Here is a 55,874-nt window from a genome sequence, read left to right as displayed (position 1 = left end):
CGGTGGCATTGCGGGCGCCGATCCGCTGGCGGGCCACCGTCGGGCGGACCCCGCGGGCCCGGAGTACGGCGTACAGGCCGTCGGCCACGAGCTGCTCGACAGTCAGGTCGTCCATTGCCGGGGGCAACCAGTTGCGCAGGATCGCCAGCGGCAGGTCGTCGGCGTACCGGAGCCGGACGATCGAGACCAGCGGAGTGCCCGCAGGAAGCCCGAGGGCCTCGGCGGCGCGATCGTCATGGGCGGAGCGGACCAGGGACAGGACGTCGGTCCGCGGGGTTCTGCCCTCGCGCTCGAGGTCGTCGTACAGGCTGGTGAGCTCCGCGCGGCGATGCACCATCTGGTTGGCGACGGTGGTGCCGATGCCGCGGCGGCGGACCAGCAGACCCTTGTTCACCAGTTCCGAGATCGCGCGGCGCACGGTCGGCCGGGACAGGCTGAGGCGGTCGGACATCGCCAGTTCGTTCTCGAACGGGTCGCCCGGACGCAGGGTGCCGTCGCTGATGGCAGCAGTGAGCTGCTCGGCGAGCTGGTGGTAGAGCGGCACCGGGCTCGTCCGATCGATCTGGATCGGCAGGGCGGCCATGGCAGGAGGTTACATGAAGGACGTTTGTATGTCCCGATGTGAAAATGTGCTAACAAAGTATTGACACTCTTGCCCGACCGGGTGAGGCTAACCGGAACGAACCGGTGCTGCGACTGGCGCGACCTCCCGCGGCCCTGGATCACTCAGACACGAGCCTTTCGAGAGGGCACAGGATGCGAATCGGGTTGGTCGGAGTCGGGCGGATCGGCGCGTTCCACGCGGCGACCTTGAAGAGCCTGCCGGCGGTGGACCAGGTGGTGGTGGCCGATGCCGACGCGAGCCGGGCGGAGCTGGTCGCCAAGGATCTCGGCCTCGAGTTCACCGCGGACGTGGACCAGTTGCTGGGTAGCGACCTGGACGGCTTCGTCATCGCGGCAGCCACTTCGGCGCACGCGGACCTGATCGCCAAGGGCGTCGCGGCCGGGCTGCCGACCTTCTGCGAGAAGCCGGTCGCCCAGGATCTCGCCGACACCCAGCGGGTCGTCTCGCTGGTGGAGGCGTCGGACGTGCCGGTGCACATCGGCTTCCAGCGCCGCTTCGACCTCGGTTACCAGGCCGCGCGGCAGCAGGTCCAGGCCGGTGACCTCGGCTTCATCCACCACATCCGCGCGAACACCAATGACGCGTTCCCGCCGCCGCAGGAGTACATCCCGACCAGCGGCGGGTTCTTCCGCGACTGCACGGTGCACGACTTCGACATCATCCGCTTCGTCACCGGCCGCGAGGTGGTCAGCGTCTTCGCCACCGGCGCGAACCGTGGCGAGGCCTTCTTCGGCCATTACGGCGACGTCGACGCGGCCGCCGCGCTCCTCACGCTCGACGACAGCACCTTCGTCTCGGTCAGCGGCACCCGCTACAACGCGGCCGGCCACGATGTGCGGATGGAGGTGCTCGGCAGCCTGGGCTCGGTCGCCGTCGGCCTCGACGAACACACCGCGCTGAAGTCCGCCGAAGCCGGCGTGACCTTCCCCGGCGGCCCGGCGCACGCCACCTTCATGGACCGGTTCCGGCCGGCCTACATCGCCGAACTGACCGCCTTCACCGAGGTGGTCGCCGGCACCCGCGAGGTGCCTTGCACGGTCCGCGACGCCCTGCAGGCGTTCCGGATCGCCGACGCTTGCGAACTGTCCCGTCATGAGAACCGCGTGGTGGCATTGGAGGAGATCGGTCGATGAGTGACGTTGCTGCCAGGATCGCCGGAGCCCCGATCTCCTGGGGTGTCTGCGAGGTCCCGGGCTGGGGTTGGCAGTACGACCCGGAGACCGTGCTCGCGCAGATGCGCGACGTGGGGATCGCCGCGACGGAGTTCGGCCCGGATGGCTTCCTGCCGGACGACCCGGCGCTGAAGGCGAAGACGCTCGCCGACCTGGGACTCCGTGCCGTCGGCGGATTCGTCCCCGTAGTACTGCATGATCCTTCGCACGATCCGGCCGCGGAGGTGCTGCGGTCGCTCGTGGGATTCGTCGCGGCCGGGGCCGGCACGCTCGTGCTCGCCGCCGCGACCGGCCAGGAGGGGTACGACGACCGCCCGGTGCTGGATTCCCTCGGGTGGGACACGTTGCTCGCCAATCTCGACAAGCTGGCCGGGATCGCCGCCGAGCACGGGGTCACCGCGACGCTGCACCCGCACGTCGGCACGATGGTGGAGAACGCGGCGGACGTGGACCGGGTGCTGCGAGGCTCCACGATCGGGTTGACGCTCGACACCGGTCACCTGCTGATCGGCGGGGTCGACCCGGTGGCGCTCGCGCTGAAGCACGCGGACCGGATCGTGCACACGCATCTCAAGGACGTGGACGCTGCGTGGGCCGCGAAGGTCCAGGCCGGTGAGGTCGGCTATACCGATGCTGTGCGGCAGGGGATGTACCGCCCGCTCGGTGGTGGTGACATCGATATCGCCGCGATCGTCGGGGCGCTGGAGAAGGCCGGGTACAGCGGCTGGTACGTGCTCGAGCAGGACACGATCCTGCAGGACCGCCCGAACGGTGAGGGACCACTGGTCGACGTACGGGCGAGCATCGAGCACCTTCGGCGTCTGGCCGAGGCAGTCTGATGGTTGACGACGTACTGACCATCGGGCGGATCGGCGTCGACCTGTATCCGCTGCAGACCCGCACGCACCTGGAGGACGTCGAGAGCTTCGGCAAGTTCCTCGGCGGCAGTGCCACCAATGTCGCGGTCGCCGCGGCGAAGCACGGGCGGAAGTCGGCGGTGATCAGCCGAACCGGTCATGACCCGTTCGGCACCTTCATCCACCGGACGCTGCTCGAGCTCGGCGTGGACGACCGGTTCGTGACACCGGTGGAGGGGCTGCCGACGCCGATCACGTTCTGCGAGATCTTCCCGCCGGACAGCTTCCCGCTCTACTTCTACCGCTTCCCGAAGGCGCCGGACCTCGTTATCAATCCGGACGAGCTGGATCTGCAGGCGATCAAGGACGCGAGGATCTACTGGTCCACGGTGACGGGGTTGTCGGCCGAGCCCAGCCGGTCGGCGCACTTCGCCGCCTGGGAGGCTCGCGAGCGGAAGCCGATCACAGTGCTCGACCTGGACTACCGGCCGATGTTCTGGGCGGACCCGAGCGAGGCGCACTCCCAGGTCAGCCGGGCACTCGAGCACTGCACCGTTGCTGTTGGCAACAAGGAGGAGTGCGAGGTGGCGGTCGGCGAGACCGATCCGGACAAGGCGGCTCAGGCGCTGCTGGATCGCGGGCTCGACCTTGCGGTGGTGAAGCAGGGGCCGAAGGGCACGCTCGCTCGGACCCGGGACGAGCGGGTCGAGGTACCGCCGTTCCCGGTCGAGGTGGTGAACGGGCTCGGCGCCGGCGACGGCTTCGGCGGCGCGCTGTGCCACGGGCTGCTGGCCGGCTGGCCGCTGGAGAAGGTGATCCGCTTCGCCAACACCGCGGGCGCCATCGTCGCCTCCCGCCTCGAGTGCTCCACCGCCATGCCCACCGAGTCTGAGGTCCTGACCTTGATGGGTGAGCCTGCATGAACCACCCCACCAGCCACACCGCCGGCACGGCCGGCCGCGCGAGCCTGAACCCTACTCAGCACGGGCTCAGCACGAGCGAGCTGAGCAACATCAACCTCACCGAGATCAGGGTCAGGCATCCTGAGCGGATTGCCGAGGCATGGCAGCAGCGGCGGCGACGGGAGGTCGTCGGTGAGGATGGGCGACTGCTGATCGTCGCGGCGGATCACCCGGCCCGCGGCGCACTCGGCGTCCGCGACGACCGGATGGCGATGGCTAGCCGGCCTGCGCTGATCGACCGGCTCTGCACCGCGCTGAAGCGGCCGGGTGTCGACGGCGTGCTCGCGACCCCCGACGTCCTGGAGGACCTGCTCCTGCTTGGCGCCCTGGAGGGCAAGCTCGTCATCGGTTCGATGAACCGGGGCGGCCTGCAGGGTGCCTCGTTCGAGCTGGACGACCGGTTCACGGCATACGGCTCGGCGGACGACATCGCCGCGCGCCGGCTGGACGGCGGCAAGATGCTGACCAGGATCTGCCTCGAGGACGCCGGCACGGTGGCGACGCTGGAGAGCAGCGCGAAGGCTGTTACCGAGCTTGCCGAGCGCAAGCTGATGGCGATGGTCGAGCCATTCTGGTCGGTCCACAAGGAGGGTCGGGTGACGAACCTGCTCGATCCGGACTCGGTGATCAAGTCGGTGCACATCGCCTCCGGTCTCGGCGCGACGAGCGCGTACACCTGGCTCAAGCTCCCGGTCGTCGACGACCTCGCCCGGGTGATGGAGGCCACCACGCTGCCGACCTTGTTGCTGGGTGGCGACCCGACGGTTGCCCCTGAGGAGACCTACGCGTCGTGGGGCAAGGCGCTGAGCCTTCCGTCGGTCCGCGGCCTCGTAGTGGGCCGAGCTCTCCTCTTCCCCCCGGACGGCGACGTAGCTTCAGCCGTAGACCAAGCCGCCGCCCTAGTCCACGGAGGTGCCGCATGACCGCGCCGCATGTTCCTCAAGCTGCCGTAGCCACCCGAGGGGGTGCCGCATGACCGCCTGGTTCAGGCCCGCCGGCTCCACGGCGCGGGACGGCTTCGAGCTCGCGGTCAGCCCGGGCGAGCAGGACTGGCACCACACCGGCCTGTACGTCGCGACGTTGCGGCCCGGGCAGTCGGTCGAGTTCGACACGGGTGACTCCGAGTTCCTGGTACTCCCGCTGAGCGGCTCCGCCGAGGTGGTCGTGGATGGGGAGACCCTGCCGCTGGGCGGTCGCGCGGACGTCTTCGCGGGCCCGACCGACTTCGCCTACGTGCCGCGGGGTACCACCGTCGCCGTGGTCAGCGCGGGTGGCGCCCGGATCGCCTTCCCACATGCGAAGGCCGCTTCGGACTACCCGTTCCGGCGGATCGGCGTCGAGCAGGTCGAGACCGAGCTGCGCGGTGCGGGTGTCGCCTCCCGGCAGGTGCGGAACTTCGGTACACCCGCGGTGCTCGAGGCGGACTCGATCATCGCGTGCGAGGTTCTCACCCCGGCCGGGAACTGGTCGTCCTACCCGCCGCACAAGCACGACGAGCACAAGCCGGGCAAGGAGAGCGAGCTCGAGGAGATCTACTACTTCGAGCTGCAGCTGTCCGACGATGCCCCTGAGGGTGTCAAGGGCAACGACCCGATCGGCTACCAGCGGGTCTACGGCACCGAGGACCGCCCCATCGACGTCCTGGCCGAGGTGCGCGGCGGGGATCTGGTGCTGGTGCCCCACGGTTGGCATGGTCCTGCGATGGCGCCTCCTGGTTATGACATGTACTACCTGAACGTGATGGCCGGTCCCGGCACCGAACGCGAGTGGCTGATCAGCGACGACCCGCAGCACGGCTGGGTCCGGGAGCTGTGGAACACCCAGCCGATCGACCCGCGCCTGCCGTTCGGCGAGGACCGATGACCATGTCCCCGACAGCAAATCCGCGGCGATCTTTCGGAGGAGAGCGATGACGGTCCGTCTCACGGTCGCGCAGGCGCTGGTGCGATTCCTGAGCGTTCAGTACTCGGAGCGCGACGGGCAGCGGCAGAAGTTGTTCGCCGGCTGCTTCGGCATCTTCGGGCACGGGAACGTGGCAGGCCTCGGTCAGGCGCTGCTGCAGGCCGAGCTCGAGGATCCGGAGGCGCTGCCCTACATCCTGGCCCGCAACGAGCAGGCGATGGTGCACAGCGCGTCCGCGTTCGCCCGCACCCGTGACCGCCTGCAGACCTATGCCTGCACAGCCAGCATCGGGCCCGGCTCGACCAACATGATCACCGGCGCGGCCCTGGCCACGGTCAACCGGCTGCCGGTGCTGCTGCTTCCCTCGGACGTCTTCGCGACCCGGGTCGCGACACCCGTGCTGCAGGAGCTGGAGAGCACCACCGGCGGGGACGTCTCCGTGAACGACGCGTTCCGCCCGGTCTCGAAGTACTTCGACCGGGTCTGGCGGCCGGAGCAGTTGCCATCGGCCCTGCTGAACGCCATGCGGGTGCTGACCGACCCGGTGGAGACCGGCGCCGTCACGATCGCCCTGCCGCAGGACGTCCAGGCCGAGGGGTTCGACTGGCCGGAGGAGCTGTTCGCCGAGCGCACCTGGTACGTCGCCCGGCCGTTGCCCGAGGCATCCATTGTCGACAAGGCGGTAGAGCTGCTGAGGTCGTCGGAGCGGCCGCTGATCGTGGCCGGCGGTGGCGTGGCCTATTCGCAGGCGCAGGACGCGTTGCGCGAGTTCGCCGAGGCGACCGGTATCCCGGTGGCGGAAAGCCAGGCGGGCAAGGGATCGCTGCGCTACGACCACCCACAATCGGTGGGCGCGGTCGGCTCGACCGGTACGACGGCGGCCAACGCGCTGGCGCGGGACGCCGACCTGGTGATCGGCGTCGGGACCCGCTTCGCCGACTTCACGACGGCGTCGCGAACCGCCTTCCAGAACCCGGACGTGCGGTTCGTGAACATCAATGTGGCGCGGTTCGACGGTGGTAAGCATGGCGGTCTCCCTCTCGTCGCGGATGCCAGACAAGCCCTTGTTTCCTTGCGATCCGCGGTCGGCGATTGGTCTGTACAGGAAAAGTACAAGGATCTGACCGCCGAGCTGGCGCGAGTTTGGGACGAGACCGTCGAGCAGGCGTACAACCCGCCTGCGGAGGTTGTGGACAACCTCGCGCACGGACTGCTGACCCAGGGCGAGGTGCTCGGCGCCGTGAACGAATTGTCGGAGCCGCGTGATGTGGTGGTTTGTGCGGCCGGCTCGATGCCGGGCGACCTGCACAAGCTCTGGCGGACCCGCGACCCGAAGGGATACCACGTCGAATATGGCTACTCCTGCATGGGTTACGAGATCGCCGGCGGGCTCGGCGTCCGCCTCGGCGCTCCCGACCGGGACGTCTTCGTCATGGTCGGCGACGGGTCGTACCTGATGATGTCGAGCGAGCTCGTCACCGCGGTCCAGGAGAACGTCAAGATCATCGTCGTCCTGGTCCAGAACCACGGCTTCGCCTCCATCGGCGCCCTGTCGGAATCCCTCGGCTCCCAGCGGTTCGGTACGTCGTACCGGCGGCGCAGCGGCGACGGGCGGCTCGACGGGGACTACCTGCCGGTGGATCTCGCGGCGAACGTGCGCAGCCTCGGGGTAGAGGTGATCGAGGTGAACAGCCGCGCCGAGCTGGAGAAGGCGATCGGTACGGCGAAGGCCGCCACCGGGCCGATCGCGATCCACGTGAAGACGGATCCGCTGATCGGAGCGCCGGACAGCGACTCCTGGTGGGACGTCCCGGTCAGCCAGGTGTCGGACCTGGAGACGACGCAGACCGCCTCCGCGGCGTACGTGGAGTCCAAGAAGGCACAACGCCCGTACCTGGCGCCGATCGAGGGGGACAACCATGGGTGAGGTCAAGGTCGGCAGTGCGCCGGACTCGTGGGGCGTCTGGTTCGCGAACGACGACCAGCAGACGCCTTGGGAGCGGTTCCTCGACGAGGTCGCGGCCGCCGGCTACACGCGGATCGAGCTCGGCCCCTTCGGCTACCTGCCGACGGATCCTTCGCGGCTGAAGGAGGAGCTGGACAAGCGTGGCCTCGAGGTCACCGCCGGCACGATCTTCGAGCACCTGCACCGGCCGGACTCCTGGGACTCGACCTGGCGTGACGTCTCGGCCGCGGCCGAGCTCGCCGCGGCGATGGGAGCCAGGCACCTGGTGGTGATCCCCTCGATGTGGCGCGGCCCGAACGGGGAGGTGGTCGAACCGCGCCTGGATCATGAGGCTCAGGCGCGGCACGGCCACCAGGTCACCGAGCTCGGCCGGCGGATCGCCGCGGAGTACGGGTTGAAGACGCAGTTCCACCCGCACGCGGACGGGCACGTGGACAGCCAGGAGACGGTCGAGCGGTTCCTCGCCGAGACCGACGGTGAGCACGTCAACCTCTGCCTGGACACGGGGCACATCAGCTATTGCGGTGGCGACAACCTGCAGCTGATCCAGCAGTACCCGGAGCGGATCGGGTACGTGCACCTCAAGCAGGTCGACCCCGTCGTCCTGGCGGCCGTGCAGGAAGAAGGACTGGGCTTCGACGAGGCGGTCAAGCGCGGCGTGATGTGCGAGCCGCCGCTCGGGATTCCCGAGCTGGGGCCCGTGCTCGACGCGCTGACCGGCCTCGACGCGGACCTGTTCGCGATCGTGGAGCAGGACATGTATCCCTGCCCACCCGACGTCCCGCTCCCGATCGCGGAGCGGACTTTGTCCTACCTCAGGAGCCACGGGGGTGGTGTATCCGTTTGACGACCAGCAGAGTGACTCTGCATGGTCACACCCACACGCCGCGGCGTTACCGCGGAAACGTCTGAAAGGCTGGTTGTAGTCATGGTTCGGTGGCAGAAGAAGGCGGTGGCCACGGGGGCGGCGCTCGTGCTGGTCGCGGCGCTGGGTGCGTGCAGTTCCTCCGGCGGCAAGCAGGAGGAAGAGAGCTCCGGAGGGGCCGCGGGCAACGTTGCGGACACCCCGCGGATGAAGGTCGCGTTCATCACGCACGCGGCCCCAGGTGACACGTTCTGGGACCTGGTCCGCAAGGGCGCTGAGGCGGCCGCGGCGAAGGACAACGTCGAACTGCAGTACTCCGGTGCGCCGGAAGGCGCCGACCAGGCCAACCTGGTGCAGACCGCGATCGACCAGAAGGTCGACGGCCTCGCCGTCACCCTGGCGAAGCCGGACGCGATGCAGGCGAACGTGAAGAAGGCAGCCGACGGCGGCATCCCGGTGGTCGCGCTGAACGGCGGCATCGAGGCCTGGCAGGCGGCGGGTGCGCTCGGCTACTTCGGTCAGGACGAGCGGATCGCCGGCCAGGCCGCGGGCGCGAAGCTGACCGAGCTCGGCGCCAAGAAGGCCGTCTGTGTGATCCAGGAGCAGGGCCACGTCGGCCTGGAGGCGCGCTGCCAGGGCGTCAAGGACAAGTTCCCGAACGTCGAGAAGCTTTACATCACCGGCACCGACATGCCTGGCAGCCAGACCACGATGACGTCGAAGCTCCAGCAGGACAAGAGCATCGACTACGTCGTCACCCTGGGCGCGCCGTTCGCGCTGGCCGCGGTGAAGTCGGTCAAGGACGCGGGCTCGAGCGCCAAGGTCGGCACCTTCGACACCAACAAGGACCTGATCGGCGCGATCAAATCCGGCGATGTGCAGTGGGCCGTGGACCAGCAGCCGTACCTCCAAGGGTACCTCGCGGTCGACAGCCTGTGGCTCTACAAGACCAATGGCAACACCATCGGCGGTGGCCAGCCCACGCTGACCGGTCCTGCCTTCATCGACAAGGGCAACGTCGCAGCGGTGGAGAAGTTCGCCGCCGGCGGGACGCGCTGAGGATCGTCATGGCTTCCACACTGACGGCGCCGCCGACGGTCGACGACCGGGTATCGTCCCGGTCCCTGGGTGCGCGACTGCTGAGCCGGCCGGAAGTCGGGTCGCTGGTCGGCGCCGTGGTGGTGCTGGTGTTCTTCCTGATCGTCGCGCCGCCGTTCCGCGAGCTCGCCACCACGGGCACGATCCTCTACCAGTCCGCGCTGATCGGCGTGATGGCCGTGCCGGTGGCGCTGCTGATGATCGGCGGTGAGTTCGACCTGTCGGCCGGTGTCGCGGTGACGACGGCAGGTCTGACCGCAGGATTGTTCTCCTACCAGTTCAGCACCAACGTGTGGGTCGGCGTCGCAGTGTCGCTGGTCGTCATGATCTGTATCGGTGCGTTCAACGGCTGGCTCCTGATGCGCACGGGGCTGCCGAGCTTCCTGGTCACGCTCGGCACCTTCTTCATCCTGCAGGGCCTCAACCTGGGTGTCACCCGGGTGCTGTCCGGCACGGTCTCGTCGAACTCGATCAGCGACATGGACGGGTTCTCCTCGGCCCAGGCGGTGTTCGCCTCGGAGTTCAAGCTGGGCCCGCTCAACGTGAAGATCCTGGTCGTCTGGTGGATCGTGTTCGTCGCGCTCGGGACCTGGGTGCTGCTGAAGACGAAGGTCGGCAACTGGATCTTCGCCGTCGGCGGTGACGCGGCGGCCGCCCGGGCGGTCGGCGTGCCGGTGAAGCGGGTCAAGATCGGCCTGTTCATCACGGTCGGGGTCTTCGCCTGGTTCTCCGGCATGCACCTGCTCTTCAACCAGGCTGTCGTGCAGTCCGGTGAGGGTGTCGGCAAGGAGTTCATCTACATCATCGCGGCGGTGGTCGGCGGCTGCCTGCTGACCGGTGGCTACGGCTCGGTGGTGGGTTCGGCGATCGGCGCACTGATCTTCGGGATGACCCAGCTCGGCGTCGTCTACGCCGGCTGGAACGCCGACTGGTTCAAGGCGTTCCTGGGCGTCATGTTGCTGCTGGCAACCATCGTCAACCTTGCCGTGAAGAGGAGGGCGGATCTGAGATGAGTACCACCACAGGGTTCGCGGAAGAGGCCACCACCAGTCCGACCTCGCCGATCGTCCATCTGGACGACGTGGGCAAGAGCTACGGCAACGTGCACGCGTTGCGTGGTGTCACCCTGGCCGTCCGGCAGGGTGAGATCACCTGCGTGCTCGGCGACAACGGCGCGGGCAAGTCGACGTTGATCAAGATCATCGCCGGCCTGCACGAGCACACCGACGGGGTCTTGTCGGTGAACGGCGAGGAGCGCCGGTTCAGCTCGCCGCGCGAGTCGCTCGACAGCGGGATCGCCACGGTCTACCAGGACCTGGCGCTGGCGCCGCTGATGTCGGTCTGGCGGAACTTCTTCCTCGGCAACGAGATCACCAAGGCGCTCGGCACGATGGACGCCACCAAGATGAAGCGGATCGCCCACGAGGAGCTGACCAAGATGGGGATCTCGATCCCCAACCTGGAGCAGCCGGTCGGAATGCTGTCCGGCGGTCAGCGCCAGTGCATCGCGATCGCCAGGGCGATCTACTTCGGCGCCAAGGTGCTGATCCTGGACGAGCCGACCGCCGCGCTCGGCGTGAAGCAGTCCGGCGTGGTGCTGAAGTACATCGTCAAGGCCCGTGACGCCGGCCTGGGAGTCGTCTTCATCACCCACAACCCGCACCACGCCTACCTGGTCGGCAACCACTTCGTGGTGCTGAAGCTGGGCCGGGTCTCGCTCGACACCCATCGGGCCGACATCAGCCTGGAGCAACTGACCAACGAGATGGCCGGTGGGTCCGAGCTCGAGGCGCTCAGCCACGAGCTGCGCGGCGTCGACCCTGAGCTGGTCGTCGAGCGAGTCGAGGGCAACGGACAGGTCGCGGTCGAATCTCCACTGGACAAGGGGGCGGGATGACGGAGCTGAGGATCGGCATCATCGGCGTCGGGATGATGGGCGCCGATCATGCCGAGCGGGTCGCGCGGCGGACCTCCGGCGCCCGGCTGGTCGCCGTGTCCGATCCCGACGTGGCCCGTGCGACCACCCTGGCGACGGCGCTCGACGGCGTCCGGGTGATCGACGATCCGCTGGCCCTGATCGGCGACGCCGAGGTGGACGCGGTCATCATCGCGTCCCCCGGCTTCGCCCACGCCGACCAGCTGATGGCGTGCCTGGAGCACGGAAAGCCCGTGCTCTGCGAGAAGCCCCTGACGATGGACGCCGAGTCGTCCTTGCGGGTGGTGGAGGCCGAGCACAAGACGGGCCGGCCGCTGATCCAGGTCGGGTTCATGCGCCGCTTCGACCCGGAGTACGCCGCTCTGAAGCGGTTGCTGGACTCTGGTGACCTGGGGCGGACGCTGTTGCTGCACAACGTGCACCGGAACAAGACCGTCCCCGAGACGTTCCGCAGCGAGATGATCGTGCGCGATTCGATGGTGCACGAGGTCGACGTGGCGCGGTGGCTGTTCGGCGACGAGATCACCCGGATCACCCTGCACACGCCGAAGCCGACGAGCCTGGTCGGCGAAGGCGTGCTCGACCCGCAGTTCGCGGTGTTCGAGATGGCGAGCGGCGCGTTGGCCGACGTGGAGGTGTTCGTCAACTTCCAGGTCGGCTACGAAGTGCGCTGCGAGGCGGTCGCCGAGCGGGGCAGCGCGACCATCGGCCTAGGGGTCGACGTGCTGACCAGGGCGGCCGGACACTGGGGTGGTGCGGTGCCGGACGACTTCCGGGTCCGCTTCGGGTTGGCGTACGACATCGAGGTCCAGCGCTGGGTGAACGCCGCGGCGAAGGGCGAGATCGACGGCCCGACGGCCTGGGACGGATATGCCGCCGCCGCGGTCTGCACGGCCGGCGTGCAGTCCTTGCAGGAAGGTCGCCCGGTGGAGGTCGAGATGGTCAGCCGTAGCGAGGTGTTCGGGTGAAACTCAGCCTCGACCCCTACATGTTCCGGCACGTTCCGATGCTGGAGCTCCCCGGACTGGTGGCCGACCTGGGCTACCAGTGGCTGGAGCTCTCGCCGCGGGACGACTTCCTGCCCTTCTTCAACCACCCGCGGGTGGATGACGCGAGGGTGGCGGCGTTCAAGGCCGAGCTGGCGGCGACAGGGGTCGGGGTCTCGTCGGTGCTTCCGCTGTACAAGTGGTCGGGGCCCGACGAGGACGACCGGCAGGCGGCGGTCCGGTACTGGAAGCGCGCGATCCGGATCACCGCCGAGCTCGGCGTGGACGTGATGAACTCCGAGTTCAACGGTCGGCCCGAGCAGGCCGCCAGGAGCGAGTCGCAGTTCTGGCGGTCGATGGAGGAATTGCTTCCGGTCTTCGAGGCGGAAGGGGTCCGGCTCGTCCTCGAGCCGCATCCGGACGACTTCGAGGAGGGCGGCCGCGCCGCGATCGACCTGATCCGCGGTATCAACAGCCCGCTGGTGAGCTTTCTGTACTGCGCACCCCATACGTTCCACCTGGGCAACGACGCTCCGGGGATCATCGGGTACGCGGGTGACCTGCTGACCAACGTTCACGTCGCCGACTCGTTCGACCACACCGGGTCGTCCGGTCTGCGCTACATCGTCAACCCGCCCGGCTCGACCGTCCGGGTGCACCAGCACCTGGACATCGGCCAGGGCGAGGTCGACTTCGACGAGCTGTTCGAGAGCCTGGCCGCGGTCGGGTTCGACGGCACCGTCACCGCCTGCGTCTTCGCCTGGGAGGAACGTGCCCGGGACTCGAGCACGTTCATGCGGGAGAAGATCACCGACTTACTGATGAAGCAAGGGATGCAGCTGTGAGCACTGAGCGAATCACCCATCTGATCGGCGGGACCCCCTGGACGGGCGTCTCCGAGCGCACCAGCAAGGTCTACAACCCCGCCACCGGCGAGGCCACCGGCGAGCTGGACCTGGCCTCGGCGGCGACTGTCGACGAGGTGGTGAAAGTCGCCCACGATGCCTCCAAGGCGTGGGGCCGGACCTCGCTCACCAAGCGTGCGCAGGTGCTGTTCGCCTTCCGCGAGCTGCTGAACGAGCGGAAGGAGGAGATCGCCGCACTGATCACCGCCGAGCACGGCAAGGTGCTGTCGGACGCGCTCGGCGAGGTGACCCGCGGCCTCGAGGTGGTGGAGTTCGCCTGCGGCATCCCGCACCTGATGAAGGGCGGCTTCAGCGAGAACGTCTCCACCAACGTCGACGTGTACTCGATCCGCCAGCCGCTCGGGGCGGTCGCGGTGATCTCGCCGTTCAACTTCCCGGCGATGGTGCCGTTGTGGTTCGTCCCGATCGCGGTGGCCTGCGGAAACAGCGTGGTGATCAAGCCGTCCGAGAAGGATCCGTCGGCGGTGAACGCGGTGGCCGCGCTCTGGAAGGAGGCCGGTCTGCCCGACGGCGTGATGAACGTCGTGCACGGTGACAAGGAGGCCGTCGACCGGCTGCTCGAGCACCCGGACATCAAGGCCGTCTCGTTCGTCGGCTCGACCCCGATCGCCCGCTACGTCTACGAGACCGGTACGGCGCACGGCAAGCGGGTGCAGGCACTAGGCGGCGCGAAGAACCACATGGTGGTGCTCCCCGACGCGGACCTCAACCTCGCCGCGGACGCCGCGGTGAACGCCGGCTTCGGCTCGGCGGGTGAGCGCTGCATGGCGATCTCCGCGCTGATCGCGGTCGAGCCCGTCGCGGACGATCTGATCGAGAAGATCCGGACCAGGATGGCGACGCTGAAGACCGGCGACGGCACCCGCGGCTGCGACATGGGCCCGCTCGTCACCGGCGCCCACCGCGACAAGGTCGTCGGGTATGTCGAGGCCGGCGTGACCGAAGGCGCCGAGCTGGCCGTCGACGGTCGCGAAGGTCCGTTCGACGGTGGCGACGACGGCTTCTGGCTCGGCCCGACGCTGTTCGACAAGGTCACCCCGGACATGTCGATCTACACCGACGAGATCTTCGGCCCAGTGCTCTCGGTCGTCCGCGTCCCGTCGTACGACGCGGCGCTGGACCTGGTGAACTCCAACCCCTACGGCAACGGCACGGCGATCTTCACCAACGACGGTGGCGCCGCCCGCCGGTACCAGACGGAGGTGGAGGTCGGCATGGTCGGCGTCAACGTCCCGATCCCGGTGCCGATGGCCTACTACTCCTTCGGCGGCTGGAAGAACTCGCTCTTCGGTGACACGCACGCGCACGGCACCGAAGGCGTCCACTTCTTCACCCGCGGCAAGGTGATCACCTCCCGCTGGCTCGACCCGTCCCACGGCGGGCTGAACCTGGGCTTCCCCACCCACGACTGATCACTGGGTGGTCGGGTAGGCCTCCAGTTCGTAGAGGGAGTAGCCGTAGGTGGTGGCTCGCTTGACGCCTTGCAGGCGGACGTAGCGGCCGGTGGCGTCGAGCCAGACGGTGTCGACGCCACCGTCGCTGTCCGCGACCTCCGCGGCCGTGGTCCAGGTGTTGCCGTCGTCGGACACCTCGACCTGGTAGGCCTTCCCGTACGCCGCTTCCCAGCGGAGTACGACCTTGCCGAGCGCTGTCGCTGCACCGAGGTCCACCTGCAGCCAGGACGCATCGTCGTACCCGGAGGCCCAGCGAGTGGCGGGGTCTCCGTCGACCGCGAGCTCAGGCGTGTACGACGTGCCGGGCTCGACGCCTGAGGCGGTCACCGGTTTGTGCACGGCCACGTTGGTTGTGGAGGTCTTCGGCCGGACCGAGAGGGCAGCAGAGGTGGTGAAGGTGTCGCTGCCGACGCTGAAGGTCACCGGAAGGTCGACCGAAGACAGCGCCGCGTCGGCCGGCGGCATCACCTTCACGGCGACAGACCGGGTGAAGCCGCGGGTCACCGTGACCGTGGTGCTCGATGGCGTGACGGCCCAACCCGCTGGCGCAGTGATCGCGAGCGTGCCGGTGAGATCTTGAGCCCCGGCGGGCGAGAGGTTGACGGTGATTGTCGACGCCTGGCCGCGCACGACATCGGCCTCAGCCGGATCCACACTGAGCGTCACCAACGGCGTATCGGCCCAGCGCGGTACCAGTTCGGCCACCTGCGGAGCAGGGCTTCCGTCCTTCCACACCAGGCGGACCGCCTCAGCGAGCAGATCCTGGGTGTCGAGCTCGGCATAGGCGGTGCCCACAGACCCGACCGGGCGCCACTCGCCACCGACCCGTACCTCGACCTGCGCTTGGCCGACACCACCGGCCTGCTGGAGCACCGTCAGCGCGGCGAGCTTGCGAGGGGCCGACAAGGTCGCGACCAGGGCATCACCCTGCGCCGGAGCACCCGAAGCGACGTACGCCGTCTCGACGTTGCCATCGGCAGCCCGCTGGTACGACGAGCCCGTGGCGGGCGTAGGCGAGCCGGTGACGGTCAGCGTGGTCTTGTCGCTGCCGACGGTCTGGACGGAGAACTCCCGGACGACGAGCCAGAAGTCGTTCGAGGTGAGCGCGCGGTAGCGGACATACCGCGCCTTGGTGCCGACAGGCGCGGTCGCGCGGACCTCTGCGGTCGTGCCGCGAGCCAGTTCCGTCCACTGCGTCCCGTCGACCGAGTACTCCAGCGCTCCGGAGTGGATGTAGTCGTTCGGGCTGTTCGACTTGCCCATCAGCAAGGCGATGTCACTGATCTCCGTGCTGTCGCCAAGATCCACCCGTACTTCGGCGCCCGGCCCGGGGCTGCCGTTGCTCCAGAAGAAGGTGTTCGGATCGCCGTCGACCATCCGTGCCGGGACGTTGTCCTGGTAGGTGCCGAGCGAGGTCGTGGCAGTCCGGCCCGGCACCACGCCGAGCCAGCGGTCGTGCACCCTGCCGACCTCGGCCAGCAGTTCGTCGACCACCCGCTCGCCGATCCGCGGATAGGTTCCGTTGTGAGGTGCCCGGCTGTCCCGGATCGCCTTCGCCTGGTTGATCAGCGTGGTGATCTGCTGTCGCTCGGTCCAGGCCGTCGCGCCGTTGCCGGCGTCAAGGGCGGCCAGCAGGACCAGCGCCCGCTGCATCGCCTGTCCCCACAGTTCCGTTGCCTTGAGCCACGACTCTGCCTCGTCAGAGAAGGCTGGATCGACGACACCGGAACGGATCACGGCCGGTGCGGCTGCCACGGCGTTCACTTGCGGCCGCAGCATCTTCACCGCTCCAGACCGATCACCGGCGCGCCAGGTCTTCCAGAAAGCATCCACCGCCGCTCCGAACTCCGGTGCGCTCTCCGAGTGCAGCGTGCCGTCGTACGTGTTCAGATCGGCGAACACCCGCAGAGCCCGGGCAGTCGCGTCGTCGCCACCGGCACGCTCGTCGAGTGCCCGCAACCAGGAGGCTTGCTCGTCGTAGGTCGCCGGGTTCCAGCCCAGCTCGCCGAACGAGTACAGCGCCACCTTGCTGACCGCGGCCTGGTTCATCGGGTTCGAGATCACCCCGGCGACGTGGTCGGCGATGCCCGGTTCGCGTCCGCTGTAGTCGGCCAGCAGCAGGCGGCCGGCGGCATAGTCGTTGACCGGGTAGTTGTCCCAGATCAGGATGTCGTGCCCGAACACCGCCTTCGCCTGTGCGGCCTGCGCGGCGGTGATGGTCCGCGGTACCACCCCGATGCCGGTCCAGTGCACCACGACGTCGGAGTCGAGCAACTCCCGCAACGCCTTCTTGTACGGCGTTTCGGTGACGTTGTAGTACTCCGTGGGCACCATCTGCAGGGGTGCCACGTCGGGCTTGGTCTCCACCCACTCGCGCTGGACCCGGTTCAGCAGGTCACTCTGGGCCCGGCCGGCCGCACCACCGCCGGTCCCGTACTTCGCCCGGTCGGCGTCGCAGTGCCACACGTTGTAGTCGATGTCGTCGAGCGGCACGTTGAACGACCGGCCGCCGAGGGCGTAGAGCGCCTCGAACTTCGCCACCAGCGCCTGGAAGTCCGCCTCGGAGGTGTAGCAGATGTCGAGGCCGGGGGAGAGGGCGAAGGTGAAGTCCACCTTGTTTTGACGGGCCCGGGTGACCAGTTCGCCGAGCTGGGCCAGCCTGTCGGCGGGGTACGGCTCGCGCCACGTCTCGCGGTGGTACGGGTCGTCCTTCGGCGCGTACTCGTAGGTGTTCATCCGGTGCGCGCCGAGGTAGTCGAGGTGGTCGAGCCGGTCCGAGTGGGACCACGGCGTGCCGTAGAACCCCTCGATCGAGCCGCGGTACCGCATCGTCGGCCAGTCCCTGATCGCCACGCCCGGCATCCAGTCTGTGCCAGGCCGCGCCTGCACCAACTGGGCCAACGACTGCGCCGCGTAGAACGTGCCGTCGGTGTCGACGCCGTCCAGGACCACGTGGCCGCGGCCCTCCTTGTCCCGCCCGGCGGCGAGCACATAGCCCTCCGCAGCGAGACCCGCACTGCCGTTGAGGTGCAGATGCTGGAGGGGCGCATCGCCTTGGCCGAGCCAGAAGGTGGTCGGCGTACCGGGGTCACTACCGTCGGTGGTTCGCACTGTCGTCACACCGGCGCGCTGCAGCACCTGCCGGAGTGCGCGCTCGGAGTCTGCGTCCGAATCCTTCCCCCGGACCAGCCCGACCACCGGGGTGATCGGGAAGCCGTCGGCTCGTTGGGTCAGCTGCTGCGGTTCGGGTGACACCAGGGCAGCCTCACTCGGTGGAGTGTCGGCGGCCGCAGCTCCTGGCGGGACCAGCGCCAATGGTGCGGCCAGCGCGATCGCGCCGACGGTGGACAGGAGTGGGTGCGGGCGGAAGCGCATCGAGTCTCCTCAAGGCAGGACGGGTGCAGACAGTTAGCCACTGCGCATTAATGCGCGTCAAGGTGTCATCGGTGGCAACTTCAGGCAATCTGATTCACAACCCGAGCCGCGCCGCCTTAGCCGCGGGGTCGGAGTCACCCGCCGAGTGCCGGGTCGTCGAGGTCACCCGCTGAGTACTGCGGCCAGCGTCGCCGCGGCGGGTCCGTCGATGTGGCCGTGCAGGAGCTCCGTGCGATGCACGAGCCGCGGTGCTTCGACAGCCAGCAGGGTGACGCCCGTCGACGGAGCGACAGATCGAGGCAGCACTGCGAGACCGTGGCCGGCGGCAACCAATGCGAGCAGGGTCAGCGTGTCCGTGCCCGGATAGGTGATCGACGCGCGCAGCCCGTCCGTCTCGGTCGCGGCGCGCAGGTCGGCCAACGGCGCGGCGATCTCCGGGGCGTCGATCCACCGGGCATCGACGAGATCATGCAGGTTGAGCCGCTTCCGCCGCGCCAGCGGGTGGTCGTCGGGGAGCGCCACCACTAGTGGTTCGTGGGCGATCGCGGTGGTTCGCCGCGCGCCGGTGTCGAACAATCTCAGCGGGTCGCTCGGCGCAGCGACTCCGTCGATCAACCCCAGGTGGAACTCCCCGGCCGCGACACCTTGAGCGACGGCCTCGCGCCCGGCGATCTCGAGGGTGACGCTGAGGCCCGGCATGCTTCGGCGGAGCTCGGTCAGCGCGCGGGCGGGTGACGCCGACAGTGGAGTTGCGCCGAGGACGAGCGACCCAGGTGGCTCTCCGACGGCTCTGAGGACATCCGCGCGGGCCGCGTCCAGCCGGAGCAGTATCGGGGCCGCGTGTTCGAGCAGGCGCTCGCCGGGGACCGTCGGAGTCACCGGTCGGCGGTGCAGGAGCGCAGTACCGAGGTCGTTCTCGAGGGCGGCGATGTGCTGGGAGACAGCGGACTGGGTGTAACCGAGTTTCCCCGCGGCGGCGGAAAACGAGCCGGACTCGGCGACTGCGACGAAGGTGCGCAGCAGGTGCGGATCCACGCCGATCAGTATCGCTTATCCACTGTGCAGAGATCATCGTTGGCGCTGATCTGGTCCGGGGACTCAGGATGAAGGCATGAACACTGCCTACACCGCCCGGATCGCGCTCGTCGGTGACCGTTCGCCGCACGTCCGCTCGCACGCGCGAGTGCCGGCGCTGCTGAACGGACTCCGTGAGCGGGAGCAGTTCGACCTCGACGTCTACTGGGTCCCGACCGCGCAGGTCGATTCGCTGGAAGGCTTCGACGGGATCTGGTTGCTTCCCGGCAGTCCGTACGAGAGTGAGGCGGGTGCGATCGCCGCTGTCCGCTGGGCTCGGGAGCAAATGGTTCCGTTCCTGGGGACGTGCGCCGGCTTCCAGCACGCCGTACTGGAGTTCGCGCGGAACGTCTGTGGGGCGACGCAGGTCCAGCACGGCGAAACTTCGCCGGACGCCGACGACCTGCTGATCGTCCCGCTGGCTTGCTCCCTCGTTGGGCACGAGGGCGCAGTCCAGGTCACGCCTGGAACTCTCGCCGCGTCCATCCTCGGGGTCGAGCGGTCAGCTGAGCGGTACCACTGCTCCTATGGACTGGACTCGACCAGGCTGGACCTGCTCCGTGACCACGGGCTCGTGTTCAGCGCCTTCGACGACGACGGCGACCCGCGGATCGCCGAGCTCCCGGGGCACCCCTTCTTCCTGGCCTCGCTCTTCCAGCCTGAGCTCGCGGGTGATCCCGCTCGGCCGCACCCGATCATCCAGGAGTTCGCCCGCGCGACCGCCCGGCACTCGGACGCCGGACGGTCAACCGCGGTAGCGCAACGCAGTACGGGCTAGGGGGCGCTGCGCTAGAGAGTGCGGGCTAGATGGTCGTGACGGGGCGAGGCTGGAGGCCGGCTTCGCGGTAGCAGGCGTCGATGAGTGCCATCGTGGCGACCGCGTCGTCGGCGTCGATCGGGAGCGGCGTGCCCTCGCGCAGGTGAGTGGCGAAGGCCTCGAGCTGGTAGGTGTACGAGGACTTGCGACCCAGGTGCTCGACCCAGGTGTCCTCCTTCGTCGTCACCGTGATCCGGTCGTCCAGGTGCGGCAGGACGAAGGAGGGTGCGAAGGCCTCACCTCGGCTGCCGATGACTCGGCAGCTGAAGTCGACCTGCTCGGCGGCCATGCTCGTCCGGACCGCGCCGGTCGCGCCGTTGGGGAAGACCAGGTCGGCGTTGAACCACTCGTCCACACCAGGGAGACGCTTGCGCTCACCGGCCCGGGCGGTCGCCACGGTCGGCAGGCCGCCGCCCCAGGGAGCCAGCATCCGCTGCGCGTGCAGGGCGTAACAACCGACGTCCATCACCGCGCCACCCGCGAGCGACAGCGACCAGCGCGGGTCGTCGTCGGCCGGCGGCGGCATCACCATGGTCGTCTCGACGTGCTGCAGCTCGCCGAGCTCGCCCTTGCTCAGCAGTTCATGCAGCCGTCGCGTGACCGGGTGGAAGACGTAGTGGAAGCCCTCCATCACGACGACGCCCTGCTCACGCGCCGCGTCCCGGACCTGCGCGGCCTCGGCGGCGTTGCTGGCCGACGGCTTCTCGGTCAGCACGTGCTTGCCCGCGGCAATGGCCTTCAGGTTCCACGGCCCGTGCAGCCCGTTGGCGAGCGGGTTGTAGATCACCTCGACGTCGGGATCGTTGATCACGTCGTCGTAGCCGGCATGGACCCGCTCGACACCGTGCTCGGCGGCGAACGCCTGAGCCCGTTCGGAGTCCCGGGCGGCGACCGCGACCAGCCGGGCGCCGGTCAGGCGGGCTGGTTCGACGATCGCCTTGCCCGCGATCCGGGCCGCGCCGAGAATGCCGATGCGAAGCGGTTCCATGCCTTCTCCCTTACTCAGATGTCATCCGTACGGCGGCGTACGGCGTGCTCGTCGAGGGCCTGCTGCAGACGGTCGTCCGGCCAGTCCTCCGCGAGGGCCTGCCGGACCAGGTCGGCCTGGGTCGGTGGAGCGAGTCCGCCGATCGGCTGGTCCCGGTCCAGGTTTGTCGGGAAAGCGTAGCCCTCTGCGCTCGCGGCGATGACGTTGTCCAGATCGAAGGCGTCATCCTGCCGCAGTGTCCGCAGTACGGGATAGAGGGTGACCGCCATCCGGACCCGGTCGACGCTCTCCATCGCCCGGCCGAAGGCGGACGAGATCTGCAGCAGGTTCGCCATCCGCTTGATGTCGGTCGTGTGGTTGGTGCCGGCCGCGTGGAAGAGCGCGGGGTTGAAGAACACGGCGTCACCCGTGGCCAACGGCAACTGAACGTGATGGGCGACGAAGTGCTCGCCGAACTCCGGCCGGCGCCAGGCCAGATAGCCGAGCTCGTACTTGTGCGAGTGCGGCAGGTAGAGCGTCGGCCCGCTCTCGACGGGCATGTCACAGTGTGCGACCGCCCCCTGCAGCGTCAGCACGCTGGACAGCTTGTGCACATGAGCAGGGTAGGCAGCGGCGACCTCGTTCGACTGGAATCCGAGGTGGTAGTCGCGATGTACGGTCTGACCTTCACCTCCCGGATTCACTACGTTCACCTGCGAAGTCACCTGGTACGCCGGTCCGAGCCAGGCCTTCGCCGTGAGAGCCAGCAGATCGTTGGCGTAGTAGGCGGCGAACACCTCGGGGGCCCGGATCGCGAGCTTCTCCAGCGCGTTCCAGACCCGGTCGTTCGCGCCCGGCTTGGCGAAGTGGTCGCCCGCGGCGGTGCCGGCCCGATGCTGGTCGTCGATCATCCGGTAGAACTCGGCGCTGGTGGCCTCGACCACGTCCTTGCCGAAGGCCCCCTTCAGCACCACGATGCCGGGCCCCTCACTGAACGCGCGGGTCAACTCCGCCTGCACCTGCAGCGGATCCTCCTTGCGCAGCCGGGGGGCGTCGTACAGCGGGACCTCCTGCACGATCTCCTCCGCGAACGGGTAGTCCGCAGGGTCGGTGTGGTCCTCGAGCACCTTCAGCAGATCTTGCAGGCGAGCGTCTGCGGGGTTCAGCCAGGTCATCGGTGGCTCCTCTCGTTGGAACTCAGCCTGGTGCTTCGCTGATGGGATTGGTACACCTGGAATCCGTCAAAAACCCGTCTTTGGGAGGTTGCCGCGTGGGACGTGCCTACCGGGTGCGGGACATCGCAGTACAGGCCGGGCTGAGCGAGACGACGGTCGACCGGGTGCTGAACGGCCGGGCCGGCGTAAGCGTCCGCGCGCAACGGCAGGTCGAGCAGGCGATCCGCGACCTCGACCGGCAGCAGTCCCAGGTCCGCCTCGGCGGTCGCACCTTCGTCATCGACCTCGTCATGCAGGCTCCCGCCCGCTTCTCCGGCGCCGTCCGTTCCGCTCTGGAAGGCGAGCTGCCCGGCCTCCGCCCCGCTGTGATCCGCGCCCGCTTCGCCCTCGACGAGACCGCGTCAGCTCCTGCGATGGTCGAGACGCTGGACCGCGTACGCCGCCGCGGCTCCCAGGGCGTCATCCTCAAAGCCCCCGACGAGCCCGAGGTCGTCGAAGCCGTGGACCTGCTCGTTGCCGCCGGCATCCCCGTCGTCACCCTGGCGACCGACCTGCCCACCAGCCGTCGAGCCGCCTACGTCGGCATCGACAACCGCGCAGCGGGCGCCACCGCGGCGTACTTCATCTCCCAATGGCTGGGCGATGCCCCCGGCAACATCCTGGCCACCCTCAGCCGCGACACCTTTCGCGGCGAAGAAGAACGAGAAATGGGCTTCCGTACGACGCTCCGCCGCCTCGCACCCGAACGCTCGCTGGTGGAGCTCAACAACACGGACGGCCTGGACACCACCATGCACGGCCTGGCCCTGGCCGCCCTCTCCGCAGACCTCACCCTCAACGCCGTCTACTCGATCGGCGGCGGCAACCGAGCCATCGTCGAGGCGTTCACTTCCCTCAACCGCCCCTACCGCTGCTTTGTCGCCCACGACCTGGACCCCGACAACCACGCCCTACTCCGCACCGGCGCCCTGACCCTCGTCCTCCACCACGACCTCCCCACCGACCTCCGCCGAGCCTGCCAAGCGCTCCTCCAGTCCCACCACCTCCTCCCCAACGCCCCCCACTCGCTCCCGTCCAACATCCACCCCATCACGCCCCACAACCTCCCCAACCGAACCCCCGTCTCCAACTGACACGGCCTTCGGTTGGCGTGTTCTCGAGCTCAGGTTGAGCTCGGGGCCGTGGTGCTGCGGGGGATCAAGTGGGGGGCTACTACTTCTTCGGTGGGTGGGGTCTTGGTGGTGAGTCTCACCGTTGCCCGTTCCACGGCCAGTTTGGCGAGGGCCGGCGTCGGTTGGGCGATGGTGGTGAGGTCGATGTGGGTGAGGGTGGCGAGGGTGGTGTTGTCGTAGCCGATGACGGAGAGGTCGTCGGGGACGCGGAGGCCGGAATCCCGGACGGTGTTGAGGAAACCCACGGCCGCTCGGTCGTTGAAGATGGTGGCGGCGGTGATCTCGCCGGGGTCCTTGAGGAAGGTCTGCGCGGCGTTGACGCCGGCGTCCTCGGTGGAGCCGCCAGGGAGGACTACCGGGGTCAGGCCGGCTCGCCGCATGGCGTTGCGATAGCCGGTACGCCGTTCCGTGGCTCCCGGCGCCTTGCCGCCATCCACGTGGAGGATGTTGCGATGCCCGAGGTCGATCAGGTGCCGGACGGCCTGGCGGGAGCCGTCGACGTCGTCGGTCCGTACTACGTCGACGCCGGCGGCCTTGACCTTGCGGGCTACGACGACCACGGGTTGATGCGTCGCCAGGTCTGCCAGCGCGGACGCGGAGAGTTGCGGGCCCAACAGGATCAGAGCTTCGCAACGGTAGTCCAGCAGCGACTGGACCGCCCGAGCCTCACTCCGGGTCCGGGCGACCGCACTGAGAGCGAGGTCGTAGCCGGAGGACTCGGCCGCGGCGTACAGAGCCTCGACCAGATCGCCTTGGAAAGGAGCCTGTACGTCGAAGGTGACACCGAGCAGGCGGGTGCGCGTCCGGCCGAGCAACCTGGCGCGGTGGTCCGGGTGATAACCGAGCGCGGCGCCGGCCTCCAGCACCCGGGCCCGGGTGGCCTCGCTGGCGCCGGGGGCGTCTCGGTAGACGATGGAGACGAGGGCTCGGGAGACACCGGCACGGGCGGCAACGTCCTCCATCGTCGGACGGCTCATCCCGAGAACTCCTTCGGATCGATACTTGACGAGCCCTATCAAAGCAGTGTTCGCTAGCCGGTGACTAGAGCGCTCTAGTAATTCACGGGAGGCGGGCGGCCATGCGGACAGACCACGGATTGCAGGTGATTCGTACGGCATTGATCGGTGCCGGGCGGATCGGCACGATGCACGCGGGCAACGTCGCGCGCCGAGTCGCCGGCGCCGAGTTGGCAGCGGTCGTGGACCCGGTGGAGGAGGCGGCCCAGCGGCTCGCCGCGAAGTACGGTGCCAGGGCAACGGGTGACATCGACGACGTGCTGAAGGATCCCGACATCGACGCGGTGCTGATCACCTCCATCGCAGCGGTGCACAGCGAGCTGATCGTGCGGGCGGCCGAGGCGGGCAAGGCGGTCTGGTGCGAGAAGCCCGCCTCTCTGACGCTCGAGGAGATGGACCGCGCGATCGAGGCGACCCGGCAGGCGGGGGTGCCGTTCCAGGTCGGATTCAACCGAAGGTTCGCCGCGGACTTCGCGGCGGCGCGCAAAGCCGTCGTCGACGGCGAGATCGGTACTCCGCAGCTGATGCGCTCGCTCACCCGTGATCCGGGGTGGCCGGCCGGGCTCAGCAACGCCGCGAACGTGAAGCCCTGGACGATCTTCCGCGAGACCCTGATCCACGACTTCGACATGCTGCTCTGGCTGAACCCGGGAGCCGAGCCGATCGAGGTCTACACGAAGGCGGACGCGCTGGTCGTCCCGGAGTACAAGGACGGCGGTCTGCTCGACACCGCCGCCGTGATGATCACCTTCGACAACGGCGCGATCGCCACCGCCGAGGCCAACTTCTCCGCGCTCTACGGGTACGACGTCCGCGGCGAGGTGTTCGGCTCGAAGGGCATGGTCACCGCCGGGCGGCACGCGAACAGCCCGATGCTGCACTACGGCGAGCACGGCATCCGGCAGCACACGTTGCGAAGCGACGAGGAGATGTTCGTCGACGCCTACACCCAGGAACTGGAGGACTTCGCGGAGGCCGTTCGCAGCAAGGGGGTCCCGCCTGTCACTGGCGAGGACGCCCGCCGAGCGCTCGAAGTCGCGCTCGCCGCGATGAAGTCCCACGAAGAAGGCCGACCGGTGAAACTCGGCGCCGCCGTATGAGGCTCGCCGTCTGTGCGGAAATGATGTTCACCGACAAACCCTTCGTCGAACGCGTGGAGCGCATTCACGAGCGGGGTTTCGACGTGGAGATCTGGGACCACGCGACCAAGGACATCGCCGCACTGGTCAGCACCGGCGCTACATTTTCCTCGATGACGGGATACGTCCGCGGTTCTCTCACGTTCGACCAGGACGAACTGCTGAAGACCGCCGAGCAATCGATCGAGGTCGCGAAGGCCCTGAACTGCCCGCGGCTCAACCTGCACGGCACCGAACTGGGCGAAGGTGGCCTGCCCCGCGTACCGCAGTACGGGATGAGCGGGGAGATGTGGCTGACAGCAGCCAAGACGCTGACGCGACTGGCCGAACTCGCCGCTCGGCACGACCTGATGTTCGTGCTCGAGAATCTCAACACCGAGGTCGATCATCCGGGCGTGCCTTTCGCCAAAGCCGCGGACACCTACGCGTTGGTGAAAGCCGTCGATCATCCGAATCTGCGGATGATGCTGGACCTGTACCACGCCCAGATCGGCGAGGGGAATCTCATCTCCCTGCTCGAAAAGACGCTCCCTTATATCGGTGAGCTCCAGGTCGCCGACGTGCCCGGGCGGTGCGAGCCGGGCACGGGGGAGATCAATTATCCGGCGATCGCCGCCGCGCTCCGCAGAATCGGCTATTCCGGCACTGTCGGTCTCGAAGCCTTTGCACAAAGCGATAGTGAGCTCGCACTGCGCCGGTTCCGGGACGCATTCACAAACGAAGAGATCTGATCAAATCCGCGCTCTGACTCGACGGTAAGCCCCTGACACCCCAAGATGTGCCCATGAGCACCGTCCAGGTCAGCGTTGATCGCACCAGTCGCACTCCGCTTCACGTACAACTCGCGCAGCAGCTCGAAGCGGCGATCCAGGGCGGTGACCTCCCGGTCGGTTCTCGGCTCAGCAACGAGGTGGACCTCGCAGAGGCCTACGGTCTGAGCCGCCCGACGGTCCGGCAGGCGATAGCCCGGCTGGTCGATCAAGGACTGCTCGTACGCAAGCGCGGCGTCGGCACGCAGGTGGTGGGCAACTCAGGCCAGGTACGGCGCTCACTGGAGCTCACCAGCCTGTACGACGACCTGTCGGCGGCGCACCGCAAACCGCAGACAGACGTGCTGCGCTTCGGCATCGTGCCGGCGAGCGCAGAGGTGGCTACCGCCTTGCAGTGCGAGCAAGGAGACCGCGTACTGCGCCTGGAGCGGCTCCGCAGGGCTGACGGCGAACCGCTGGCGCTGATGCGCAACTGGCTGCCGCCGGAGGTGCTCGACACGGATCCGAACACTCTGGCCGAGCGAGGGCTCTACGAGCTGCTCAGAGCCGAGGGAGTCCGCCTGAAGGTGGCGCACCAGACGATCTCGGCCCAGCCCGCCACACCAGAGCAAGCCCGGCTCCTGATGGAAGAGCCGGGCTGTCCGCTGCTGGCGACCACGCGGATCACCTACGACGATCACGGGCGTGCGGTGGAGTACGGGTCGCACCTGTTCCGCGCTTCCCGCTACGCCTTCGAACACACCCTCGTCCATCGCTGATCCACCCCTCAGAGGACCAGCGACGGACGAGGGCGAGCCTTACCTCGTCCCGGTACCGGGGAACTTCCAGGCCTTGTCGTTGGCCATCGCCATCAGCTGGTCCGGGGTGAACGCGGGCTTGACCCGGGTGTGCCTGGCGTCCTTCTCCTGCGGGCCGTTGTAGCTCGTCATGCCGATCATGCGGCCGTCCGGGTAGTGGATCTCGACGCGGTTGGCGAGGACCCCGTTGACCTTCTGGCGCGCGTCGGAGTACGAGGGATCGTCCTTCACCCAACCGACCACGGCACCGTCCGACCGGACCTGGCAGTGCGCGATACCTTCCGGTCCGCACTTGGTGACGGGCTGCTCGTACGAGACGAACACGTCGATCCGCGACAACCCCTTGCCGTCATTGATCACGTAGGCCGCACCGTTGTGGCCCGCGGTACCGCCGCCCCACGTCTCCGGCCTGGTGAGGGTCAGGTCGCGCGGCAGCAGTTTCTTCAAGTTGTGCAGGGTCTGCTGCACCGGCACGACCGGCTTCCCTGCGCCGGGCGACTTCGGCTCGGGCTTGGTCGGACCGGTTGTCGGCACCTTCTGCTGTAGCGGGAACCGCCAGGTCTGGCTGTCCGCGATCGTGATCAGCTGTTCCACGGAGAGCGCCGGCTTCGCGCGGGACTTGTCGACGCCCTTCTCCTCCGCGGCGTTGAAGCTGATCAGGCTGATCGACCCGCTGCTGGGCCGGACGATGGTGACCGAGTTCCGGAGCACCCCGCCCGGATTCCCTTCCCCGTAAGTGGGTCCGTAGGCCTCCACGCTGATGAGTGATCCGTCCGGGCGCGTCTTGCAGGTTCCGGGATCCATGGCGCAGGTGCCGTCCGCACCGGGCGCGGTCACACCGAGCGAGATCTTGGACGGCCCATGACCGTCGTCAACGACGACAGATGCGCCATGGAAGCCGTTGCCTCCCCAGGACTGGGGCTTGGTGACCTTCAGATTGGCCGGCAGGAGCTTCATCAGCGTCGCCAGCGTCTCCTTCTGGGTGACCGGACCTGTCGCTTCCTCCGTAACCGACTGACCGGCCGTGCCGGCGGCGGGTGCCTCGCCCGTACCGCCGAACAGTTGGGTGCCGCCGATGACGATGCCGGCGGTCGCCAGTACTGCGCCCGCGCCGGTGAAGCTGAGCAGGGCGGTCCGGCGGCGGCGCAGGATGGTGCCCCGGCGCATGCCGCGTTCGACCAGGTCGGTGGACTCGGGTTCGAGGTTCTCGGTGGCCCGGCGCATCAGGTCGGGCAGGGTGTCGTTCAAGTTGTTCATCGGACTGTCTCCTGGGACGTCAGGTCAGAGTGCGATCAGGTGGACGGCGTCGTCACCGAGGACGGCCCGGAGCCGGTCCAGCGCCCGGGAGGTCCTGGTTCTGATCGCACCGGCGTTCTTGCCGAGATCGAGCGCGACCTGTTCGACGCTGCGATCTTCGAAGAACCGCAGCACCAGCACCGCACGATCGAGAGGGGCGAGCTCGGCCAGCGCCTGCTGCAGCGACAACCGCAGTTCGACGTCGCCGGGGCGTTCGGCCCGGTCCGGCAGCGCCGACGTGGGTTGCTCGGTCCAGCTGCGCCGGCGGCGCTGCGAGATGAACGTCCGCACCAGCACGGTCTGCGCGTACGCCGGTGGGTTGTCGATCCGCTGCAGGCCCCGCCAGGCGCGGAACATCTTGGCGAGCGTCTCCTGGACCAGGTCCTCGGCGTGGTGCCGGTCGCCCGCCAGCAGCCAGGCCGTCCGGTACAGATGAGGCGTCCGCGCCCTGGCGAACTCCTCGAAATCATCCGTCGTCGGTCTCATCACTGCCTTCCGTCGTGGTCTCACTCTCTACGACGCCCCGGCTGGACCTGCGTGTTACACCCCGGTCGGGACGATCAGGGGACGGCGGGAGTGCGGCGGATTGCAACAAGGTGCAGTCGGCTGGACCTAAGCGTGAGCGAGTGGATACGTTCTGTGAGCTTGTGCCGAATCAGGGTTATCCACAGGCAGCAGGGATCGGGTTGGCGCCGATACACCCTGGGTTGCGAGGATGGTCGCGCACAGTGACCAGTAGGGTCACCGGTCGAGACGTCAACTGGGGAGACGATGACAGCCGACAGACTTGCCGCGCGCCGGTCCGGCTGGAGTGGTGCGGTCGAACTCATCGACGCGCAGGTCCGCGACGTGGTCCGGCGCGAGGGCATCGACCCGCTGCGCGACCCCGGCGCGGTGAATGCCATCGTCGCGATGGTCGTGAAGGAGTACGACGAGCGCAGCCTGACCGGGATCGTGCCGCCGATCGGTGATGTCGAGGCGGTCAGCCGCGAGGTGCACGACCGGGTGGCCGGGTTCGGCCCGCTGCAGCGCTATCTCGACGACCCGGCGGTCGAGGAGATCTGGATCAACGAGCCGAGCCGGGTGTTCATCGCCCGCGAGGGCCGGCACGAACTGACCACCACGGTGCTGACCGAGGAGGAGGTCAGCGATCTGGTCGAGCGGATGCTGAAGACGACCGGGCGGCGGATCGACGTGTCCCAGCCGTTCACCGACGCGCGGCTGCCGGACGGGAGCCGCGTGCACATCGTGCTCGGCGGCATCACCCAGCGGTACGCGGCGATCAACATCCGTAAGTTCACCGTCCGCGCGACCCGGCTGGCCGACCTCGTCTCGCTCGGCTCGCTGACCCCGCACGCGGCCGCGGTGCTTGATGCGGCTGTTGCCTGCGGCCTCAATATCCTCGTCTCCGGCGGCACCCAGGCAGGCAAGACCACGATGCTCAACGCGCTGGCGGGTTCGATCCCGGGCAGCGAGCGGGTGATCAGCTGTGAAGAGGTCTTCGAGATCAAGCTGCCGATCCCGGACTGGGTCTCGATGCAGACCCGGCAGGCCGGCCTCGAAGGCACCGGCGAGGTGCGGCTGCGCGACCTGGTCAAGGAGTCCCTGCGGATGCGGCCGTCCCGGGTGATCGTCGGCGAGGTGCGCGGTGAGGAATGCCTCGACCTCCTGCTGGCCCTGAACAGCGGACTTCCCGGCATGTGCACGATCCACGCCAACTCGGCGCGCGAGGCGCTGACGAAGATGTGCACCCTGCCGTTGCTGGCCGGGGAGAACATCGGCTCACGGTTCGTGCTGCCGACCGTGGCGGGCTGTGTCGACCTGGTGGTGCACCTCGGACTCGCGGCCGACGGGCATCGGCGGGTCCGGGAGATCGTGGCCGTGAGCGGCCGGATCGAGGATCAGGCGATCGAGACCGAGACGCTGTTCGGCACCATCGACGGACACCTGCGTCGCGCCGAAGGGCAGTTGCCGCATCCGGAGCGGTTCCAGCAAGCGGGTTACTCGCCTGCCGGGTTGCTCACCGAGTTGCCGCGGGGTGTGAGCTGATGGGACTCCTTCTCGGCCTCTTCTTCGGTATCGGCCTGCTGCTGATCATCTGGACCTTCGTCGCGCCCGCTGACGCCAAGCCGCGCACCGAAGGCCGCCTGACCGGCCGGAGCCGAGAGTTGCTCGCGAGCGCCGGAGTCGAAGGCGTGACCCCTTCGGCCTTCATCGGTGCCTGCTTCATCACGGGCTTCGTGGCGTTCGTCCTGATGTTCGTCGTCTCGGCGACGCTGCCGATCGGGTTGATCTTCGGGATCATGGCGGGTGGCGTGCCGGTGGCCTTGCTCAAGAGTCGCGCTCGCCGGAGGCTGGCCGAGTTCCGGGAGCTTTGGCCGGATGTGGTGGACAACATCGCGTCCGCAGTACGGGCCGGTCTGTCCTTGTCGGAGGCGCTTGCTCAGGTCGGGGAGCGCGGGCCGTTGCCGTTGCGGGAGCCATTCAGGAGGTTCGGGGCCGACTACGCGTCGACTGGCCGGTTCGCGGATTCGCTGGATCGGCTGAAGGCGCGGCTGGCCGATCCCGTCGGCGACCGGGTGATCGAGGCGTTGCGGATCGCCCGCGAGGTCGGTGGCGGTGACCTCGGCCGGTTGCTGCGGTCGTTGTCGAGCTTTCTGCGGGACGATGCCCGCACTCGGTCCGAGTTGGAGTCGCGGCAGTCCTGGTCGGTCAACGGTGCGCGGGTCGCGGTGGCGGCTCCCTGGCTCGTGCTGGCGATGTTGTCGTTCCAGGGTGACGTGATCCAGCGGTACAACTCACCGGTCGGCGCCTTGATCATCGGGATCGGCGCTGTCGTCTGCGTCGTCGCCTACCGCGTGATGCTGCGGATCGGTCGACTGCCTGAGCCCGAGCGGGTGCTGCGATGAGTCCGGTCCTGGTCGGTGGGTTGCTCGGGGCAACGTTCGGGGCGAGCCTGCTGCTGATCGTGCGGCGGCTGCCGTTCCTGCGGAAGCCCTCCGTGGACGACCGCATCGGCCCGTACCTGCGGGACATCGACGGCTCGGACGTCTTCCTCGGCGTGGTCGACTCGGGCTCGCCCTTCTACGCGATCCTGCGGCTGTTCGGTCCGTCGCTCCGCGCCGGCGCGGTCCGCCTCGAGCGCATCCTGGGCGGAGCGACCTCCATCCGGCGGCGACTGGCCCGGGCCGGGATCGACCGTACCGTTGAGGAATTCCGGATCGAGCAGCTGCTCTGGGGCGCCGCCGGCTTCGGCGGTGGACTCCTCATCGCGTTGGTTGCCCTGTCCCTCGGACTCGGCAATCCGGTCGGACTACTCGTCCTCTGCGGGATCCTCGCGGTACTGGGGGTGCTGTCGCGGGACACCTATCTGACCAGCCAAGTGCGGCGTCGGGAACGTCGCCTGCTCGCCGAGTTGCCTACTGTCGCAGAGCTCCTGGCGCTCTCCGTCGCTGCGGGCGAAGGACCCGCCGCAGCTCTCGATCGCGTGGCTCGCTCGTGTCGTGGTGAGTTGGCCGACGAGTTGCATCGGGTGCTCTCGGAGACCCGTGCGGGTGATCCGTTGGTGCGGGCTCTCGACGCGCTGGCTGACCGGAGCGGCCTGCTGGCCTTGACCCGATTTGCGGACGGCCTCGCGGTCGCTCTCGAGCGAGGGACCCCACTGGCCGACGTACTGCGGGCGCAGGCGGGCGACATCCGTGAGTCGAGCAGACGGGAACTGATCGAATCCGGCGCGCGCCGGGAAGTAGCCATGATGGTTCCGGTGGTCTTTCTCGTGCTGCCGGTGACGATCGCCTTCGCCTTCTATCCGGGTGCTGTCGGAATCCGGCTGATCGCCGGATGAACTGAGGAGATGCCATGTCACTGTTGCTGACCAGACTGTTCCTGACTCTGGTGATGAAGCCGCGGCCGAGTCGCCAGGAGCGCGGCGACGTCCCCGGCTGGGTCCTCATCACCGTGATGACCGCCGGCCTGGTAGTAGCAATCTGGGGTCTAGCCGCCGACCAACTCAAGGAAATGCTCCAAAAAGCCCTGGACTCCGTAGCCAACAAGTGACTCCAGTCCCGGTCCCTGCGCTTAGCCGGCCCGTCCGCGTCCCATCGGATGGCCGGCCCACCAGCGTCCCCACCGGCATCCGACTTCTGCACGCACTGGGAAGCACTCGGCTCCTGCGCTTTCTTCGAGTCAGCCGGTCCACCCGTGGTATCGGCTCACTCCGCCTACGGGGTGAGCGGGGGTCGGCGGTGGTGGAGTTTGTGATGGTGGCGATGTTGGTGGTGCCGCTGTTCCTTGGCGTGCTGCAGGTGGGGTTGTTCTTGTATGTGCGGAACACGATCACGGCGGCTGCGTCGGAGGGCGCGCACTACGCGGCGGTGCTGAATCGTGAGCCGGTGGACGGGGAAGCGCGGACGCGGGAACTGGTCAGCGGCGTGGTGCGCAACGAACTGATCGAGTCGGTCGAGGGGCAGACGACGGACGTTGACGGGCAGCCGGGCGTGCTGATCGTCGTGAAGGCGCACATGCCGCCGCTCGGGTTGTGGGGGCCAGGCGTGGAGTTCACCGTCGAAGGGCACGCCGTCAAGGAGACGGGCGAATGAGCTGCCGACTTCCGGGCCTGGTGGTGCTGTGGATGTCGCCGTACCGGCGGGAGGAGAAGGGGAATGCGGTGGTGGAGTTCTCCTGGTTGGCGTTGTTGCTGTTGGTGCCGCTTGTGTACGTGATGCTCGGGGTGTTCGACGTGCAGCGGACCTCGTATGGGGCGACGGCGGCGACGCGGGCGGCTGGGCGGGCGTTCGTCATCGTGCCGGCCGGGCTCTCGGAGGATGATGCGCGGACTCGTGCGTTCGAGGCGGCGCGGCTCGCGATGAAGGACCAAGGGGTGGAGTTGAGCCCAGGGCAGTTGAAGATCAGCTGCAATCCGGCGTGTTTGGAGCCTGGTTCCACCGTCACGGTTGAGCTGGACGCCGAGGTGCCGTTGCCGTTCATCCCGGACGCGCTGGGTGGAGAGCGTCCGGCCGTCCATGTCAGCGCCTCGCACTCAGAGCCCTACGGCGACTACCGAGAAGCCAAGGGCAACGGATGACGACCGGTACGGCGTTCAAAGGGCGGCGGGGGGAGCGGGGGCAGATGACGGTTTTGATTGTTGGGTTTGCTGCGGTGATCTTGATGATGATCGTGGTGGTGACCGACATCTCGAAGGTGTTTCTGGTGCGGCGGGATCTGGATGCGACTGCTGACGGTGCGGTGCTTTCCGCCGCCAACGGGTTGGCGGCTGTCTATGCGCAGGCTGGTGCGAGTGGGAATGCGGAGATCGATCCGGAGGAAGCTCGCAGGCTCACCGCGGAGTACCTGGATTCCGTTGGTGCAGGCAACCGTTTCGACGGACTGGACTGGTCTGCCGATGTCACCGGGACCACCGTGACGGTCCAGCTGAGCTCATCGGTCGACCTCCCGTTCGAGCCACCCGGCTGGCAAGGCTCGGCAGAGATCGCGTCGGACGCGGCGGCCGTCGTACCAATTCGTTGACGGTCGCGTGGCAGGGCGGGTGTGCCCTCGGGCTGTGTGGGTTGTCGGGCACGATGGGGTGATGGATATCGATCTGGCGGGTCGGCGGGCGTTGGTTTCGGGGTCTAGTCAGGGGATCGGGCAGGCGATCGCGACCGAGCTCGCGCGGTCCGGGGCGTCCGTCGTCGTGAACGGCCGGAGCCAGGACAAGACCGAGCGGGCGGCCGAGGAGATCCGGAAGGAGGTGCCCGGGGCCGAGCTGATCCCGATCGCCGCGGACCTGGCGTCGGCCGAGGGTGCCGAGCAGCTCAAGGAGCAGGTCGGCGAGCTGGACATCCTGGTGAACAACCTCGGCATCTTCGGCGCGAAGCCGGTGCTGGAGATCGACGACGACGAGTGGCGCCGGTACTTCGAGGTGAACGTGCTGTCGGCGGTCCGCCTGATCAGGATGTACCTGCCGGGGATGATGGAGCGCGGGTTCGGGCGGGTGATGAACATCGCGAGCGACTCGGCCGTGGTGACCCCGCTCGAGATGGTGCACTACGGGATGACGAAGACCGCGTTGCTGGCGGTGACGCGGGGCTGTGCGAAGGCCGCGGCGGGGACCGGGGTGACCGTCAACTCGGTGATGGCCGGGCCGACGCACACGCCGGGCGTCGAGGACTTCGTCCACGAACTGGTCGGTGACGAGCTGCCCTGGGACGAGGCGCAGGCGCAGTTCATGAAGGAGCACCGCCCGTACTCATTGATCCAGCGGCTGATCGCGCCCGCCGAGATCGGCAACATGGTCGTCTATCTCAGCTCGGAACAGGCCTCCGCGACCACCGGCGGCGCAGTACGAGTCGACGGCGGCTACATCGACTCGATCCTTCCCTAGAAGACAGTCGGGTTGTCCTTCAGCCACTGCTCGAACGTGCGGCCGGCGTGGCCGGTCAGCCGTTCGACGGTGTGCTCGACCGGATGCGGTGTGCCGACGCGGGAGGCCCAGTAGGACATCAGGGACTCGAGCTGCGCGGGATTGCGCATGGTCGCCGCCATCTCCTCGCGAGCCTGGGCCGGGGTCAGCTCGACCTGCTCGATCGGTACGCCGGTGAGCTCGGTGATCAGGTCGATCTGACGACGTCGGGTCATCGACTCGGGCCCGGTCATCGGATAGCCGCGGCCGTCGTGCTCGGCCCCCGGGCCGTCCAGGAGCACCCTGATCGCCACGTCCGCGATGTCCTGCTCGTGGATGGGCGCTTCCTCGGCATCGAGGTACGGCAGCCGGATCTGGCCGGTGGCGCGGACCTGGTGCGACCAGTAGATCGCGTTCGTCATGAAGGTGCCGGGTTGCAGTCGGGTGCTCGCGAACGCGCCGCCGAGGATCAACCGCTCGACCACTAAGTGCGGATCACCCGCTCGGCCGCCGAGCTCGGATCCGGCCGCGGCGACCTCGTTGCCGGCCTGGGACGACATCGACGACAGCAGCACCACCTGCTTCACCCCAGCCGCCTCGGCCGCTTCGACGAACAACCCCGCGGTCGACGGATCGGAGTACAGGAAGACCTGGGAGATGTCCTTCAGGGCGGTGGACCAGGACGAGCCAGAGGCGGAGTCGAGGGCGACGGTGCCCGGGAGGTCGGGTTCGCGGCTGGCGACGCGGACCTCGCGACCGCTGGACACCAGGCCGGCGCGGACTGCACGGGCGATCTTGCCGCGACCACCGGTGATGAGGATTGTCATGGACTAGCTCCAAAAATGTAGTGACTACAAGAATGGAGGAAGTAAAGCATGGCGATCTAGAGTGTGTCCATGCAGAGCGAGGGGCGGCGGGAGCGGAAGAAGAAGCAGACGCGGCAGGCCATCTCGGACGTGGCGACCGGTCTGTTCATCGAGCGCGGGTTCGACGCGGTCACGGTGGCCGAGGTCGCCAAGGCGGCCGATGTCGCAGTGCAGACGGTGTTCAACCACTTCCCGACCAAGGAAGACCTGTTCTTCGACCAGACCGGCTGGTGGACCGGACCGGCTGAGGCGATCCAGCAGACCGCGCCCGGAGACGACGTCGTCGAGGCGCTGAAGCAGCACTATCAGAGGCAGATCCGCGAGCGGTTGCAATCGGGGCACCTGGCGACGTGGGCATCGTTCACCCGCACGATCGAGGAGAGCCCGGCGTTGCTCGCCCGGCGGCGGAAGAACGCGGAGGAGATGGAGGAGTTGATGGCCGCGGCCCTACTGGAACGCGATGATCAGCTTCGACCGCTAATGGCGCGGCTCATCGCCGCTCAGTACGCGGCCGCTCAGAAGGTGCTGGAGGCGGAGTTCGCCCGCTTCGTGCCCGACCGCCCCTCAGGAGTCCAGGTGGCCCACGCCGATGGTGCGCTCGAAGAAGCTGTCAACACTGTCTTCGAGGTCCTGCACCACGGCCTGACCCCCAGCGCGCCGGCCTGAGGTGCCGAGTCCCTGGCGCCGGCCTGAGGCGCTGAATTCCCGGCGTGGGGCCAGTGCCCCACGCCGGGAATCAGCACGTCGTCTCCGGCGCCCAGCCGGGCACCTCGCGGCGTTGGAGCAAAGGGCACGATGGAAAAGCATCGAGCCCTTCACTCCGCCTTGCGATGCACCCACCTGGACACCGGAGCCAACGCACTGATTCCCGGCGTGGGGCACGGAGCGGGTACGCTGCTTGGTTGTGGCTGGACCTGATTTCGACGCTGACCTGAAGCAACTCGACGCAACCCTGACCTCGATCGAGAAAGTGCTCGATCTGGAGGGCATGCGCCGAGAGATCGCCGACCTCGGCGAGCAGGTGGCCGCGCCCGACCTGTGGGACGACCAGGCGAACGCGCAGAAGGTGACGTCCCGGCTGTCCAGCCTGCAGGCCGACCTGGAGCGGGTCACCAAGCTGCGCAGCCGGATCGACGACCTCGGCGTGCTGATGGAGATGGGTCGCGAGGAGAACGACGCGGACACGCTGGCCGAGGCGGAGAAGGAGATCGGCGCGCTGACCAAGCTGGTCCAGTCGCTCGAGGTCCGCACCCTGCTGTCCGGCGAGTACGACGAGCGCGAGGCGCTGGTGACGATCCGGTCCGGCGCGGGTGGTGTCGACGCCGCGGACTTCGCCGAGATGCTGCAGCGGATGTACCTGCGCTGGGCGGAGCGGCACGGCTACGCCACCGAGGTGTACGACACGTCGTACGCGGAAGAGGCCGGGCTCAAGTCGACCACCTTCGGCGTCAAGGCGCCGTACGCCTACGGCACGCTGAGCGTCGAGTCGGGCACGCACCGGCTCGTCCGGATCTCGCCGTTCGACAACCAGGGCCGCCGGCAGACCTCGTTCGCCGCGGTCGAGGTGGTCCCGGTGCTCGAGCAGACCGACGAGATCGACGTGCCCGAGGAAGAGCTGCGGATCGACGTGTACCGGTCGTCCGGCCCGGGTGGTCAGAGCGTCAACACCACCGACTCGGCGGTCCGGATCACCCACATCCCGACCGGCACGGTGGTTTCCTGCCAGAACGAGAAGTCGCAGCTGCAGAACAAGGCCAGCGCGATGGTGATCCTGAAGGCGAAGCTGCTCGCGCTGAAGAAGGCCGAGGAGCGGGCCGAGATCGACGCGCTGCGCGGTGACGTCCAGGGCTCGTGGGGCGACCAGATGCGCTCCTACGTGCTGCACCCGTACCAGATGGTCAAGGACCTGCGCACGCTGTACGAGTCGGGCAACACCAGCGGGGTCTTCGACGGCGAGATCGACGAGTTCATCGAGGCCGGCATCCGCTGGCGCCGCACGGGCCAGACGGCCGCCGAGCAGAACTAGTACTGCGCTCGCGGCGGTCCAGGTAGTCGTGATCCGAGAAGATCTCCGCGCGGACTGCGGCAGCTGCTACGGACTCTGCTGCGTCGCGCTGACCTTCTCGAAGTCCGCCGACTTCGCGATCGACAAGGACGCGGGCGAGCCGTGTCCGAACCTGCAGGAAGACTTCCGCTGCGGCATCCACAGCAAGCTCCGCCCAGCGGGCTTCCAGGGCTGCACGGTCTACGACTGCTTCGGCGCCGGGCAGAAGATCTCGAAGCTCGCCGGCAGCAGTTGGCGCGAGCAGCCGGGCCAGCAGATGTTCGAGGCGCTGCCGATCATGCGGCAGTTGCACGAGCTGCTCTGGTATCTGGCGGAGGCCCTCGAACGCCCGGAGACCAAGTCGATCCACCCCGACCTGCGAGCCGCGAGCGACCGGATCGAGAAGCTCACCCTCGAGCCCGATGTGACGACGGTCGACCTGCCCGGCGAGCGCGAGGCGGTCAACGAACTCCTGCTGCGGACGAGCGCCCTGGTTCGCGGCAAGCAGAGCAAGAAGAAGGAGCGCCGCGGAGCCGACCTCTTCGGGGCCAGACTCCGCGGCGCGGACTTCAACTCCGCCAATCTCCGAGGCGCTTACCTCATCGCGGCCGATCTGAGGGACGCCGATCTCCGGAAGGCCGACCTGATCGGCGCCGACCTGCGGGACACCAACCTCGAAGGCGCGGATCTCAGCGGTGCCCTGTTCCTCACGCAGTCCCAGGTCAACGCGGCTCGCGGCAATCAAGCCACCAAGCTGCCCACCGCGCTGAACCGGCCGTCGCACTGGAACTAGTGCCAGGGCACTACCGCGTCCTGAGCTGGTGAGTCACCGGCGTCATCAGCAACGAGATCGCCGTGATCGCCAGTGAGACCGCGGCCAGCGCGCCACCCTGTCCCCACGAGGTCCCAGCCAGCGACAGGTACGCCGTCCCGACCGTGGCCGCGCCGAGTGCCAAGCAGGTCTGCTGGCTCGTGAGCAGGATTCCGCTGCCAAGTCCAGCCTGTGCCGGTGGGACCTGGCCGACGACCACACCCATGAGCGGGACCATCACCAGGCCGCTGCCGAACCCCGCGATGAGCATGGGTACCGCCAGGGACCACGGAGTCACGTCAGGCCACAGCGTCAGAGCCACCACAGCCAGTACGGCGTACCCGACTGACTGCACGATCCAGCCGCGCAGGATCAGGCCGGCGCCGTACCGCTGCTGCAGGCGAGGACCGTAGATCGACGTGATCAGGAAGCCGACGGCCATCGGGAGCAGGCTGAGACCGCCTTCCAAGGGAGACATCCCGGCCTCACCCTGGGTCGCCAGCGCGAAGACGAACATGAAGCCGCCGAAGGTGGTGAAGAAGCCCACGGCCAGCAGCAGGCCGATCCGCATCGGGCGCAACCGCAGTACCGACGGCGGGATCAGCGGAGCAGAGCCGGTCCGCTCCGACCGATGCTGGTGTACGCCGAGCAGCCCGACGGCTGGAATCGTCGCGGCCAGCGAGATCCAGGTCCACGTCGGCCAGCCGAGCGGACGGCCCTCGGTCAGCGGTAGCAGCAGGAGCACCAACGCCAGCGCGAGCAGGCCCGCACCGACCAGGTCGACCCGCTGGGCCTTCTCGGCGCGAGTCTCCGGGAGCAGCTTCAAAGCCGCGGCCAGCGCGACCAGGCCGACGGGAACGTTGACCAGGAACACCGCCCGCCAGCCGAGGCCGAACACGTTGGCCTCGACCAGAACGCCGCCGAGGATCTGGCCGAGCGCGGCAGCAGCACCACCGGCCACGCCGAACATCGCCATCGCGCGAGCACGGTGCTCGCCGGTGAGCAGGCTGCTGATCGACGCGAGCACCTGCGGAGTCATCGCCGCGGCGGCCGCGCCCTGGACGACCCGGGCAGCGAGCAGTACGCCGATCGTCGGGGCGATCGCGCAGATCAGCGACATCACGGTGAACCCGGTCAGGCCGAGCAGGAACAGCCGCTTGCGGCCGAAGCCGTCGCCGAGGCGACCGCCGACCACGAGCAGGGTGGCGTTGGCGATGCCGTAGCTGCCGACGACGAGTTGGAGCTCGCCCGAGGTGGCCTGCAGGTCGGACCCGATCGCGGGCAGCGCGACGTTGATGATGAAGAAGGAGAGCATCGGCAGGAAGGCGCCGAAGAGCAGAGTGGTGAGCGCCACCGGGCCGAGTGGTGACGCCGTGCGCGGCTCGGTGGCTACGCGGGCGGTCTGGAGCTGGTCTGTCATGTCACCCACTCTGCGCCGACTCCGAGCCTGGTGGTGAGAGCCTGTTTATCCTGGTATTGGCAGCACCTGGCACCAGCCTTTCGCCACCCGGGCAGACGGACCACCATGGAGATGTGAGCGTCCTGACCAGCATGCCAGCCACCACCGACAAGGCCGAGCGGCGGCGGGAACTGGCGGCGTTCCTGCGCAGCCGGCGGGAGCGGATCCAGCCCGAAGAGGTCGGCTTCGCGCCGGGCGGCCGACGCCGTACTCCGGGCCTGCGGCGCGAGGAGGTCGCCCAGCTCGCCGGCGTCGGGGTGACTTGGTACACCTGGCTGGAGCAGGGCCGCGACATCAACGTGTCGGCCCAGGTGATCGAGGCGATCTCGCGCACGCTCCGCTTGGACCGGCTGGAGCGGAACCACCTCTACACGCTCGCGGGCATCGCCCTCGGTCCGGCGAAGGCTGCCTGCGCGGCGTTGCCCGCCTCCATCCAGAAGATGCTCGACAAGTTCTCGCCCTATCCCGCGCAGGTGATGAACGCGCGGTACGACGTACTGGCCTTCAATGACGCGTATACCAAGGTGATCCTCGACATGGCGGCAGTGCCGCTGGAGGAGCGCAACCTGCTCTGGCTCACCTTCGTGTCCGACGATTGGCGGTGTGCGTTCACGGACGGCGATTCGATCAAGATGCACCTGGTCGCGGGATATCGTGCGGCGCTCGCCGACCACCTCGGCGAGCCGAGCTGGCAGGACCTCACCGATCGGCTGCTCGCGAGTTCCCCGTTGTTCGCCGAGCTCTGGGAGCGGTACGACGTGGCCGCGCCGAGCGCCAAGATCAAGCTGCTGCAGAACGAGAAGGTCGGCCTGCTGAGGATGGAGCCGGCCAATCTGTGGCTGACCCAGCTCGGTCAGGTCCGCGCCACCGTCTACACCCCGGTCGACGAGGAGACCGAGGCCAAGCTCCACACCTTGGTCTACGGCTAGCAGTGAAACCTTCAGCTCGGCCTTCGACCGTGCGGACTAAGCGGTGTCGCGGTGCTGCCAGCCTGCTTTGAGGGCGGCGAGGGTTACTGCGATGGCGGGGCGGCGGGCTGTGGCTGTGCGCCAGACGGCGTACAGCCGCCGGCTCGGGGCCGGCTGCAGCGGTACCGCCACCACTCCCTCGGGCAGGGGTCCGCGGCCGAGGCGGGGGAGCAGGCCGATACCGATGCCGCGGGCAAGCATCGCGAGCTGGGTCTGGTACTCCGCGACCGAGTAGGCGACATCCGGCTCCACTCCGGCCTTGCGCATCGTGCGGATCAGCCAGTCGTGGCAGATCGATCCCGTCGGCTGGCAGATCCAGCGCTCGCCCACGAGGTCGTCGGCGCGCACGAACTCCTTACCTGCCAGGCGATGCGTAGCGGGCAGCAACACGTCGGCCGGGTCGGAGCCGAGCTTCACCCGGGACAGTTCGTCGGGCAGGGCGAGGGGAGTGTTGTGCCAGTCGTGCACGACCGCGATGTGGATCTCACCCCTCGCCACCGCGGCCACTGCCTCGAACGGATCGGTCTCGCTCACCCGCACGTCGAGTGCGGGGTTGTCGTCGATCAGCCTCGGCAGTACGGCGGGCAGCAGGCCGCGGGCGGCCGTCGGGAAGGCGGCGATCAGGAGCGACCCGATCGCCTGGCCGTGTTGCTCCTCCAGGGTCAGCTCGGCAGCTTCGACGAGCTCCAAGACCTGGGCAGCCGTGGCCGCGAGCTGCTGGGCCGCATCGGTCAAGACGATCCCGCGACCGCGTTTCTCGACAAGGACGGTCCGCGTCTCGCGCTCCAGCTTGGCCAGCTGCTGCGAGATCGCCGACGGGGTGTAGCCGAGCGCGTCGGCCGCGCTACCGACCGAGCCGTGGATCGCGACGGCGTGCAGTGCTCGGAGCCTGCCCAGATCGATCATGTAGCACTCCTACAGTGTCAGCCATAGCAATCTTCGCTGGTCCTTAACTGTAGACCAGCCCAGACTTGAGTCCATGAACCCGCGTCACATGCTCCTCGCGCTGGCCGTCGTGGTCGTCTGGGGTGTCAACTTCGTCGTCATCGAGGTCGGCCTGGAAGGCTTCCCGCCGCTGCTCTTCTCGGCCCTGCGGTTCTTCTTCGCGGCGGTGCCGGCGATCTTCCTGCTCGGCAGACCACGGGTCGCCTGGCGTTACGTCATCGCGGTCGGCCTCGCCCTCGGCGTGGCGAAGTTCAGCCTGCTCTTCATCGCGATGGATCGCGGTGTGCCGGCCGGGTTGGCGTCGCTGGTGCTGCAGTGCCAGGTGATCTTCACGCTGCTGTTCGCGGTACTGATACTGCGGGAGCGGCCGCGCCGTACGCAGCTGGCCGGGATCGCGATCGCCTGCGCGGGCATGGTCCTGATCATGCTCGACCACGGGCTGGCGGCGCCGGTCGGAGCGCTAATGCTCGTGATAGCTGCGGGAGCGTGCTGGGGTGTGTCCAACATCGTCACCCGGCACGCCAAGCCGCAGGACACGTTGCGGTTCATGGTCTGGGTCAGCGCGGTCGCGGTACTGCCCCTGTTGCTGCTCTCTCTGCTGACCGAGGGAGCAGACCGCGATTTAGATGCCTTGCGCAACATCAGCCTCACCGGAGTCGGCGCCATCGGCTATCTCTCGTTCATGGCCACCCTGTTCGGCTTCGGCGTCTGGGGCTTCCTGCTCCGCCAGTACGACGCGAGCACCGTTGCGCCGTTCTCCCTGCTCGTCCCGGTGGTCGGGATGGCCGCGGCCTGGCTGCTCCGTGGCGAGACGGTCGGCCTGCAGCAGGGAATCGCGGCCGTCCTCATCATCGGCGGCATGGCGTGCACCGTACTTCGCCGGCGAGCCCGGCCTGCCGCGAACTCACCCGAGCAGGCGCTCACCGGAGCAGCCGCCTGAGCCTGGGACAAGGCAGACTCGGCCGAGTGGATGCTCAGCAGATCAGCCGTCTGACCGCTCAGTGGATCCGGGAGTTGCCCGGCGAGGAGAGCACGGTCCTGTCCGGGCTCGGGGTCTGGCCGCTGCTGGCGATTCTCGCCGAGCTGGCGGATGAGCCCGCCCGCTCGGAGTTGGCGGCCGCCGCGGGAGCGCAGTACGAGGGGCTGTTGGCCTCGGCCCCCGAACTGCGGATGGCGCTGGGGTTGTGGACCCGTCCGGAGGTGCCGCTCGAGCCGGGTGTCGACAAGGTGCTGCCGCCGGAGATTCGCGGCGTGCTGGCGAACCACCAGGTGCTGGACGACTGGGTGGTCGAGCAGACGGGCGGTCTGATTCAGCGGATGCCGGTGATGCTGACACCTGACGTGCTGTTGGTGCTCGCGTCAGCGTTGGCGCTGCGGATCACTTGGCGGCTGGCCTTCAGGGAGACGTCGTTCACGGAGGGTGGGACGCGGTGGCTGCAGCGCTCCGACTACGACCTGGAGTCGGTACGCCGGTACGAGAGCCCGGGCGGTCCGTTGACCGTGATCACCGTGTTCGGCGAGGGGGAGTTCGACGTCCGCCTGGTCATGGGGGAACCCGGGCGCGGGCGGAACGCAGTACTGGCTGCTGTTCTCGACCTCGAAGGTGAAGGAGTCGGCGGAGCCGCGTTGCTCGCCGGCCGGGAGGCGCCGGGAGTCGAGGTGATCGAGTCGATGTCGGGGAGACCCACCGCAATCCTCTCGATGCCGTACTTCGAGGTCGACGTCGAGCACGATCTGCTGGAGCACGCGGAGGTGTTCGGCCTGGTCACCGCGACGGACAACTCGCGCGGCCACTTCCCGGGGCTGAGCCCGATGCCGCTCGCGGTGGGTCAGGCCAGGCAGGCGGTGATGGCGCGGTTCTCGGCCACCGGGTTCGAGGCGGCGGCGGTGACCGCGTTCGCGATGGCACCGGGGTCAGCGCCGACCCCTGGTGCGCAGGCGTTGTACGTCCACCTGGACCGGCCGTTCGGCTTCGTCGCCGTGCATCGTCCGACCGGCATCCCGGTGATCGCCGGGTGGGTCACCGAGACGGCTCACCGGCAAGTCTGAGGCGGGCTTGCATCAGGGCGAAGCCGAGTAGGTTGAGTCCCCGCCACTGGGCCGGGTGCTGGGCGCGTTCGTCCTGCGCGGCCAGACCGATGCCCCAGATCCGGTCGACCGGGCTCGCCTCGACCAGGACGCGATCGCCGGTGCCGAGGAGGTAGTCCAGCAAGGGCTGGTTCTGGCCGAACTTGTGAGTGTTGCCCTCGACAACCAGGTCGAAGCGGTGCCGATGCCAGGTCTCGGTGTCGAAACCCTGGACGGTCCGGCCGATCGCCTTAGCCTGCCCCGGGTGCCCGGCGGCGATCGCCTTCTCCTCGGATTCGCAATCGCCGAACAGCCGCGCCTTGCCGGCCATCATCCAGTGCTCGGCGGTCAAGTATCGAACCCCGTCGACGGTGAACGACGCGTGGAACCACTGGCTCAGGCAACTCGCGTCGACGGAGCGGTCGTGCCTCGGCGTGTCACCCCAGAAGAAGACGTACTTGTAGCGCAGGCCCGACGCCAGACTCTCGATCAGGTCGGCAGTGCTGAGCGGCGCGATCACTCGTACTGGTTGGCCGGCCGTGTCACGTTCCGCAGCCCGGTGATGGTGAGGGCGGCGGCGTCCCCGTCGGCGCGCTTCGTCGGCTCAGCCCACTCGCCGGTGACGGTGACCCACTGGTTCTTCGGCGGTGCGGCCTGGCCGCGGGCCTCCACCATGAACGCGGTGCCGTCGGCGACGCAGCAGGTCAGCCCGATCCGGGAGACGTACCAGGTGCCGTTCTTGCCCGGAGTCATGAACCCGGTCAACTGGAAGCTCCGGCCTTCATGCTCTCCTTCTCCCAAACGGCCCAGACGGCGTAGTCGCGCACGGCCAAAGGTACCGGGGTGTCGCCCTGGGCGCTGTCGGCCAGCCACGAGTGGCCTTTGGGCGCGATCGGTTTCGCCGCGACCGGGGACTGCCGTCCCCGTCGTCGGTGAACAGCCCGGCGAAGATCGTCCACCCGAACAAGGCCAGCCCGACCAGCACCGCCAACGTCGCCGTGAACTCGATCGACGACCCCATCGAGTTCTTGTCATAGGGGCGCCGGGAGTTGCCGGGGTGGTTGGGGGAATCTGGGGGTTTGGTGGCCTCGGCGGAGTACGCGGGAGTGCTCATGGGCGGCATCCTGACACCGCGGAACGCGCCCGCACGAGCACGGACAGCAGCGGTGAAATGAAAATCAGCGTCATTCCGGCGAATAGTCGCGATCGCCCTGACCGGCCCCTGAAGACTCCCGTTCGACGGGTCCGATGACCTTCCACGTGGCACTGTGGTCCATATGGATGCCGACGTCGTGCAAGCCGTCAACAGCCTCACCTCCCGCTGGGCGAAGCAACTGCCGCCCGGCAACACCGTCGTGTCCGGGCTCGGCCTCTGGCCTCTGCTCGCGCTCCTCGCGGCAGCCGCCGACGAACCCGGACGCACCGAGCTCGCCGACGCGGCCGGCGTCGCTGCCGACAGCGCCGCGGCCGACGCGGTCGAGCTGATCCGGACCGTCGACGAGTCCGCCGATCTGCACGCCGCACTCGGCGTCTGGGTCCACGAGCAGCTGAAGCTGAGCGAGTCGTTCGACAGCGTCATCCCTACCGAGCTGACCGGCACGCTCACCGGCGACTCGTCCGCCGACAAGGCGAAACTCGACGCCTGGGCCGCGCGGCACACGGATAACCTGATCCGCGAGATGCCACTCGAGGTGACGCCGGACCTGTCCGTAGTACTGGCGTCTGCGCTCTCCCTGCGCACCACCTGGACGCGCCCGTTCAAGGAACAGATCAAGCGCCAGTACGACGGGCCGTGGGCGGGTGGGTCGTGGCATTGGCTCGAGCGGAGCGATCGGGAACTCGACTCGGTCCGGTTGTACGAGGGCGGGCTCACCGTGATCACCGTGCAGGGTGACGCCGATGTGGATGTGCTGCTCGGAATCGGCTCGCCCGGCGCGGCGCAGCCCGAAGTACTGGCTGGGCTTCTTGCTGCGTCAGTGAAGCCTGCGGGTGGTCAGCCGGGTGCGGCGTTGGTTCAGCAGGGGCAGCCGGGGCAGGAGGTCGCGCCGGGGATCAAGATCGGGCTGACGACCTCGGCCGTGCCGGAGGTGAAGCTGTCGCTGCCGTCTTTCAAGGTCGAGATGGAACACGACCTGCTGGCGCAGCGCGAACTCTTCGGGCTCGGCACAGTGAGCTCGCCGCCTAACGGGCCGGGGCATTTCAGTGCGATCAGCCCGGAATCGCTGGTGGTGGGCCAGGCCAAGCAGACGGTGCTCGCGCGGTTCTTCGCCACCGGCTTCGAGGCGGCGGCCGTGACGGCGATGGGCCTGATGCGCGCGTCGATGCCGACCAAGCAGGAGCGCCGGCTGGACGTCTCCCTCGACCGCCCGTTCGGTTTCGTCGCGGTGCACCGCGACTCCCGCCTCCCGGTGGTCGCCGGCTGGATCGCCGAGCCGACCGAACCGGAATGATCTCTAGGGCGCGGTAATCCTTACGGCGTAAAGAGTTTGTTGAGCAGGTCCGAGGCCGCGTCGACGCCGGTGCGGTCGCCGGTCAGCAGTAGGTCGAACAGCAGGCCGCGCGATGCTGCCAGCCCGAGCCGTGCGTACGCCGGCGCGTCGTCCGGCGGGAGGCCCGCACGGATGCACAGGTCGATCAGCGGAGGCAGCCAGACGTTGATCAGGTCTGCCTTCAGTGCCTCGGTGTGCGGCAGATCCTGCATCGCGTGGGCGGACAGTTCGAAGAACAGCGGGCCGTAGATCAGCGCTGCCTCCGTGACAAGTCGCCAGAACTGCTCGGCTTGCTCCGCCAGCGGGAGATCCTTCTCGCTGAGCATGGCCAGCAGGTCGCGCTGTTGCGCCTCGACCGTGCGGACCACCTCGGCAAGCAGCCCCTCGCGCGAGCCGAAGTGGTAGATCAGCATCCGGTGGCTGGTGCCGATCGAGGCCGCGATACTGCGCAGACTCGCGTCACCGATCCCGTTCTTGGCGAAGTGCTCGACCGCGCCGTCGAGAAGGCTTTCGCGACTCACGCCGGCCCGGCAGCCGGCTCGCCCGACCCCGACCCGGTCGACCCCGGCCCAGCAGCCCGGTTGCCCGGCTCTGGATCGGCGGCGGGGGTCGCCTGTTCGCTGACCTTCTTCAGACTCTCGCCCTCGATCGCGATGTAGCGGCGGGTCAGGTCGGCGTAGAGCTTCCCGAACACCCAGCCGATCGGTCCCTCCTGGATGATCGTCGAGGTGGCGACCGTCCCTTCGGGCGTCGCGGTGACGCGATGGCCGCCGATCGTCCTGATGCCGGGAGCGCGCGACACCCATTCGAAGTACTCGCCCTCGACGACCTCGGTCACCTCCCAGATCGCGACCGGGAGCTTCGGCTGACGGATCCGGGTCTTGGCGCCGACGTGGATCCTGCCCTCGTCGAGCCGCTCGACCGAGTCGATCGTCGAGGTCCATTCGGGCCACTTGGCGACATCGCTGAAGATCGCCCACACGCGTTCGGGTGGGGCCTGGACTGTGACTGAGTGATCGAAGCGCATGTACCAAATGGTACATCGATCTGGCTCGGCCGCAACGGTTATCGGAGCGTGCCCGGGCGGAGTACGGAGGGTGAACACCGCGCGGGGGTGGAGCGTAAGAGTCCGGTCAGATCGTGCCGCGGTGGCCGGCGGCGGTCCGGGGCACCGGTAGGGTCTGCGCCATGGCTGACCACAACGTCACGGACAACGAGCACGATCCGGGAGCGAGCACCCAGATGTTCCGCGCCTTCGTCAACGAGGGCCAGGTGTCCCCCACCGAGGAGCCGAAGGTCAACGGCCGCATGCTGGCCGTCGTAGGCGCAGTCGTGGTCCTGATCGCCGTAGTAGCCGCAATCCTCGTCTTCTGACCCGTTCCCTCCGCCGGTCGTCCCACCGACCGACGAACTAGCCGCCGTGCGGATCTTCACCAACCCGCCCGGCCACTCCGTCAACCCCTCACCACCGCCGGCGACTCCCTGCTGCCATCCCGTCGTTGACGGGGCTGGGGTGGCGGATGAAGGATGGGGGCTCGGCTAGGGAGGTTGGCTATGGCGGAGGTTGTCAGGGCGGCGCTGGTGCAGACCAACTGGACGGGTGACCAGGAGTCCATGGTCAAGGCGCACGAGGAGTACGCGCGGCAGGCGGCTGCGGCGGGGGCGAAGGTCATCTGCTTCCAGGAACTGTTCTACGGGCCGTATTTCTGCCAGTTGCAGGATCCCAAGTTCTACGAGTACGCCGAGTCCGTGCCGGGGCCGACCGTGGAGCGGTTCCAGGCGCTGGCCGCCGAGCTCGGCCTGGTGATGGTGCTGCCGGTGTACGAGCAGGAGCAGCCCGGCGTGCTCTACAACACCGCGGCGGTGATCGATGCTGACGGCAAGTACCTCGGCAAGTACCGGAAGAACCACATCCCGCAGGTGAACGGGTTCTGGGAGAAGTTCTACTTCCGCCCGGGCAACCTCGGCTACCCGGTATTCGACACCGCGGTCGGGCGGATCGGCGTCTACATCTGCTACGACCGGCACTTCCCCGAGGGCTGGCGGGCACTCGGCCTCGCCGGCGCCAAGATCGTGTTCAACCCGTCGGCGACCAGCCGCGGCCTCTCGTCGTACCTGTGGAAGCTCGAGCAGCCCGCCTCCGCGGTGGCCAACGAGTACTTCATCGGCGCGATCAACCGGGTCGGCATCGAGTCGGACTTCGGCGAGAACGACTTCTACGGTACGTCGTACTTCGTCGACCCGGAGGGCAAGTTCGTCGGGGACGTCGGGCACGACCACGACCCCGAACTGATCGTCCGGGACCTCGATCTGGGCCTGCTCGACACCGTCCGGGACCGCTGGCAGTTCTACCGCGACCGCCGGCCGGACGCGTACGGGGACCTGACAAAGCCGTAGTAGACGATACAAGCGCCGGAGCCGGGTTTCGACAGAAGGAGCGTCGAGGATGTCGTTGCTGGTCAAGGGTGGAACCGTGATCGGGCCGACCGGTGCGCAACCGGCCGACGTGCTGGTCGAGGGCGAGAAGATCGCCGCGCTGCTCGACCCGTCGTACAGCCAGACCGTGCAGGCCGACGAGGTGATCGATGCCACCGGCAAGTACGTGATCCCAGGCGGGATCGACGCGCATACGCACATGGAGCTGCCGTTCGGTGGGACGGCGGCCAGCGACACCTTCGAGACCGGGACGCGCGCCGCGGCCTGGGGTGGCACCACGACGATCATCGACTTCGCCGTGCAGCGGACCGGCGAGGTCGTGCAGGACGGGCTGGCCGCGTGGCACACGAAGGCGGAGGGCAACTGCCACATCGACTACGCGTTCCACATGATCCTGGGCGGCGTCGACACCGACGCGCTGAAGGCGATGGATCAGCTGGTCGCGGACGAGGGCATCACGAGCTTCAAGCTGTTCATGGCCTATCCGGGTGTCTTCTACTCCGACGACGGGCAGATCCTCCGGGCCATGCAGACCGCGCGGGAGAACGGCGCGATGATCATGATGCACGCGGAGAACGGCATCGCGATCGACGTGCTCGTGCAGCAGGCGCTGGCCCGGGGCGAGACGGATCCGATCTACCACGGGATCACCAGGCCCGCGGCGCTGGAGACGGAGGCGACCAGCCGGGCGATCACCCTGGCGTCCGTCGCACAGGACTGCCCGCTCTACATCGTTCACCTGTCGGCGAGCGGAGCGCTTGAGGCTGTCGCGGAGGCGCGCGACCAGGGCCGGAACGTGTTCGCCGAAACCTGCCCGCAGTATCTGTACCTGACGCTCGAGGACCAACTCGGCGCGCCCGGCTTCGAGGGTGCCAAGTGGGTCTGCTCGACGCCGCTGCGCAGCAAGCACGAGCCACACGCGAAGGACCTCTGGAAGGGGCTTCGAAGCAACGATCTCGCCGTGGTGTCGACGGACCACTGCCCGTTCTGCTTCAAGGACCAGAAGGAGCTCGGCGTCGGCGACTTCTCCAAGATCCCGAACGGCATCGGCGGCGTCGAGCACCGCGTCGACCTGATCTATCAAGGCGTGGTGGACGGCCAGTTGTCGCTGGAGCGCTGGGTGGAGACGATCGCGACCACGCCGGCCCGCATGTTCGGGCTCTATCCGCAGAAGGGGATCGTTGCCCCCGGCTCCGATGCGGACCTGGTCGTCTACGACCCGAACGGGACCACCCGGATCGGGGTCGAGACGCACCACATGAACATGGACTACTCGGCGTACGAGGGCACCGAGATCGCGGGCCGGGTCGATACGGTGATCTCGCGCGGCGAGGTGATCGTGGCCGATGGCAACTACCATGGCCGCAAGGGCCGCGGGAAGTACCTGCGTCGCGGGCTCTCGTCGTACCTGATCTGACAATGCTTGATGGGGAGGGGAGACGCCGTGGACTTCGGAGTGGTGTTCCAGTGTGATCCGCCCGCGGCCGCGGTGGTGGACCTCGCGCGCAAAGCCGAGGAGGCCGGCTTCGACTACGTCTGGACCTTCGACTCGCACCTGCTCTGGCAGGAGCCGTTCGTCATCTACAGCGCGATCCTGGCGGCCACCGAGCGAGTCATCGTCGGCCCGATGGTGACGAATCCGGGCACCCGCGACTGGACCGTGATCGCGTCCCAGTTCGCCACGCTGAACGAGATGTTCGGCAACCGGACGATCTGCGGCATCGGCCGGGGCGACTCGGCGCTGCGCACGCTCGGCGCCAAGCCCGGCACGGTCGACCAGCTGAAGCAGTGTGTCGAGGTGGTCCGCGAGCTCGCGTCCGGCCGCACGGTTTCGTACCGCGGGCAGGAGCTCAAGTTCGCCTGGGTCGAGAACGGCGCGCTCGAGGTCTGGGTCGCCGCCTACGGGCCGAAGGCGCTCGCGGCGACCGGCGAGGTGGGCGACGGGTACATCCTGCAGCTGGCCGACCCCGACATCGCCGCGTGGATGATCTCTGCCGTACGCCGGTCCGCCGAACAGGCCGGGCGTGATCCCGCGAAGATCAAGTTCTGCGTGGCCGCGCCCGCGTATGTCGGGGACGACCTGGCGCATCAGCGCGACCAGACCCGCTGGTTCGGCGGGATGGTGGGCAACCACGTGGCGGACATCGTCGAGCGGTACGGAACCTCGGGGGAGATCCCCCAGGCGCTGACCGACTACATCGCCGGGCGCAAGGGCTACGACTACGCCGAGCACGGGCGGGCGGGTAACACCCACACGGACTTCGTCCCCGACGAGGTGGTCGACCGGTTCTGCATCCTCGGCCCGGTGGAGAACCACCTCGCCCGGCTGGAGGAGCTCAAGGCCCTGGGCGTCGACCAGTTCGCCATCTACCTGCAGCACGACGCGAAGGAAGACACCCTGGCGGCGTACGGCAAGGACATCATCCCCGCCTTCTGACTTGTACGCCGTGGCGGAGTGCGGCGAACCGGGAATCCGATGGCAGCGGCCTGGTGAGGTGTGGGAGCGTTGGCGGATGACGATCGAGGTGCGGCCGTTGACCGCTGAGGATCACGAGCTGATCGAGCTGGCCCGGCGGACGGTGGACGAGAACACGGACGGGCCCGACGGTGTCTACACGATGGGCGCGGCGGTGCGCGCCGCCGACGGGCGGATGTTCGCCGGCATCAACCTCTACCACTTCACTGGCGGTCCCTGCGCGGAGCTGGTCGCACTCGGCCGCGCCCGGGCCGAGGGTGCCCGCGAGCTCACCACGATCGTTGCAGTCGGCAACGAGGGCCGCGGCGTCCACGGTCCCTGCGGCCGCGACCGTCAGATCCTGTTCGATTACCACCCGGACATCCGCGTGATCATCCCGACGGCCCAGGGGACCGGCAGCGTCCGCATCAGCGACCTGCTGCCAGAGGCCTTTCCCTGGGCGCCTTCGGCCTCGGACGTCAGCTGACCTCCAGTCGACCGGCAGCCAGCGCAAGCGGTACTGCGCGCGCAAACCGGATCCAGCAGGCGCACCTCGACTTCCTCGACTCGCTGCGGCAGCGCGGTCTGATGGCGGCGGCCGGTCCGTTCCGCGACGGCATGGACGCGACGCTGAGCGGTCTGTGCATCTACCGCGTCGGAGTGGAAGAAGCCCGGCAGTACGCCGCTGAGGACCCCGCGGTCCAAGCCGGCTGGCTGGACCCCGAGGCCCTCACGTGGTGGTTCCGCGCTGGCGAAGTGCGGCTGCCTGGTGTCCCCTAGCTCGGCGGGCCGTAGGGGAAGAGCATGTTCGGGTCGTACGTCGCCCGGACCTCCGCGAGCCGCGTGAAGGTCTCGGCCGGCCAGGACGCCTCGTACGATCCCGGGACCGTCAGACCGCCCGCCAGGTTGACGGTGTTCTCGGCGGCGATCCACGGGCGCAGCGGCTCGAGCAACGCGTCGGCGGCCATGGGTAGCACCTTCTCGAACAGGCTCGGGTCGGGCACACCGACCATGAACAGCGTGTAGTCGCCACCACGACCGCCGACCGCACTGCCCCCCTGTACGTCGCGCCGGGTGGCTCCGCCGAGGTGCCGCATCTCGATGGCGACGAAAGGCACCTGCTGGTCCGGACCGGCCGCTGCGAGGAACGCCGCGACGTACTCGGCGTCGATCTCGTTCAGCAGCATGCCACGATCCCAGCCCGGCCCCGGGTCCTTGGGGTCGTTGTGGATCGTCGCGATCGCCGACGCCGGCAGCTCGCCGACCGCGTCGATCAGGGTGGCGCCCACGTCGCGGATCGGCTGGAACAGTCGCTCACCCTCGGCTGGATCGCCGACGAAGGCGAACCGCACGCTGAGCACGGTCTTGCCTCGCAGCGGTTCGGGAATGAACTCCAGCGGTGGCAGCCGGAGGATGACGACCGAGGAGGTCGCGGTCTCCGGCAGGGTCTTGGTCCAGTCGACCCAGGTGGACACCGCCGCGCCGATCTCGGGGGCGTCGAAGAACACCGAGCCGCCGTACAGCGTGGTGAGCTCGACGAGTTCGAAGTCCATCGACGTGACGATCCCGAAGCCGCCCTTGCCGCCGCGCAACGCCCAGAAGAGGTCCGGGTTCTCGGTCGCGCTGGCGGTTAAGACCTCTCCGGAGGCGACGGCGATCCGGAAGCCGCGAGCCCAGTCGGAGGAGAACCCGTAGGTCCGGGACAGCGGGCCGAGGCCGCCGCCGAGCGTGTAGCCGATGCATCCGACGGTGTCGGATGCCCCGGTGATCGGTGCGAGCCCGTGCTCGGCCGCGGAGGCGACCACCTCCGCCCAGCGGCAGCCCGCCGCGATGTGGGCGATCCGGTTCTCCGCGTCGATGGTGACACCGGTGAGCTGGGAGGTGGTGGCGAGGATGCCGCCGGTGACAGGCGTGGCGGACCCGTGGCCGGTGGCGAGCACCTGGATCGGCGTACCGGCCTCGGCCGCGGCGCGTACCAGGGCGGCGGCGTCGTCCTCGCAGGTGAGGCCGACGGCGACCTCGGGGGTGTGCTGGGTCGCGGTGTTCCAGGCCGCGATCTCGCTCGCGAAGTCGTCGTCTGCCGGACCGAGTACCGGGCCGGCCACGCGACCGCGAAGGTCGTCGATCAGTGTCACGATGCCTCTCTTTCCGTGCTATTCGCTGATCCCTGAGCGTTCGACTCCCTCGACGATCCAGCGTTGGAGGAAGACGAACATCACCACCAGCGGCAGGATCGCGATGCCGGCGGCGAGGAAGAGTTGGGGCAGGTTGATGGTCTGCGCGGTGAGGAAGGTGGAGAGTGCGATCTGAACCGTCCAGGAGTTCTGATCGGGGGCGATGACCAGCGGCCAGAGGAACGCGTTCCAGGAGCCGATGAACGTGATCGTACCGATGGCGGCGACGAAACCCTTGGAGTTCGGCACGACCACCCGCCAGAACGTCCCCCAGTACCCCGTGCCGTCGAGTTGCGCCGCCTCCTCCAGTGCCCGCGGGAAGTTGAGGAAGTACTGGCGGAACAGGAACGTCGCGAACGCCTGGAACAACCCGGGGATGATCAGGCCGCGCAACGTGCTCACCCAGCCCAGGGTAGAGACCAGCACGAAGCGCGATTCACCAGCAGTGCAAGGCCGAGCGACGCCACGAAGGTGGTCGGCACGATGAACAGCGCGAACACCACGAAGGCGAGCAGGCTGGACCGGAACGAGGCGTCCCGGAGCACCGCGCAGTCGCGCCGCGACCGGCACCTGCGCCGTCGTCGGCGTCCGCGTCTGGGTCTGGGTCTGGGTCTGGGTCTGGGTCGACATTGCGTCCAGCCGGCGATGCGCTTCAGTTCCGCCTCCACGACGGCCTTGACCGCCTTGATCTCGGTTGCCGGGTCGGTCCCGTTCTTGATGATCCGGTTGAGCGCGTCGGAGTACGCCGTACTGGCTTGAGGGGTCCAGAGCAACGGGGTCTGGGCGCGGCCGTTCTCGTTGACGAACTTGACCGCGTCGGCGGCCGGGCCCGACTTCAGCTTGTCCGCCTTCTCGGCCAGGCTCTTGCGGACCGGGATGTGGAAGCCGTACGACTGGGCCCAGTCGAGTTGCTTGTCGCTCTGGTCCACCCACAACCATTGGACGAACTGCTTGGCCGCGTCGACGTTCTTCGACTTCGCACTGACCGCGGAGCTGTAGGCGCCGACCGGCACGCTCGGCTCGCCGGTCGTGCTGTTCAGCTTGGGCCACGGCAGTACGCCGAAGTCGTCCGCGAGCGCCTTTTGGATCTGCGGGAACGTCCAGAGGCCGGTGAACTGCATCGCGGTCAGGCCCTGAGTGAACGCGGACGGGTCGGACCAGTCGGTCGGTGCCCCGAGCAACAAGGACTTGGAGGTGAAGAGCTCGCGCAGCTCGCGCAGCTTGCGCAGCGACTCGACTGCGGCCGGGTCGTCGAAGCCGAACTTGCCGTCGTCGGTCAGGTAGTCGAGCCCGGCCGCTCAGAGCGCCGGACCGCCGAGGATGCCGACACCGCCGTCGTTGCCGACGAACAACCCCTTCACCGTGTCGGTGGTCAGCTTCTTCGCGGCCGCGATCAACTCGTCCACTGTGGTCGGCGGCTGGACTCCGGCGGCCGACAGCAGGCTCTTGCGGTAGACGAGCAGCTGCATGTCCGTGACCTGCGGAATCGCGTAAAGCTTGTCCTGGTAGGTCATCCGGGAGATCAGCGACGGCGTGAAGTCGGACTTGGCGTCGCCCAGCAGGTCCGTCAGGTCGACCACCTGACCGCCCTTGACAACGTCGATGCTCGGGCCGTTGGCGCACTCGAACACGTCCGGCCCACCGTCGGTCAGGAGTGCCGAGGCAACCTTCTTGTCGTAGTCACCCGGGGACCACTGCACGGTCACCGTGGCGTCCGGATACTCCTTCGCATAGCGCTGAACGGCCTGCTGAGTGCCGGCTTCGCCGTACTGGTGGTACCACTGCGCGAGCGCCGGCTTGCCATCCGCCGAGCCGCCCGCGCCGGAGTCCGAGCGACCTGTGTCGGAGCCACACCCGGCGACTGCCATCGCAGCCAGCCCGCCTCCTACTGCGAGGAACCGCCGCCGATCGAACCCGTTGCCTCCAGCACCCGACATCTCGCCGTACCTCCACCGCTCGGGGGCGCGGTCCCACAGCCCGCGCGCCGATCCTTCGACCCTACGACCGGTGGGTGTCTCCGGACCGCCTTTCCAGCCCGTGAAAAACCCACGACTTCGAGCGGCGATCAGAGGTAGGCTGTGCGCATGTCCGACCCCCGTGCCTAGAGAGCGCTCCCCGCGACGTCGTCGCGGAGCTGAGCCCTGTCCTTTTACTGCTCTAGGAGCGTTCTCGTGTCCGGCACCTCTCGTGCCGGGAGCTACCGCGACGTCCTGCTGCTGCCGTACGCGCTGCGCACTTTCGTGCCGGCGTTGTTCGGCCGGCTGTCGTACGGTCTGCTCCCGCTGTCTGCTTTGTTCACCGTTCAACAAGCCACCGACTCCTTCGCGACCGCCGGCTCGGCCGTCGCCGCGTTCGGCCTCGCCTCGCTGACGATGCCGTGGAAGGCACGCCTGGTCGACCGCTACAGCCAGCG

Annotated in this window: 57 protein-coding genes and 1 pseudogene (2 of these 58 running past the window's edge); 40 read left to right on the top strand and 18 right to left on the bottom strand. The window is 68.3% G+C overall.

Going from position 1 to position 55,874, the window contains the following annotated elements; genetic code table 11:
- Positions 1-583: the 5' portion of a GntR family transcriptional regulator gene (locus EV648_RS23000; protein ID WP_132295304.1), read on the bottom strand. Its footprint begins 155 nt before the window's first position; only the first 583 of its 738 coding nucleotides appear in the window; the start codon lies at positions 581-583; its stop codon lies beyond the left edge, outside the window.
- A gap of 173 nt (positions 584-756) precedes the next feature.
- Here EV648_RS23000 and EV648_RS22995 point away from each other — a divergent pair, with 173 nt between their 5' ends.
- The 13 genes from EV648_RS22995 (at position 757) to EV648_RS22935 (ending at position 14,707) form a co-directional block, all read left to right on the top strand.
- Complete coding sequence (locus EV648_RS22995) at positions 757-1,758, top strand: Gfo/Idh/MocA family oxidoreductase (protein WP_132295301.1); 1,002 nt, start codon at positions 757-759, stop codon at positions 1,756-1,758.
- Positions 1,755-2,636 (top strand): sugar phosphate isomerase/epimerase, encoded by an 882-nt coding sequence (locus tag EV648_RS22990; RefSeq protein ID WP_132295298.1) that lies wholly within the window; start codon positions 1,755-1,757, stop codon positions 2,634-2,636. Before EV648_RS22995 ends, EV648_RS22990 begins: the two co-directional genes overlap by 4 nt.
- Complete coding sequence (iolC, locus tag EV648_RS22985) at positions 2,636-3,577, top strand: 5-dehydro-2-deoxygluconokinase (RefSeq protein WP_132295295.1); 942 nt, start codon at positions 2,636-2,638, stop codon at positions 3,575-3,577. The genes EV648_RS22990 and iolC overlap by 1 nt, the downstream gene beginning before the upstream one ends.
- A gap of 89 nt (positions 3,578-3,666) precedes the next feature.
- Positions 3,667-4,539: a deoxyribose-phosphate aldolase gene (locus tag EV648_RS22980; RefSeq protein WP_132295576.1), complete on the top strand. Its 873-nt coding sequence runs from the start codon at positions 3,667-3,669 to the stop codon at positions 4,537-4,539.
- Between the two features lie 49 nt (positions 4,540-4,588).
- Positions 4,589-5,479 (top strand): 5-deoxy-glucuronate isomerase, encoded by an 891-nt coding sequence (iolB, locus tag EV648_RS22975; RefSeq protein ID WP_132295293.1) that lies wholly within the window; start codon positions 4,589-4,591, stop codon positions 5,477-5,479.
- A gap of 46 nt (positions 5,480-5,525) precedes the next feature.
- Complete coding sequence (iolD, locus tag EV648_RS22970) at positions 5,526-7,445, top strand: 3D-(3,5/4)-trihydroxycyclohexane-1,2-dione acylhydrolase (decyclizing) (RefSeq protein ID WP_132295291.1); 1,920 nt, start codon at positions 5,526-5,528, stop codon at positions 7,443-7,445.
- The gene (locus EV648_RS22965; protein ID WP_132295289.1) at positions 7,438-8,331 is read left to right on the top strand and encodes a TIM barrel protein; all 894 of its coding nucleotides are present in this window, start codon (positions 7,438-7,440) and stop codon (positions 8,329-8,331) included. The genes iolD and EV648_RS22965 overlap by 8 nt, the downstream gene beginning before the upstream one ends.
- Before the next feature lie 81 nt (positions 8,332-8,412).
- Positions 8,413-9,408, top strand: coding sequence for a sugar ABC transporter substrate-binding protein (locus EV648_RS22960; protein ID WP_132295286.1), 996 nt, complete (start codon positions 8,413-8,415; stop codon positions 9,406-9,408).
- An 8-nt stretch (positions 9,409-9,416) separates the two neighbouring features.
- Positions 9,417-10,460, top strand: coding sequence for an ABC transporter permease (locus EV648_RS22955; protein WP_132295283.1), 1,044 nt, complete (start codon positions 9,417-9,419; stop codon positions 10,458-10,460).
- Complete coding sequence (locus EV648_RS22950; protein ID WP_132295280.1) at positions 10,457-11,344, top strand: ATP-binding cassette domain-containing protein; 888 nt, start codon at positions 10,457-10,459, stop codon at positions 11,342-11,344. The genes EV648_RS22955 and EV648_RS22950 overlap by 4 nt, the downstream gene beginning before the upstream one ends.
- Entirely contained in the window at positions 11,341-12,351 is a 1,011-nt protein-coding gene (locus tag EV648_RS22945; protein ID WP_132295277.1) for a Gfo/Idh/MocA family protein, read from the top strand. The genes EV648_RS22950 and EV648_RS22945 overlap by 4 nt, the downstream gene beginning before the upstream one ends.
- Positions 12,348-13,214: a sugar phosphate isomerase/epimerase gene (locus tag EV648_RS22940; RefSeq protein WP_132295274.1), complete on the top strand. Its 867-nt coding sequence runs from the start codon at positions 12,348-12,350 to the stop codon at positions 13,212-13,214. Before EV648_RS22945 ends, EV648_RS22940 begins: the two co-directional genes overlap by 4 nt.
- Positions 13,211-14,707: a CoA-acylating methylmalonate-semialdehyde dehydrogenase gene (locus EV648_RS22935; RefSeq protein WP_132295271.1), complete on the top strand. Its 1,497-nt coding sequence runs from the start codon at positions 13,211-13,213 to the stop codon at positions 14,705-14,707. Before EV648_RS22940 ends, EV648_RS22935 begins: the two co-directional genes overlap by 4 nt.
- Here the strand turns inward: EV648_RS22935 and EV648_RS22930 are convergent, their stop codons facing one another.
- Both EV648_RS22930 and EV648_RS22925 read right to left on the bottom strand, forming a co-directional pair.
- Positions 14,708-18,124 carry a beta-N-acetylglucosaminidase domain-containing protein gene (locus EV648_RS22930; RefSeq protein WP_132295268.1) on the bottom strand — a complete coding sequence of 1,139 codons (3,417 nt, stop codon included), beginning with the start codon at positions 18,122-18,124 and terminating at the stop codon, positions 14,708-14,710.
- Positions 18,125-18,286: 162 nt separating this feature from the next.
- Positions 18,287-19,159, bottom strand: a complete 873-nt coding sequence (locus EV648_RS22925) for a LysR family transcriptional regulator (RefSeq protein ID WP_132295265.1) — start codon at positions 19,157-19,159, stop codon at positions 18,287-18,289.
- A gap of 76 nt (positions 19,160-19,235) precedes the next feature.
- Here EV648_RS22925 and EV648_RS22920 point away from each other — a divergent pair, with 76 nt between their 5' ends.
- The gene (locus tag EV648_RS22920; protein ID WP_132295262.1) at positions 19,236-19,976 is read left to right on the top strand and encodes a hypothetical protein; all 741 of its coding nucleotides are present in this window, start codon (positions 19,236-19,238) and stop codon (positions 19,974-19,976) included.
- A gap of 25 nt (positions 19,977-20,001) precedes the next feature.
- Here EV648_RS22920 and EV648_RS22915 read toward each other — a convergent pair whose 3' ends face one another.
- The gene (locus EV648_RS22915; RefSeq protein WP_132295259.1) at positions 20,002-21,003 is read right to left on the bottom strand and encodes a Gfo/Idh/MocA family protein; all 1,002 of its coding nucleotides are present in this window, start codon (positions 21,001-21,003) and stop codon (positions 20,002-20,004) included.
- A gap of 14 nt (positions 21,004-21,017) precedes the next feature.
- The gene (locus tag EV648_RS22910) at positions 21,018-22,157 is read right to left on the bottom strand and encodes a phytanoyl-CoA dioxygenase family protein (protein WP_132295256.1); all 1,140 of its coding nucleotides are present in this window, start codon (positions 22,155-22,157) and stop codon (positions 21,018-21,020) included.
- A 95-nt stretch (positions 22,158-22,252) separates the two neighbouring features.
- Between EV648_RS22910 and EV648_RS22905 the strand changes: the two genes are divergently transcribed.
- Positions 22,253-23,290: a LacI family DNA-binding transcriptional regulator gene (locus EV648_RS22905; RefSeq protein WP_132295253.1), complete on the top strand. Its 1,038-nt coding sequence runs from the start codon at positions 22,253-22,255 to the stop codon at positions 23,288-23,290.
- Between the two features lie 29 nt (positions 23,291-23,319).
- Here the strand turns inward: EV648_RS22905 and EV648_RS22900 are convergent, their stop codons facing one another.
- Positions 23,320-24,306, bottom strand: a complete 987-nt coding sequence (locus tag EV648_RS22900; RefSeq protein WP_132295250.1) for a LacI family DNA-binding transcriptional regulator — start codon at positions 24,304-24,306, stop codon at positions 23,320-23,322.
- A gap of 101 nt (positions 24,307-24,407) precedes the next feature.
- On the opposite strand from EV648_RS22900, the gene EV648_RS22895 reads away from it, so the two are divergent.
- Genes EV648_RS22895 through EV648_RS22885 form a run of 3 tightly spaced genes read left to right on the top strand, consistent with a single transcriptional unit; the run spans position 24,408 to position 27,012 of the window.
- Complete coding sequence (locus EV648_RS22895; RefSeq protein ID WP_132295247.1) at positions 24,408-25,445, top strand: Gfo/Idh/MocA family oxidoreductase; 1,038 nt, start codon at positions 24,408-24,410, stop codon at positions 25,443-25,445.
- Positions 25,446-25,465: 20 nt separating this feature from the next.
- Entirely contained in the window at positions 25,466-26,215 is a 750-nt protein-coding gene (locus EV648_RS22890; protein WP_241995501.1) for a TIM barrel protein, read from the top strand.
- A gap of 53 nt (positions 26,216-26,268) precedes the next feature.
- Positions 26,269-27,012: a GntR family transcriptional regulator gene (locus tag EV648_RS22885; RefSeq protein WP_132295241.1), complete on the top strand. Its 744-nt coding sequence runs from the start codon at positions 26,269-26,271 to the stop codon at positions 27,010-27,012.
- A 39-nt stretch (positions 27,013-27,051) separates the two neighbouring features.
- Here EV648_RS22885 and EV648_RS22880 read toward each other — a convergent pair whose 3' ends face one another.
- Complete coding sequence (locus tag EV648_RS22880) at positions 27,052-28,308, bottom strand: hypothetical protein (protein WP_132295238.1); 1,257 nt, start codon at positions 28,306-28,308, stop codon at positions 27,052-27,054.
- A 24-nt stretch (positions 28,309-28,332) separates the two neighbouring features.
- Positions 28,333-28,833: a SigE family RNA polymerase sigma factor gene (locus tag EV648_RS22875; RefSeq protein WP_132295235.1), complete on the bottom strand. Its 501-nt coding sequence runs from the start codon at positions 28,831-28,833 to the stop codon at positions 28,333-28,335.
- Between the two features lie 285 nt (positions 28,834-29,118).
- On the opposite strand from EV648_RS22875, the gene EV648_RS22870 reads away from it, so the two are divergent.
- The 8 genes from EV648_RS22870 (at position 29,119) to EV648_RS22835 (ending at position 34,729) form a co-directional block, all read left to right on the top strand.
- Positions 29,119-30,396, top strand: coding sequence for a CpaF family protein (locus EV648_RS22870; protein WP_132295232.1), 1,278 nt, complete (start codon positions 29,119-29,121; stop codon positions 30,394-30,396).
- Positions 30,396-31,256, top strand: a complete 861-nt coding sequence (locus EV648_RS22865; protein WP_132295229.1) for a type II secretion system F family protein — start codon at positions 30,396-30,398, stop codon at positions 31,254-31,256. The genes EV648_RS22870 and EV648_RS22865 overlap by 1 nt, the downstream gene beginning before the upstream one ends.
- Positions 31,253-32,191, top strand: a complete 939-nt coding sequence (locus EV648_RS22860) for a type II secretion system F family protein (RefSeq protein ID WP_132295226.1) — start codon at positions 31,253-31,255, stop codon at positions 32,189-32,191. The genes EV648_RS22865 and EV648_RS22860 overlap by 4 nt, the downstream gene beginning before the upstream one ends.
- 14 nt (positions 32,192-32,205) lie before the next feature.
- Complete coding sequence (locus EV648_RS22855; protein WP_132295223.1) at positions 32,206-32,403, top strand: hypothetical protein; 198 nt, start codon at positions 32,206-32,208, stop codon at positions 32,401-32,403.
- A 188-nt stretch (positions 32,404-32,591) separates the two neighbouring features.
- On the top strand, positions 32,592-32,945 hold the full coding sequence (locus EV648_RS22850) for a TadE family protein (RefSeq protein WP_255512858.1): 354 nt from the start codon (positions 32,592-32,594) through the stop codon (positions 32,943-32,945).
- Positions 32,942-33,430, top strand: a complete 489-nt coding sequence (locus EV648_RS22845) for a hypothetical protein (protein ID WP_199234755.1) — start codon at positions 32,942-32,944, stop codon at positions 33,428-33,430. The genes EV648_RS22850 and EV648_RS22845 overlap by 4 nt, the downstream gene beginning before the upstream one ends.
- Positions 33,427-33,873, top strand: a complete 447-nt coding sequence (locus EV648_RS22840; RefSeq protein ID WP_241995499.1) for a Tad domain-containing protein — start codon at positions 33,427-33,429, stop codon at positions 33,871-33,873. The genes EV648_RS22845 and EV648_RS22840 overlap by 4 nt, the downstream gene beginning before the upstream one ends.
- 61 nt (positions 33,874-33,934) lie before the next feature.
- Positions 33,935-34,729, top strand: coding sequence for an SDR family NAD(P)-dependent oxidoreductase (locus tag EV648_RS22835; RefSeq protein ID WP_132295217.1), 795 nt, complete (start codon positions 33,935-33,937; stop codon positions 34,727-34,729).
- Here the strand turns inward: EV648_RS22835 and EV648_RS22830 are convergent.
- On the bottom strand, positions 34,726-35,574 hold the full coding sequence (locus EV648_RS22830) for an NAD(P)H-binding protein (RefSeq protein WP_132295214.1): 849 nt from the start codon (positions 35,572-35,574) through the stop codon (positions 34,726-34,728). The two genes, EV648_RS22835 and EV648_RS22830, sit on opposite strands and share 4 nt — an antisense overlap.
- Positions 35,575-35,643: 69 nt before the next feature.
- Here EV648_RS22830 and EV648_RS22825 point away from each other — a divergent pair, with 69 nt between their 5' ends.
- From EV648_RS22825 to EV648_RS22815, 3 genes are all read left to right on the top strand, one after another.
- Entirely contained in the window at positions 35,644-36,279 is a 636-nt protein-coding gene (locus EV648_RS22825) for a TetR/AcrR family transcriptional regulator (RefSeq protein WP_132295211.1), read from the top strand.
- A 238-nt stretch (positions 36,280-36,517) separates the two neighbouring features.
- Positions 36,518-37,639: a peptide chain release factor 2 gene (gene prfB, locus EV648_RS22820; protein ID WP_132295208.1), complete on the top strand. Its 1,122-nt coding sequence runs from the start codon at positions 36,518-36,520 to the stop codon at positions 37,637-37,639.
- Between the two features lie 28 nt (positions 37,640-37,667).
- Positions 37,668-38,450 (top strand): pentapeptide repeat-containing protein, encoded by a 783-nt coding sequence (locus EV648_RS22815; RefSeq protein WP_132295205.1) that lies wholly within the window; start codon positions 37,668-37,670, stop codon positions 38,448-38,450.
- 10 nt (positions 38,451-38,460) lie between these two features.
- Here the strand turns inward: EV648_RS22815 and EV648_RS22810 are convergent, their stop codons facing one another.
- Positions 38,461-39,888, bottom strand: a complete 1,428-nt coding sequence (locus EV648_RS22810; protein WP_132295202.1) for an MFS transporter — start codon at positions 39,886-39,888, stop codon at positions 38,461-38,463.
- Between the two features lie 113 nt (positions 39,889-40,001).
- Between EV648_RS22810 and EV648_RS22805 the strand changes: the two genes are divergently transcribed.
- A complete protein-coding gene (locus tag EV648_RS22805) occupies positions 40,002-40,856 on the top strand; it encodes a helix-turn-helix transcriptional regulator (RefSeq protein ID WP_241995497.1) in 855 nt (284 codons plus the stop codon).
- A gap of 36 nt (positions 40,857-40,892) precedes the next feature.
- Here the strand turns inward: EV648_RS22805 and EV648_RS22800 are convergent, their stop codons facing one another.
- Positions 40,893-41,801, bottom strand: coding sequence for a LysR family transcriptional regulator (locus tag EV648_RS22800; protein ID WP_132295199.1), 909 nt, complete (start codon positions 41,799-41,801; stop codon positions 40,893-40,895).
- Between the two features lie 73 nt (positions 41,802-41,874).
- On the opposite strand from EV648_RS22800, the gene EV648_RS22795 reads away from it, so the two are divergent.
- Complete coding sequence (locus tag EV648_RS22795) at positions 41,875-42,780, top strand: EamA family transporter (RefSeq protein ID WP_132295196.1); 906 nt, start codon at positions 41,875-41,877, stop codon at positions 42,778-42,780.
- Positions 42,781-42,806: 26 nt separating this feature from the next.
- Positions 42,807-43,889 carry a serpin family protein gene (locus EV648_RS22790; RefSeq protein ID WP_132295193.1) on the top strand — a complete coding sequence of 361 codons (1,083 nt, stop codon included), beginning with the start codon at positions 42,807-42,809 and terminating at the stop codon, positions 43,887-43,889.
- On the opposite strand, the gene EV648_RS22785 is transcribed toward EV648_RS22790, so the two are convergent.
- Both EV648_RS22785 and EV648_RS44200 read right to left on the bottom strand, forming a co-directional pair.
- Positions 43,861-44,427, bottom strand: a complete 567-nt coding sequence (locus EV648_RS22785) for an NADAR family protein (RefSeq protein ID WP_132295190.1) — start codon at positions 44,425-44,427, stop codon at positions 43,861-43,863. The genes EV648_RS22790 and EV648_RS22785 overlap by 29 nt on opposite strands.
- Complete coding sequence (locus EV648_RS44200) at positions 44,424-44,672, bottom strand: hypothetical protein (RefSeq protein WP_241995494.1); 249 nt, start codon at positions 44,670-44,672, stop codon at positions 44,424-44,426. Before EV648_RS44200 ends, EV648_RS22785 begins: the two co-directional genes overlap by 4 nt.
- 512 nt (positions 44,673-45,184) lie before the next feature.
- Between EV648_RS44200 and EV648_RS22775 the strand changes: the two genes are divergently transcribed.
- Entirely contained in the window at positions 45,185-46,357 is a 1,173-nt protein-coding gene (locus EV648_RS22775) for a serpin family protein (RefSeq protein WP_132295187.1), read from the top strand.
- A gap of 20 nt (positions 46,358-46,377) precedes the next feature.
- Here the strand turns inward: EV648_RS22775 and EV648_RS22770 are convergent, their stop codons facing one another.
- A complete protein-coding gene (locus EV648_RS22770) occupies positions 46,378-46,917 on the bottom strand; it encodes a TetR/AcrR family transcriptional regulator (protein ID WP_132295184.1) in 540 nt (179 codons plus the stop codon).
- Positions 46,914-47,423, bottom strand: coding sequence for an SRPBCC family protein (locus EV648_RS22765; protein WP_132295181.1), 510 nt, complete (start codon positions 47,421-47,423; stop codon positions 46,914-46,916). Before EV648_RS22765 ends, EV648_RS22770 begins: the two co-directional genes overlap by 4 nt.
- 161 nt (positions 47,424-47,584) lie before the next feature.
- Between EV648_RS22765 and EV648_RS22760 the strand changes: the two genes are divergently transcribed.
- The 6 genes from EV648_RS22760 to EV648_RS44195 all read left to right on the top strand — a co-directional run bounded on the left by EV648_RS22760 (position 47,585) and on the right by EV648_RS44195 (position 52,067).
- The gene (locus tag EV648_RS22760; protein WP_132295178.1) at positions 47,585-47,770 is read left to right on the top strand and encodes a hypothetical protein; all 186 of its coding nucleotides are present in this window, start codon (positions 47,585-47,587) and stop codon (positions 47,768-47,770) included.
- 180 nt (positions 47,771-47,950) lie between these two features.
- Entirely contained in the window at positions 47,951-48,793 is an 843-nt protein-coding gene (locus EV648_RS22755; protein ID WP_132187228.1) for a nitrilase-related carbon-nitrogen hydrolase, read from the top strand.
- Between the two features lie 49 nt (positions 48,794-48,842).
- The gene (gene hydA, locus EV648_RS22750; protein ID WP_132295175.1) at positions 48,843-50,249 is read left to right on the top strand and encodes a dihydropyrimidinase; all 1,407 of its coding nucleotides are present in this window, start codon (positions 48,843-48,845) and stop codon (positions 50,247-50,249) included.
- A 27-nt stretch (positions 50,250-50,276) separates the two neighbouring features.
- A complete protein-coding gene (locus EV648_RS22745) occupies positions 50,277-51,269 on the top strand; it encodes a TIGR03842 family LLM class F420-dependent oxidoreductase (protein WP_132295172.1) in 993 nt (330 codons plus the stop codon).
- A gap of 76 nt (positions 51,270-51,345) precedes the next feature.
- Positions 51,346-51,774 carry a cytidine deaminase gene (locus EV648_RS22740; protein WP_132295169.1) on the top strand — a complete coding sequence of 143 codons (429 nt, stop codon included), beginning with the start codon at positions 51,346-51,348 and terminating at the stop codon, positions 51,772-51,774.
- Positions 51,744-52,067, top strand: coding sequence for a YciI family protein (locus EV648_RS44195; RefSeq protein WP_132295166.1), 324 nt, complete (start codon positions 51,744-51,746; stop codon positions 52,065-52,067). The genes EV648_RS22740 and EV648_RS44195 overlap by 31 nt, the downstream gene beginning before the upstream one ends.
- Here EV648_RS44195 and EV648_RS22730 read toward each other — a convergent pair.
- The 3 genes and pseudogenes from EV648_RS22730 to EV648_RS22720 form a co-directional block, all read right to left on the bottom strand.
- Positions 52,064-53,422 carry an FAD-binding oxidoreductase gene (locus tag EV648_RS22730; protein ID WP_132295163.1) on the bottom strand — a complete coding sequence of 453 codons (1,359 nt, stop codon included), beginning with the start codon at positions 53,420-53,422 and terminating at the stop codon, positions 52,064-52,066. The two genes, EV648_RS44195 and EV648_RS22730, sit on opposite strands and share 4 nt — an antisense overlap.
- A gap of 18 nt (positions 53,423-53,440) precedes the next feature.
- The gene (locus EV648_RS22725) at positions 53,441-53,863 is read right to left on the bottom strand and encodes a carbohydrate ABC transporter permease (protein ID WP_241995492.1); all 423 of its coding nucleotides are present in this window, start codon (positions 53,861-53,863) and stop codon (positions 53,441-53,443) included.
- Positions 53,860-55,329, bottom strand: a pseudogene (locus EV648_RS22720) (ABC transporter substrate-binding protein). The gene EV648_RS22725 and the pseudogene EV648_RS22720 overlap by 4 nt, the downstream one beginning before the upstream one ends.
- 303 nt (positions 55,330-55,632) lie before the next feature.
- Here EV648_RS22720 and EV648_RS22715 point away from each other — a divergent pair.
- Positions 55,633-55,874: the 5' portion of an MFS transporter gene (locus EV648_RS22715; protein ID WP_132295160.1), read on the top strand. Its footprint extends 1,030 nt past the window's final position; 242 of the gene's 1,272 nt are visible here — the first part of the coding sequence; its start codon is at positions 55,633-55,635; its stop codon lies off the right edge, out of view.

This window comes from Kribbella sp. VKM Ac-2568 (genome assembly GCF_004345365.1).
In the GTDB taxonomy this organism is placed as follows: Bacteria; Actinomycetota; Actinomycetes; order Propionibacteriales; family Kribbellaceae; genus Kribbella; species Kribbella orskensis.
This window is presented reverse-complemented; position numbering and strand designations above follow the sequence as displayed.

Bases quoted from the DNA above. Each gene is read 5' to 3' on its own strand.
- EV648_RS22995 (WP_132295301.1), top strand. From the start codon at position 757: ATGCGAATCGGGTTGGTCGGAGTCGGGCGGATCGGCGCGTTCCACGCG.
- EV648_RS22990 (WP_132295298.1), top strand. From the start codon at position 1,755: ATGAGTGACGTTGCTGCCAGGATCGCCGGAGCCCCGATCTCCTGGGGT.
- iolC (WP_132295295.1), top strand. From the start codon at position 2,636: ATGGTTGACGACGTACTGACCATCGGGCGGATCGGCGTCGACCTGTAT.
- iolB (WP_132295293.1), top strand. From the start codon at position 4,589: ATGACCGCCTGGTTCAGGCCCGCCGGCTCCACGGCGCGGGACGGCTTC.
- iolD (WP_132295291.1), top strand. From the start codon at position 5,526: ATGACGGTCCGTCTCACGGTCGCGCAGGCGCTGGTGCGATTCCTGAGC.
- EV648_RS22965 (WP_132295289.1), top strand. From the start codon at position 7,438: ATGGGTGAGGTCAAGGTCGGCAGTGCGCCGGACTCGTGGGGCGTCTGG.
- EV648_RS22960 (WP_132295286.1), top strand. From the start codon at position 8,413: ATGGTTCGGTGGCAGAAGAAGGCGGTGGCCACGGGGGCGGCGCTCGTG.
- EV648_RS22955 (WP_132295283.1), top strand. From the start codon at position 9,417: ATGGCTTCCACACTGACGGCGCCGCCGACGGTCGACGACCGGGTATCG.
- EV648_RS22950 (WP_132295280.1), top strand. From the start codon at position 10,457: ATGAGTACCACCACAGGGTTCGCGGAAGAGGCCACCACCAGTCCGACC.
- EV648_RS22945 (WP_132295277.1), top strand. From the start codon at position 11,341: ATGACGGAGCTGAGGATCGGCATCATCGGCGTCGGGATGATGGGCGCC.
- EV648_RS22930 (WP_132295268.1), bottom strand. From the start codon at position 18,124: ATGCGCTTCCGCCCGCACCCACTCCTGTCCACCGTCGGCGCGATCGCG.
- EV648_RS22920 (WP_132295262.1), top strand. From the start codon at position 19,236: ATGAACACTGCCTACACCGCCCGGATCGCGCTCGTCGGTGACCGTTCG.
- EV648_RS22915 (WP_132295259.1), bottom strand. From the start codon at position 21,003: ATGGAACCGCTTCGCATCGGCATTCTCGGCGCGGCCCGGATCGCGGGC.
- EV648_RS22910 (WP_132295256.1), bottom strand. From the start codon at position 22,157: ATGACCTGGCTGAACCCCGCAGACGCTCGCCTGCAAGATCTGCTGAAG.
- EV648_RS22900 (WP_132295250.1), bottom strand. From the start codon at position 24,306: ATGAGCCGTCCGACGATGGAGGACGTTGCCGCCCGTGCCGGTGTCTCC.
- EV648_RS22895 (WP_132295247.1), top strand. From the start codon at position 24,408: ATGCGGACAGACCACGGATTGCAGGTGATTCGTACGGCATTGATCGGT.
- EV648_RS22890 (WP_241995501.1), top strand. From the start codon at position 25,466: ATGATGTTCACCGACAAACCCTTCGTCGAACGCGTGGAGCGCATTCAC.
- EV648_RS22885 (WP_132295241.1), top strand. From the start codon at position 26,269: ATGAGCACCGTCCAGGTCAGCGTTGATCGCACCAGTCGCACTCCGCTT.
- EV648_RS22880 (WP_132295238.1), bottom strand. From the start codon at position 28,308: ATGAACAACTTGAACGACACCCTGCCCGACCTGATGCGCCGGGCCACC.
- EV648_RS22875 (WP_132295235.1), bottom strand. From the start codon at position 28,833: ATGAGACCGACGACGGATGATTTCGAGGAGTTCGCCAGGGCGCGGACG.
- EV648_RS22870 (WP_132295232.1), top strand. From the start codon at position 29,119: ATGACAGCCGACAGACTTGCCGCGCGCCGGTCCGGCTGGAGTGGTGCG.
- EV648_RS22865 (WP_132295229.1), top strand. From the start codon at position 30,396: ATGGGACTCCTTCTCGGCCTCTTCTTCGGTATCGGCCTGCTGCTGATC.
- EV648_RS22860 (WP_132295226.1), top strand. From the start codon at position 31,253: ATGAGTCCGGTCCTGGTCGGTGGGTTGCTCGGGGCAACGTTCGGGGCG.
- EV648_RS22855 (WP_132295223.1), top strand. From the start codon at position 32,206: ATGTCACTGTTGCTGACCAGACTGTTCCTGACTCTGGTGATGAAGCCG.
- EV648_RS22845 (WP_199234755.1), top strand. From the start codon at position 32,942: ATGAGCTGCCGACTTCCGGGCCTGGTGGTGCTGTGGATGTCGCCGTAC.
- EV648_RS22840 (WP_241995499.1), top strand. From the start codon at position 33,427: ATGACGACCGGTACGGCGTTCAAAGGGCGGCGGGGGGAGCGGGGGCAG.
- EV648_RS22835 (WP_132295217.1), top strand. From the start codon at position 33,935: ATGGATATCGATCTGGCGGGTCGGCGGGCGTTGGTTTCGGGGTCTAGT.
- EV648_RS22830 (WP_132295214.1), bottom strand. From the start codon at position 35,574: ATGACAATCCTCATCACCGGTGGTCGCGGCAAGATCGCCCGTGCAGTC.
- EV648_RS22825 (WP_132295211.1), top strand. From the start codon at position 35,644: ATGCAGAGCGAGGGGCGGCGGGAGCGGAAGAAGAAGCAGACGCGGCAG.
- EV648_RS22810 (WP_132295202.1), bottom strand. From the start codon at position 39,888: ATGACAGACCAGCTCCAGACCGCCCGCGTAGCCACCGAGCCGCGCACG.
- EV648_RS22800 (WP_132295199.1), bottom strand. From the start codon at position 41,801: ATGATCGATCTGGGCAGGCTCCGAGCACTGCACGCCGTCGCGATCCAC.
- EV648_RS22795 (WP_132295196.1), top strand. From the start codon at position 41,875: ATGAACCCGCGTCACATGCTCCTCGCGCTGGCCGTCGTGGTCGTCTGG.
- EV648_RS22775 (WP_132295187.1), top strand. From the start codon at position 45,185: ATGGATGCCGACGTCGTGCAAGCCGTCAACAGCCTCACCTCCCGCTGG.
- EV648_RS22765 (WP_132295181.1), bottom strand. From the start codon at position 47,423: ATGCGCTTCGATCACTCAGTCACAGTCCAGGCCCCACCCGAACGCGTG.
- EV648_RS22760 (WP_132295178.1), top strand. From the start codon at position 47,585: ATGGCTGACCACAACGTCACGGACAACGAGCACGATCCGGGAGCGAGC.
- EV648_RS22755 (WP_132187228.1), top strand. From the start codon at position 47,951: ATGGCGGAGGTTGTCAGGGCGGCGCTGGTGCAGACCAACTGGACGGGT.
- hydA (WP_132295175.1), top strand. From the start codon at position 48,843: ATGTCGTTGCTGGTCAAGGGTGGAACCGTGATCGGGCCGACCGGTGCG.
- EV648_RS22740 (WP_132295169.1), top strand. From the start codon at position 51,346: ATGACGATCGAGGTGCGGCCGTTGACCGCTGAGGATCACGAGCTGATC.